Annotated in this window: 34 protein-coding genes and 1 tRNA gene; 21 read left to right on the forward strand and 14 right to left on the reverse strand. The window is 44.6% G+C overall.

All coding sequences use genetic code 11. The features are described from left to right. From AM228_RS22990 to AM228_RS23010, 5 genes are all read left to right on the forward strand, one after another. Positions 1-659, forward strand: a 659-nt coding sequence (locus AM228_RS22990; protein ID WP_197285378.1) for a WD40 repeat domain-containing protein, incomplete at its 5' end; no start/stop codon positions are given. A gap of 567 nt (positions 660-1,226) precedes the next feature. Next, positions 1,227-3,434, forward strand: a complete 2,208-nt coding sequence (locus AM228_RS22995) for a transketolase (RefSeq protein ID WP_054469276.1) — start codon at positions 1,227-1,229, stop codon at positions 3,432-3,434. Between the two features lie 324 nt (positions 3,435-3,758). Next, on the forward strand, positions 3,759-4,937 hold the full coding sequence (locus AM228_RS23000) for an AAA family ATPase (RefSeq protein ID WP_231636920.1): 1,179 nt from the start codon (positions 3,759-3,761) through the stop codon (positions 4,935-4,937). A gap of 292 nt (positions 4,938-5,229) precedes the next feature. Continuing rightward, complete coding sequence (locus AM228_RS34480; RefSeq protein ID WP_197285379.1) at positions 5,230-5,595, forward strand: hypothetical protein; 366 nt, start codon at positions 5,230-5,232, stop codon at positions 5,593-5,595. 82 nt (positions 5,596-5,677) lie between these two features. Then, complete coding sequence (locus tag AM228_RS23010) at positions 5,678-6,664, forward strand: DNA polymerase III subunit delta' (protein ID WP_054469278.1); 987 nt, start codon at positions 5,678-5,680, stop codon at positions 6,662-6,664. A gap of 122 nt (positions 6,665-6,786) precedes the next feature. On the opposite strand, the gene AM228_RS23015 is transcribed toward AM228_RS23010, so the two are convergent. Then, positions 6,787-6,859, reverse strand: a tRNA-Ile gene (locus AM228_RS23015). 298 nt (positions 6,860-7,157) lie between these two features. Between AM228_RS23015 and AM228_RS23020 the strand changes: the two genes are divergently transcribed. Then, the gene (locus tag AM228_RS23020; protein ID WP_054469279.1) at positions 7,158-7,850 is read left to right on the forward strand and encodes a hypothetical protein; all 693 of its coding nucleotides are present in this window, start codon (positions 7,158-7,160) and stop codon (positions 7,848-7,850) included. A 107-nt stretch (positions 7,851-7,957) separates the two neighbouring features. Continuing rightward, a complete protein-coding gene (locus AM228_RS23025) occupies positions 7,958-9,532 on the forward strand; it encodes a hemolysin family protein (protein WP_369817798.1) in 1,575 nt (524 codons plus the stop codon). A 169-nt stretch (positions 9,533-9,701) separates the two neighbouring features. On the opposite strand, the gene AM228_RS30170 is transcribed toward AM228_RS23025, so the two are convergent. Continuing rightward, positions 9,702-9,851, reverse strand: a complete 150-nt coding sequence (locus tag AM228_RS30170; RefSeq protein WP_072160897.1) for a DNA-binding protein — start codon at positions 9,849-9,851, stop codon at positions 9,702-9,704. A gap of 546 nt (positions 9,852-10,397) precedes the next feature. Between AM228_RS30170 and AM228_RS23030 the strand changes: the two genes are divergently transcribed. From AM228_RS23030 to AM228_RS23050, 5 genes are all read left to right on the forward strand, one after another. Next, the gene (locus tag AM228_RS23030) at positions 10,398-11,075 is read left to right on the forward strand and encodes a response regulator transcription factor (protein WP_054469280.1); all 678 of its coding nucleotides are present in this window, start codon (positions 10,398-10,400) and stop codon (positions 11,073-11,075) included. 408 nt (positions 11,076-11,483) lie between these two features. Then, on the forward strand, positions 11,484-11,795 hold the full coding sequence (locus AM228_RS23035) for a hypothetical protein (protein ID WP_054469281.1): 312 nt from the start codon (positions 11,484-11,486) through the stop codon (positions 11,793-11,795). A gap of 178 nt (positions 11,796-11,973) precedes the next feature. Beyond that, positions 11,974-12,258, forward strand: coding sequence for a DUF1830 domain-containing protein (locus AM228_RS23040; protein ID WP_054469282.1), 285 nt, complete (start codon positions 11,974-11,976; stop codon positions 12,256-12,258). A gap of 178 nt (positions 12,259-12,436) precedes the next feature. Beyond that, positions 12,437-13,861 (forward strand): NupC/NupG family nucleoside CNT transporter, encoded by a 1,425-nt coding sequence (locus AM228_RS23045; RefSeq protein WP_054469283.1) that lies wholly within the window; start codon positions 12,437-12,439, stop codon positions 13,859-13,861. Positions 13,862-13,879: 18 nt separating this feature from the next. Further along, the gene (locus AM228_RS23050) at positions 13,880-14,542 is read left to right on the forward strand and encodes a hypothetical protein (protein ID WP_054469284.1); all 663 of its coding nucleotides are present in this window, start codon (positions 13,880-13,882) and stop codon (positions 14,540-14,542) included. Positions 14,543-14,652: 110 nt separating this feature from the next. On the opposite strand, the gene AM228_RS23055 is transcribed toward AM228_RS23050, so the two are convergent. Then, complete coding sequence (locus AM228_RS23055) at positions 14,653-15,450, reverse strand: circadian clock KaiB family protein (RefSeq protein WP_231636918.1); 798 nt, start codon at positions 15,448-15,450, stop codon at positions 14,653-14,655. 133 nt (positions 15,451-15,583) lie between these two features. Then, positions 15,584-16,888, reverse strand: a complete 1,305-nt coding sequence (locus AM228_RS23060; RefSeq protein ID WP_054469285.1) for a type IV pilus twitching motility protein PilT — start codon at positions 16,886-16,888, stop codon at positions 15,584-15,586. Between the two features lie 222 nt (positions 16,889-17,110). Here AM228_RS23060 and wecB point away from each other — a divergent pair, with 222 nt between their 5' ends. After that, positions 17,111-18,232: a non-hydrolyzing UDP-N-acetylglucosamine 2-epimerase gene (gene wecB / locus AM228_RS23065; protein WP_054469286.1), complete on the forward strand. Its 1,122-nt coding sequence runs from the start codon at positions 17,111-17,113 to the stop codon at positions 18,230-18,232. A 310-nt stretch (positions 18,233-18,542) separates the two neighbouring features. Here wecB and AM228_RS23070 read toward each other — a convergent pair whose 3' ends face one another. Continuing rightward, a complete protein-coding gene (locus AM228_RS23070) occupies positions 18,543-18,932 on the reverse strand; it encodes a hypothetical protein (protein ID WP_054469287.1) in 390 nt (129 codons plus the stop codon). Positions 18,933-19,071: 139 nt separating this feature from the next. Beyond that, positions 19,072-20,244: an RNA-guided endonuclease TnpB family protein gene (locus AM228_RS23075; RefSeq protein ID WP_054469288.1), complete on the reverse strand. Its 1,173-nt coding sequence runs from the start codon at positions 20,242-20,244 to the stop codon at positions 19,072-19,074. Between the two features lie 502 nt (positions 20,245-20,746). Here AM228_RS23075 and uvrB point away from each other — a divergent pair. After that, positions 20,747-22,753, forward strand: a complete 2,007-nt coding sequence (gene uvrB / locus AM228_RS23080) for an excinuclease ABC subunit UvrB (RefSeq protein ID WP_054469289.1) — start codon at positions 20,747-20,749, stop codon at positions 22,751-22,753. Between the two features lie 106 nt (positions 22,754-22,859). Here uvrB and AM228_RS36395 read toward each other — a convergent pair whose 3' ends face one another. The 3 genes from AM228_RS36395 to AM228_RS35650 form a co-directional block, all read right to left on the reverse strand. Continuing rightward, positions 22,860-22,985, reverse strand: a complete 126-nt coding sequence (locus AM228_RS36395; RefSeq protein WP_255353255.1) for a hypothetical protein — start codon at positions 22,983-22,985, stop codon at positions 22,860-22,862. Next, on the reverse strand, positions 22,978-23,421 hold the full coding sequence (locus AM228_RS23085; protein ID WP_054469290.1) for a hypothetical protein: 444 nt from the start codon (positions 23,419-23,421) through the stop codon (positions 22,978-22,980). Before AM228_RS23085 ends, AM228_RS36395 begins: the two co-directional genes overlap by 8 nt. A gap of 153 nt (positions 23,422-23,574) precedes the next feature. Continuing rightward, positions 23,575-23,751, reverse strand: coding sequence for a hypothetical protein (locus tag AM228_RS35650; RefSeq protein ID WP_190878263.1), 177 nt, complete (start codon positions 23,749-23,751; stop codon positions 23,575-23,577). Between the two features lie 29 nt (positions 23,752-23,780). Between AM228_RS35650 and chlG the strand changes: the two genes are divergently transcribed. The 3 genes from chlG (at position 23,781) to psb35 (ending at position 27,842) form a co-directional block, all read left to right on the forward strand. Further along, positions 23,781-24,803, forward strand: a complete 1,023-nt coding sequence (chlG, locus tag AM228_RS23090) for a chlorophyll synthase ChlG (RefSeq protein ID WP_054469291.1) — start codon at positions 23,781-23,783, stop codon at positions 24,801-24,803. A 338-nt stretch (positions 24,804-25,141) separates the two neighbouring features. Beyond that, on the forward strand, positions 25,142-27,535 hold the full coding sequence (locus tag AM228_RS23095) for a transglycosylase domain-containing protein (protein ID WP_231636919.1): 2,394 nt from the start codon (positions 25,142-25,144) through the stop codon (positions 27,533-27,535). A gap of 97 nt (positions 27,536-27,632) precedes the next feature. Continuing rightward, positions 27,633-27,842, forward strand: coding sequence for a photosystem II assembly protein Psb35 (psb35, locus tag AM228_RS23100; RefSeq protein WP_054469292.1), 210 nt, complete (start codon positions 27,633-27,635; stop codon positions 27,840-27,842). 91 nt (positions 27,843-27,933) lie between these two features. Here psb35 and AM228_RS23105 read toward each other — a convergent pair whose 3' ends face one another. After that, on the reverse strand, positions 27,934-29,340 hold the full coding sequence (locus AM228_RS23105; RefSeq protein WP_054469293.1) for a 16S rRNA (cytosine(967)-C(5))-methyltransferase: 1,407 nt from the start codon (positions 29,338-29,340) through the stop codon (positions 27,934-27,936). 1,293 nt (positions 29,341-30,633) lie between these two features. Between AM228_RS23105 and AM228_RS23110 the strand changes: the two genes are divergently transcribed. After that, positions 30,634-31,185, forward strand: coding sequence for a cyclic nucleotide-binding domain-containing protein (locus AM228_RS23110; protein WP_054469294.1), 552 nt, complete (start codon positions 30,634-30,636; stop codon positions 31,183-31,185). 39 nt (positions 31,186-31,224) lie between these two features. Here the strand turns inward: AM228_RS23110 and AM228_RS23115 are convergent, their stop codons facing one another. Further along, entirely contained in the window at positions 31,225-32,661 is a 1,437-nt protein-coding gene (locus tag AM228_RS23115) for a GAF domain-containing sensor histidine kinase (RefSeq protein ID WP_054469295.1), read from the reverse strand. Positions 32,662-33,151: 490 nt separating this feature from the next. Here AM228_RS23115 and AM228_RS23120 point away from each other — a divergent pair, with 490 nt between their 5' ends. Beyond that, positions 33,152-33,493: a DUF3155 domain-containing protein gene (locus tag AM228_RS23120; protein ID WP_054469296.1), complete on the forward strand. Its 342-nt coding sequence runs from the start codon at positions 33,152-33,154 to the stop codon at positions 33,491-33,493. Positions 33,494-33,901: 408 nt separating this feature from the next. Here the strand turns inward: AM228_RS23120 and AM228_RS23130 are convergent, their stop codons facing one another. Next, positions 33,902-34,438 carry a cofactor assembly of complex C subunit B gene (locus AM228_RS23130; RefSeq protein ID WP_054469298.1) on the reverse strand — a complete coding sequence of 179 codons (537 nt, stop codon included), beginning with the start codon at positions 34,436-34,438 and terminating at the stop codon, positions 33,902-33,904. Positions 34,439-34,640: 202 nt separating this feature from the next. Between AM228_RS23130 and drmD the strand changes: the two genes are divergently transcribed. Then, the gene (drmD, locus tag AM228_RS23140) at positions 34,641-37,898 is read left to right on the forward strand and encodes a DISARM system SNF2-like helicase DrmD (RefSeq protein WP_054469300.1); all 3,258 of its coding nucleotides are present in this window, start codon (positions 34,641-34,643) and stop codon (positions 37,896-37,898) included. 531 nt (positions 37,899-38,429) lie between these two features. Here drmD and AM228_RS23145 read toward each other — a convergent pair. Both AM228_RS23145 and AM228_RS23150 read right to left on the reverse strand, forming a co-directional pair. Further along, positions 38,430-38,825 (reverse strand): DUF5615 family PIN-like protein, encoded by a 396-nt coding sequence (locus tag AM228_RS23145; RefSeq protein WP_197285381.1) that lies wholly within the window; start codon positions 38,823-38,825, stop codon positions 38,430-38,432. Then, positions 38,825-39,193 carry a DUF433 domain-containing protein gene (locus AM228_RS23150; RefSeq protein WP_054469302.1) on the reverse strand — a complete coding sequence of 123 codons (369 nt, stop codon included), beginning with the start codon at positions 39,191-39,193 and terminating at the stop codon, positions 38,825-38,827. The genes AM228_RS23145 and AM228_RS23150 overlap by 1 nt, the downstream gene beginning before the upstream one ends. Positions 39,194-39,602: 409 nt before the next feature. Here AM228_RS23150 and AM228_RS23155 point away from each other — a divergent pair, with 409 nt between their 5' ends. Beyond that, positions 39,603-43,694, forward strand: coding sequence for an Eco57I restriction-modification methylase domain-containing protein (locus AM228_RS23155; RefSeq protein WP_054469303.1), 4,092 nt, complete (start codon positions 39,603-39,605; stop codon positions 43,692-43,694). Positions 43,695-43,712 lie beyond the last annotated feature (18 nt).

Genomic DNA, 43,712 nt, shown 5'->3' on the forward strand with positions numbered 1-43,712 from the left:
AATTGATGACACGCCCTAATATTTGGGATTTGAGTACGGGGCAGGCACTTGGCACCCTCACTGGGCATTCTGGCGTGGTTACTTCTCTCGCCATTAGCCCCGATGGGCAGACTCTTGTGAGTGGCAGTGAGGACCAGACGATTAAGATTTGGGAGTTCGGCACGGGGTGGGAACTTCGCACTCTCAACGGACATTCTAGCCAGGTTAATTCCCTCGCCATTAGCGCCGATGGGCAGACTCTTGTGAGTGGCAGTCGGGGCCAGACGATTAAGGTTTGGGAGTTGAGTACGGGGCACGAACTTCGCACCTTTTCTGAGCGGTTTAGTCGCCTTGCTATCAGTCCCGATGGGCAGACTCTTATCAGTGGCAGTGCTGACAATACGATTAAGATTTGGCAGTTGAGTACGGGTAAAGAACTTCTCACCCTCACTGGGCATTCTCACGGGGTTACTTGCCTCGCCATCAGTCCCGATGGGCAGACTCTTATCAGTGGCAGTGCTGACCGCAGGATTAAGATTTGGGATTTGAGTACGGGGCAGGAACTTGGCACCCTCACGGGACATTATGGCACGGTTACTTGCCTCGCCATTAGCGCCGATGGGCGGACTCTTGTGAGTGGCAGTGAGGACCAGACGATTAAGGTTTGGCGGGTGGTGTGAGTAAAGAAACCGGGTTGAAGAAAGAAACTGAAGAAAGAAACCGGGTTTCTATTAGCGTTGTTGGTTGGTAGCAAAGGTTAACGCAAGAAACCCGGTTTCCCACCGCCCCAGGGACAAGAAACCGGGTTTCTTAAGTCAACCTTTGCCACCCCACCGGCCCCTCCATAGAAACCCGGTTTCTAACCTCTCCCGGCTGCCCCTGCCCCAAGGACAAGAAACCGGGTTTCTCTAAGAAACCCTTGCCACCCCACCGACCCCTCCATAGAAACCCGGTTTCTAACCTCTCCAGGTTTCTAAGCGCTTCAGGTGTTGGGGCTATTTGACTTCGGCTTTCCAAGAAACCGGGTTTCTATGATGGTTGTTGGTTGGTGGCAAAGGTTTCTTAGAGAAACCCGGTTTCTGGTCACCCCCCACCGGCCCCTACATAGAAACCCGGTTTCTCACCGCTTCCGGTTTCTCAGAGGATAGTTAAACAACAAACCTGTTGCGAAAGTGCAAAAATAATAGTTAAATCGATCTAATCTATGAAACGCTATAGATATAGTCACTTTGAGGTAAACCATCAGCATGACCAGCACAGCACCAGCCCCCACCACAGTTCCGGCATTTTGCGAAGGCATCCAATATTTTGGCGAACCGTTGCCCGGATTTGACAAATATGGCCAAGAACCCGCGATCGCCCCTGGGACAAAAGCGATCGCCTCTCCGTCGGATCCTGCGGCGGTCTTTCAAACCCTTCTCGTTGCCGACGCCCTGCGTTACCTAACCATGCAAGTCACCGCCAGCAAAGCATCCGGGCACCCTGGTGGATTTGCCAGCAAAGCCGAAGTTTATGCCGCCTTGGTCATGCTGGGTTACAAAAATATCCTCACGGAAGTGGGCCACCATGCCCCCGGATTTTATAGTGCCATGTTCCTCGATCGCTCCTTAGAACAGATGGATATCGATAACGTGCAACAAATGCGCGATCGCTTCCGGGAACACAAAGGACTCCTCGGCCACCTTTCCGGGCAAATTCCGGGACTCCTCGGACCTGCAGGCCCATTGGGACAAGGGCAACACTTCGCAATGGCTGGCGCCAAACTCCACCCCGGCGTCCTATTCCCTGTCACCATTGGCGACGGTGGACTCGGCGAACCCTACATTATGAGTAGCATGGCCCACTTCCACACCGCCTATCCCAACGTCACCAACTTCCTGCCCATCCTGGTTTGGAACGGCTACTCCCAGGAACATCACAGCATGGTTTCCACCAAACCCAACCAGGAAATGATCGAATATTGGGAAGGCAACGGCTTCCAAGAAATCATCCTGGTCAACGCCAAAGACTTCGACGACCAAAACCAGCCCGGTGACTATGTAGACAGCACCGAATTCTCCCTAGAACAACGGCTAAAATTCACCCAAGCGGTGCTCGAAGGCGTAGACAAAGCCGCTAAATCCGCCCTATCCGGCAAACTCACCGTCTTTATCATCAAACAACTCAAAGGGGCCGGAGTCCACGCCCGGGGCGCCAAATCCCACAACCTCTACGCCCATCACACCCTGGACAACGCAGAAATCGTCAACGCCCTGAAAACCCGCGCCCTGTCCCCAGAAGCATGGCAACTCGTCCGCACCAACTGCGAACGGGCGGGTGGTGGTCCGGCAGTGAAAACCGTGGTGACAGAATTTGAACTACCCTTACCCGAACTGGGTCAACTACCCCTGGAAGAATATGCCGTTGGGGACAAGCAAGTCGCCACCACCGCAATGGGTGAATTAGTCGCCCATGTGGGCAAAACTGACCCCAGTTTCATCGTCTCCAACGCTGATGGTAACGCCGCTTCGGGGATTAATAATATCAACGTTGCCCTCAAAATTGCCCACCCCACCATTGACGAAATTTACTATCAAGGGCCAGAGGGTCAAGTTTACGAACCCCTGAGTGAAGATGCTTGTGCCGGTTTAGCCGCAGGATTAGCCTTATTTGGGTCGCGGACTCTTTGGTGTTCTTATGAATCTTTTGCTATCAATGGTTTACCAATTTGGCAAACGGTGACTCAAGCAATGGCCGAATTGCGCCGGTCTACTCCCTCCACCATTATGTTATTAACTGCCGGGGCATTAGAACAAGGACGCAACGGTTGGACGCACCAACGGCCTGAAATCGAAAACTACTTTGCCGCCATGATGCGGAATGGCAATGTGTTCCCCTTATTCCCCACCGATGCTAACAGTATTCAAGTCTGTTATGACTGGGCATTAACCACCAAAAATAAGGGCATTGTGATTATTGCCAGTAAGTCGCCGTTACCGATTTACACCACCTTTGAACAAACCCGCGAAGGCTTAGAAAAAGGGGCGATACTTCTCCAAGAAATTCCCGGAGAAAAGACCGTAGTTTTCCCAGTGGTCGGGGATATGGTTTTAGCCCCAGTGTTTGCCGCTGCGGAACAATTAAAAGCCCAAGGAATTGGCTCGAAAATTATCTCAGTTATCAATCCCCGTCGCTTATATCGTGATAGCGATACTGCCTGGGCAACCTGTTCCGAACCCGATGGTCTTTTCTTAGAAGATGCTGACTTTGAAAAGTTCTTTGGTGGCGATGCTTTAATTGCCGTTACCGGGGGAACTTCCGCCATGTTAGAACCGATTATGTTGCGTTCTACTGCCAAGCGGGATATCTTTGCTTGGAAGCGGGGCGAAACTGCTGCCAGTGCCAATGAAGTGTTAAATATGAATGGCATTACCGCAGAAAATATGGTCAAACGAGCCCATGAATTGTTAGGGTAAAATAACGCCGTGGTAAAGAAACCGGGTTTCTATGAGTCTTTGGGCTGGGTGACAGATACTTAATCAAAGAAACCCGGTTTCTGACCTCTGAAAATATGGTTTCCATGTGAACTAACCACAGAGGCACAGAGAACACAAAAAATCTAAAGATAATCTACCATACTTTCTGCTTTTTTATAATATAAAACTTAATTTATGCTGGAGAAAAACATGGCAAAAATTGAGTAATTTAGAGTTAAAAATTATCAGGTTTTAAGAAATATAACAATTGGTAGATTATGGAATACAGGAAACCTAGAACCAATTACCCCATTAACCGCAGTTATTGGTAAGAATGGGGTAGGAAAAAGCACTCTTTTTGATGCGTTTGGTTTTCTCGCCGATTGTTTAAAGCTTGGGGTGGAGGAGGCTTGCGATGCTAAAGGGCGTGGGGGATTTGGGAAATTACGCTCTCAAGGAATTAATGAGCCAATTGAATTTGAAATTTACTATAAACAAGATCGGAATGCTCGCCCAATTACCTATGAACTGTCGATTGATATTGATAGCTTCGATCGCCCTTATGTGAAAAAAGAACGACTGCGGCAGAGGCGCAAAGGTCAGCGTTATGGTTGGCCGTTTTCGTTTTTGGTACTGAATGAGGGGACAGGTGTTGTCTGGAAAGGGGAAGAAAATGGACAACAGATCGAGGAAGGCGATCGCAATTTTGATTTATTCCAATTAATCAAAGACATAGAAATGTCCGACGATCGAGAAGAAAGTAAAAAAACTGAATTCGTTGAACTTGACGATAAGCGTAAGTTGGGAATTGCCACCCTGGGGTCTTTGAAACAACACCCCAGAATTTCTGCATTTCGTCAGTTTATTGAAGGATGGTATCTGAGTTATTTTACTCCTGATGCGGCGCGAAGCTTGCCATTAGCAGGGCCGCAAAGACACCTGAATATACACGGAGATAACTTAGGGAATGTAGTTCAATTTATGGAAAGGGAGCATCCCAAACGATTTAAAGCGATTCTAGAACAAATATCAAATAAAATTCCCGGTATAGAAAGAATCAGTACAGAAAAAACTCCCGATGGCCGACTATTACTCCAGTTTAATGACCGAGGATTCACCGATCCATTTTATTCGCAAAAAATGTCCGATGGCACATTGAAAGTATTTGCATACCTTCTGCTTCTGGAAGACCCCAGCCCGTCTCCATTTATCTGTATCGAAGAACCGGAAAATGGCTTGTATCATAATTTACTAGAAACTTTAGTCGCTGAATTCCGCGCCCATGCCACGGGTCGTAAAAGTGATTCACAGATATTTCTGACGACTCATCAACCTTATTTAGTAGATGCTTTGGAACCATCAGAAGTCTGGGTTCTAGAAAAAGGGGATGATGGCTTTGCCAAAATTAAAAGATCCAGTGAAGATCCCATAATTAATAATATGGTGAGTGAAGGCTTACCCCTGGGAAGTCTTTGGTATAGTGATTATTTAGATGTCAGGTAATCCGATGCACTTGGAAATTTGAGGATCAGTCTGGTAAAAAGGCATTAGATATTTTAGTTCCTAATATAATCGGCCCTAACCATACATTTGTGGTTCGGGCTTACAAAGGAATCGGACGTTTACCAAAAAACTTAAAAGGAACGAGCGATCCCAGCAAGCGAATATTGCTCGATCAACTCCCTAAGTTATTAAGAGGATATGGTAAAATGCCGCATACGGTAAAAATTACCAGGCTGCGGTGATTGTTATCTGCGATCTGGATGACTAATGTTTAAAAAGGTTTAAGCATGAATTGCTCAAACTATTAAATGAATGCGATCCTCAACCATTGACTCGCTTTTGTCTGGCTATTGAGGAAGGAGAAGCATGGTTTCTGGGTGATTTAGATGCGATCGCGAAAGCTTACCCAGATGTTAAGTCAGATATTTTGAATTCATACATTAATGACTCTGTATGTGGCACATGGGAAATATTAGCAGATGCGATTTATCCAGGAGGATCAAAAAAACTCTTAGAGCGTGGGTGGCAAGAGGTTGGTAAACAAAAGTCACTGTGGGCAGATAATATTGCTCCTCACATGAATGTCTCTGAAAATAAGTCTCCTAGTTTTCGTTATTTTTATAGCCAAATTATTGATTTATTAAATGATGCAATATAGATGATCATAAAAATCATAACTTTTATGATTAACAATAATTACCAAAATCAGATAAACTTAAACGATAATTAAAGAGAACTTTATGCTTTTTTCTTCGCTCATTGGCCAACCCCAAGCAATAGCATTACTGACTCAGGCGGTCACGAAAAATCGCATTGCCCCAGCTTATTTATTTGCCGGACCTGATGGGGTGGGACGGGCTTTGGCGGCCATATGTTTTGCCAATGTAATCTTGGAAGTCGCCGCTACTAAGTCACAAAAACATCGGGATTTGAAAAATCACCCAGATTTTCTCTGGGTGGAACCTACTTATATGCATCAAGGGCAAAGATTGACTAGCGCGGAAGCAACGGAAACCGGACTAAAACGCAAGGCGCCGCCACAAATTCGCTTAGAACAAATTAGAGAAATTAGTCAATTTTTAGGCCGTCCGCCGTTGGCAGCGAGTCAAGCGGTGGTGGTAATTGAACAAGCGGAAACAATGGGGGAAGCACCCGCGAATGCGTTGCTTAAAACTCTGGAAGAACCGGGAAGGGCGACGTTAATTTTAATTGCTCCGTCGGTGGAGTCGCTGTTGCCTACTTTGGTGTCCCGGTGTCAGCGGATTCCCTTTTATCGCTTGGAAGAAGAGGCAATGGTGCAAGTGTTGCAGCGAGTGGGCAAGGGTGAGGTAGCTGAGGATAAAGCAGTGATAGCAATGGCTCAGGGTTCTCCCGGTCGAGCGATCGCCTGTTGGGAACAATTGCAAGAAATTCCCGAAGACTTGTTAAGGGCGATCGCTCAAAAGCCCTCGACGGTCAAACAAGCCTTAGAACTTGCCAAACAAATCAATAAAACTCTGGATACCCCCGCCCAATTGTGGTTAATTGATTACTTACAACAGTTATATTGGCAGCAACAACATCACGATCCTTTTCGCGATACTTTTCCCATTCAAAAATTAGAAAATGCCCGCAGCTATTTACTGAATTATGTGCAACCCCGTCTGGTTTGGGAAGTCACCTTAATGGAAATTAGCGCCGGGGTCAACAATTCCCCGACGCCGAGCGTGCTAATAGGTAAAATTTGAGGAAAATTTGAGGAAAATTTGAGGAAAATTTGAGGAAAATTTGAGGAAAATTTGAGTGATTCTATGCTTGTCAGGATTAAGGCCATCGCGATCGGCCTTAATCCGCAAGTAGATAAGTAAAATGGGCAGTGCAGGAGTTGAACCCGCCTAAGGCGAATTATGAGTTCGCTGCCTCAACCGCTCGGCCAACCGCCCAAAGATTCCCCGATCCGAGGATTTACGGAGATTTTTGTGATACAGATTACGTCAAAGATACTTTGATTGTATCCTAAATTGGTAGGATATGTCTAGCGATCGCCGAATTAATTTTATCGGCTCCTGACGGAATCTGTCCCAGCCTTGGTGTAATAAAGTAAAAAGGTGAGATATGCTGTAGCCTGGATTCGCTGACGAGAAAGCGGGATTGGCATCTTGGCCGCCACTGTCTAAATCCGTGGTCAAAAGCAGATCAGCCATTTTCCACCATATTAATTGAGACGTTGTACTATCACCGATGAGAATTAATCCGACTGTTATTTTGACCTTATTGCTTTTAGGGATGATGTTTGCGGCTGGTGCCACCAGTGCCCAGTTGGGCTTAAAACTGGGGACTGATGCCCTCAAAGAAATTACCCAGCCGGAAATCAGTCCTACCAGAAACCGCAAAGAACAAGAAGAAGGGTTAGGCAAAGGAAACGCCATCTCTTTTTTGAGTGAGGACAAAATTCTTCAGCGAGTCAAGGCGATCGAAGAAGGCAAAGTTCCCGCCGAAAAATCCCCAGAAAACAAAGCCGAAGCGAAAAAACCGGACAAAGCTGCTGCTGAACCTGAGAAAGCACCGGAACCGAAAAAAGCAGAGGGTAACTTTCCTCTGACCAGCAAAAGTCAGGATGTGACTTTGAATATCAACTCGGTGCAAAAAGATGGATCTTGGCTGATCATGGATGTCAGCTTAAAAAATGATAGCGATCGCTCCGTGCAGTTTTTGTATAGTTTTCTGAATATCACTGACGAGCAAGGTCGGGCATTGAGTGCCACCACCGAGGGTTTACCCGGTGAGTTGCCTGCGGATCAAAAAAATTATTCGGGCAAGATTAAAATTTCTACGGCTTTACTAGATAATGCCAAACAGCTTTCTTTGACTCTGACGGATTACCCAGATCAACAGTTGCAATTGCAACTTGCCAATATTCCAGTGGTGAGATAATCCAGGTTTAATTCAATCGTTGAGGTTCTCTAATCAGGTTGGGCAATGTTTAATCTCCAGGAAAATCTGCTAAATATTGAAGGCATGAAGCAATCACCATGAATTTGATGCTGGAGCCTTCAATATTTTTACTAAGATTAGCAATGGCTGCGGAAACAGCTTGGCCGTCGGATATTGTTCTGCGTTTATTATCCGTGTTGGCGCTGATTGCGATTAATGGCTTTTTTGTCACCGCTGAATTTGCTATGGTGTCGGTGCGGCGATCGCGGATTAATCAGTTGGTGGATTCTGGGAATATTCCAGCGAAAACCGTGCAAAACTTACAACGAAATATTGAGCGACTGCTCTCCACCACCCAGTTGGGCATTACTCTTTCCAGTTTAGCCCTGGGTTGGATTAGCGAAAATACTATGGCGATTGTGGTCGCTAGAGCGATCGCCCACTTGCCGATCCCTGACCCACTCAACCAAACTCTAGCCCATTCTTTAGCCATTCCTCTGGCATTTTTGCTGGTGGCTTACCTGCAAATTGTGCTGGGGGAACTATGTCCGAAATCTTTGGCCATGTTGTACTCAGAACAACTGGCTTTATTATTAGGCCCACTAAGTTTAGCGATCGCCCGTTTTTTTAATCCCTTCATTTGGATTCTCAATCAATCCACCCGCTGGTTATTACGTCTGGGAGGAATTCGTTATACCCCAGGCAGTTGGTACAATCGGGTCACCCCCGAAGAACTGCAAATGATTATTGCCACGGAAAGAGAATCCACAGGATTAGAAGCGGAAGAACGAGAATTACTCAGTAATGTCTTTGAATTTGGGGATGTCTTAGTCGGTGAAGTCATGGTTACCCGTACCCAAATTCGCGCCCTTTCTTATGAGGGCAATTTTAAAACTTTACTCAATGAAGTGGTCAGCAGCGGTCACTCCCGTTATCCGGTCATGGGAGAATCTTTAGATGATATTCGGGGGATTATTGATTTCAAAAAATTAGCCGAACCGTTGTCAAAGGGGATGCTGGGTTTAGAAAGTCCGCTCGCTGAATGGGTGCGACCAGCCCGGTTTGTCCAAGAATATATGCCATTAAGTGAATTATTACCCTTAATGCAGCGATCGCAGCAAGCAATGGTGATGGTGGTTGATGAATTTGGGGGGACGGCTGGATTAGTCACCATTAATGATTTAGTGGCAGAAATTATCGGCGATCGCCATGAATTAGAAAGACCAGAAACGGCGATCGTGCAAATGATCGACGATCAAACCTTCCTAGTTCAAGCCCAAATTGACATTGAAGAACTCAACGAACTTCTCAATCTCAATTTTCCCATCAATGATGAATACCAAACCTTTGGCGGTTTTATCATTTATCAACTCCAAAAAATTCCCAACCAGGGAGAAACCTTCATCTATGATGGCCTAGAAATTACCGTCATCGCTACGGACGGCCCCCGTTTAAACCAAATTCAAATCTACCGTCCTGAAAACACTCAATTGCCTCAAGACCAAGAATTCGTTGAACATTTAGCGGAGATTTGCGACCCCGATACTTTTGCCTCAGAAGCGGCAGCAGAATTGTCACAAAAGCTATCCACCGATGATGTAACTATAGATGAATTTAGCCTAACTTTAGACAGTGAAAACCGGGAAAATACTGAAAACCGGGAAAATACTGAAAGCCGGTAAAATATTGAATTAAAATCGCGAAAGCATTTTCATTCCTGGAATTATCCCTCATCTAATTCATATAACTCATAAATTCAAAGGGAGATATCATACCATTAAAACTTATGCAATTAACAATCAAAACAAAAAACACATTATATTATGTCATCAATTAAATAAAAACCGATAATTATTCAGATTTTTTCTGAGGTTTTGGTAAACGCTTAATATAATTCCTAATTACTTCCGACATGGAAACTTGACGGTTTTGGGCGACTGCCTTTAAACGTTCTAGTTCCTGAGTGTTCAGCCGAATTCGCAGCATATAATCTCTAGGCATATCCTTTTAATTCTCCTTACATTCTTAGAGTACCTATTTCTCGCAAATTATGACAAGCGGCCATAATTCAAAAAGAAACACCCTAGAGAATGTGATTCACTTCATCAACCGACATCAAGACGTAGCAGCACAAAGCTGGGGAAGCATTTGAAATGGAAACTATTTGCACAATATTTGCAAAATGCCTCAACCATAAAGAATAGTTTATAGTAAATTCCGGTTCCCCAGCTTTTTTGCTTAAATCAATCTGGTTTTAATGTTGTCTTTATTTTGCGATCGCCGATAAAATAATTAAGACCCTTCAAATTTATGAGCATAATCCTGATTTAGCAAGTTTTTTCGCGGGCTTGAACATTTTCCCCGAATTCTCATTTATAACTATTATTGGTTATTCGTTATTGGTTATTAGTTATCGCTTATTAGTTATCGCTTAATGCTGATTGGTGATTTGAAGAAATAGCGTTCAAATAACCAATAACGAATAACCAATAACCAATTAATCTGTATTCAGAATTACAAAACTTTTAATGTTTAGCAATTGCTCTAATGAAAATCCTGGTAGTAGAAGATGATAAGCTCCTCAGTCAAGCACTAGCCGAAGCGCTGAGGGATCAGCACTATATTGTTGACGTGATTTCCGATCCGGAACAGAGTTGGAAATATCTCAACACGGGCAAATATGACTTAATTTTACTCGATATTCTATTACCTAAACTTGATGGAATCACTCTCTGTCGCCGACTACGGGCTGATGGTTACTCCATGCCGATCCTGATCCTCACAGCCCTGAGTGGTAGTACCGATAAAGTGCGTGGATTGGATGCAGGCGCCGATGATTATTTAGTCAAACCCATTGATTTTCAAGAGTTATTCGCCAGAGTGCGGGCGGCATTACGTCGAGAGGTGGCTACAGCCTCACACAAATTGTATTGGGATGGACTAGAACTCGATCCGATCACTTATGACGTGACCTATCAGAAGCAGCCTTTGCACCTCACCCCGAAAGAGTATTCTGTCCTAGAGTTGTTGATGCGTAACGGTCGCCGAGTCCTTAGTCGTAGCATTATTATTGAACATCTTTGGAATAGCGACGATCCACCCGGAGAAGAAACGGTCAAAGCTCACATCAAGCGGTTAAGAAAAAAACTGCACGCGGTTGGTGCGCCGAAAAATTTGATTGAGACCGTTCACAGCTTGGGTTATCGCCTCAAACAATTTTCTTAAGATTTTCTTAAGATTTTTTTTAGATTCTCGATCGCTGATTGTCCCGATTTTTTCCCGATTTTTTACCCAAAATCTTCTGATTTTGGGAGTACGGTGACAATAGGTGAACAAAAAACCAGTGATTTGGCAGTCAGTTTAGGGATTTATCCTATTTGATGCGGCCAAAATCATCGTTTTTTGTTGAAATTCAGGATTTACGGATCGCCGATCTGGTAGCGGTGATTCGGTTTATCACCCCGACTTAAAAGGGTTAAAGATCCAAGTTTGTCTCAGGTCTTACATCCTGTTTAGTATCACTTTTTGAGCAAAATTTGCTCAAAATTTGCTCAAAAAGTGATGCTGATTACCAGAAACCGGGGAGATTTGAATCGTCTATTTTGATTGTCATCGTCAGTTTAACCTTGAATTATGTATCAAATTACCGAAAAATGCCTGGATAAAATCAGCTATCAAATCGTTATTGAAGAGGTTGAAAATGCTTTAGCATCCTATCCAGAGTGTTGTAAATCTAATCAAAATTTACGTGATTTTAGACAAGAAGTCATCACCGATGTGACTGAAAAAATCTTGTCAAATCGATTGTTGCAAAAACGTGAAAAATCCTCGTTTCAAAGATTGCCTTATAGATCGCTAGAATTGCGCTTACTGATTGAGGACTATGCACACGCAGCCATTAAATTCAGATTGCAAGGACACCAATTCAATAAATTGAGTGATTGACTGAATTGCAATCTGACCCGCGATCGCTCTATGACCTTAATATCATCTGTTAGACCATATGCCAGATTTTCACCTTTTTCAAATACGCCAAACCCTTTTTTTATTATACTTTTTAGGTAATTTTACGAGGGTAATAAATTCATTAATAGAGGCTAATTAACCGGGGGATAGTCATTGTATGAATATGCAAAATGCCTATAATGAAAAAATTCTTTGCTACTATTTTAATCCTAGTAGTGAACTACAAATTATCACAGTGAAAAACCTAGCGGAAAAACACTATCAAAGAGTAGTTTTTCCTAAGCAAAGATTGTTTTTTGAGGCTTTTCCCAATTCTTTTTTAGAAGTTCATCGCCAAACATTTACCGGCACCGATTTAGTAGACAAGATTAGTTGTCAAACTTTGCAGGTTTTAAACGAAGACAATGTTAAGGGAATCGATAATCTAAGCACGGTGCAATGAGCGTTTAACCGAAAACAAGAGCAAAAACGCTGATTCGCTTGCTGTATTCGTCAGGAAAATTTGATGCGATCGCCTTGTAATCCCTTTATATCTGCTTCAATAGTGAAGATGTAACCCATAGTGGGTTACTTTTTTTAGATAGATGAGGGAGTGTTTCCAGTAGGAGACTACTAGATCGATGAATTTAACCTTAAATTTAATTTCCTTTCTGGGAATTTTTGCGCTTTGCTTCGTGGCATGGCTGGGAAGCGAAGATCGCAAAGCATTACCAATCAAAGTGATTGTTTGGGGTATTGCTCTGCAATTGGTGCTGGGGTTGTTGGTGTTTCAAGTCCCCATCACCCGCAATCTAATCGCCAATTTGGGCGATTTGTTTAATGCCTTAATTGACGCGGCTGATACCGGGGCTCGGTTTCTGTTTGGGGACTTGATTGTGCCCAAGATGGAATCCGTGGGGCCTGGAGCCGCCGGACGCTGGATTACTAGGGCATTACAAAATCCTTATGTGGCAGTTCCGGGCGATCGCCTAGGCAACAACTTTCTGGACTTTGGTTATATTTTCGCGTTTCGGGCATTGCCCCAGGTGGTTTTCTTCTCTGCACTGGTCAGTTTGTTGTACCGTTTGGGATTAATTCAACCCATTGTTAAATTATGTGCCATAGTCTTTCGGGCCACGATGGGAATTAGTGGGGCTGAATCTCTATCCGGGGCAGCGAATATCTTTGTGGGGATTGAATCGGTGATCGCCGTCAAGCCATTTTTGGCCGATATGACTCGGAGTGAAATCTGTGCCATTTTAACCAGTTGTTTTGGTTCGATCGCCTCCACGGTGTTGGGACTCTATGCGGGTTATTTGCGGGGGACATTTCCCAATATCACCGCTCACTTGATGTCGGCTTCGTTTATCACCATTCCTGCTTGCTTTGTCATCGCCAAGATCCTGGTGCCAGAAAAAGAAGAACCAAAAACATTGGGGACAATTCCCGAAGAACCAGAGGATGACAGCCAAGAAAAACCCAGCCCAATGGACAGCTTAATTGTGGGCGCCCTGGATGGAGTGAACATGGCCACCGGGATTGCTGCGGTGTTAATTGCGATTATTGGGTTGGTGGCAATCTTAAATAATATGTTTGGTAGTTTAGCCGGTCTTTCCCAGAGTTCTTTTGCCCCTTGGCAATTGATCGGCAACTTGTTTTCTGTCGTCACTCTGAATAATATCTTTGGGGTGTTATTTTTCCCCTTAACTTTGTTAACTGGGGTTTCCTTAAATCCCCCAGAAATTTGGCAAGCTTCGGTGTTAATTGGCCAACGGGTGCTGCAAACTTCAATTCCGCCTTATATTGAACTCGCCCGACTGAATTCACAACAACTCATTAGCGATCGCGCCATGTTGATTGTCAGCTATGTGCTTTGTGGCTTTGCCCACATTCCTTCCTATGGGATTTTCGTCGGCGGTTTGGCCAGTCTAGTCCCCTCTCGGCGCAATGAAATCAGTTCTCTGGGTTGGATATCCTTATGGGCTGCCACATTAGCCACCTTAATGACCGGATGTATTGCGGGGGTTTTCTTCTTCGGCGATAGTGCATCGATTTTGGGCAGATAAAATATCGGAGTGGAGAATATGAAACGAAAACAATTGTGGTTTATCGGTTTAGCTTGGATCACTTCCATGCTGCTGATTTTTAGCACCGTAGAGCCCTCTACCTCAGCAGTTCAAAATTTTTTTAGGGCAGCAGCACCTGCGTCCCCCGGAGTTTCCGTAGCCCCAGCTACCACTTCCAACCCGCCTGCGGCAACCCTCTCAGCCCCGACCCTGCCACTGAGTGAGGCACCGTACAAAGATCCCCAGGGTCGATTTGAAGTGGGAATTCTGGAAAACTACAAAGTTAGCGCGATTCCGCAAAGCGGATCGCCTTCGCGAATCGCCGATGCACCATTAATCGAATCACCGGATGGAAATCTGGCTTATACCGTAGTTGTGCAAGCCAAAATTACCACCGAATCATTCACCAATGAAGCATTGGCACAAATGGCCAGCAATCAGTTTCAACGGGGAGAAGGATTTCAACCAAATCAGTTAAAAATATTATCCCCCGGAGAAATTTTAATTCCCTGGACAGGTAGCCTCACCATTGGCAAAAATAAACAGCCGATAACAGGTGAAATCTTGGTGCGACAGAATCAAGATCAAATTATCATGTTACTGGTGTCAGCCACCGAAGATGCCAAGGACAATATTCCTAGTGCGATCGGCACATTATCGGATTCTCTTAAATCACTTTAAAATAGGGAACCCACTTCAGGACTTACGCCAAAATTATAAAACGGCGATTCGTGAATTGCTCCGACAAGGGCTGGTAAAAACCCCATTAGAAAGCGTAAGTCCTGATTAGATTACCTAAAAGTGGATAAAACTTGTCTCAGTTTATCCAAATTTTCTAAATCACCCACAATTTTTCTCATCGGCAATGGCCAAATTTTTACCAAAGTCGGAGTAGCAGTAATTTGATAAATTTCTGTTTGTTCTGGATGCCGGGAAATATCAATAACTTTTAAAGTGTAAGTCATCCCCAAAGAATCTTCTAAAATTTGATGCAAAATTTCCATAGTTCGCTGGGTAATCGCCGACCGACCGGATACAAATAAATGAAATACATATTCTTGGGTTGATTCTTGAAGGGACTCTTGATTTGCCGATACAATAATAGAAACTTTACCCGATTTATCCGCTGAGTTGTTAGAGGCAAAACTGAGAAAATTTTCCGGAGGGTCGCAGCGAAAAATAAACTGGTGAGTTTGCCAAAGAATCGGGAATTTTTGATGATACTTACCCAATACCATTGGATAAAATAAATCTTCAGGCCAATGAGAACAAGCCCAAACTAAATCACCCGTATCAAATAAAAGATTAAGTAATCCTTGATGACGAATTACCGGGGGATAAGCCTCCGCAAAAACTTTAACTTGCTGCGTGCGCGGATCGAGCCATCGATCAACGGTTGCTGTATAACCTGGAACCAAGAAATGTGGAGGTTCAGATAAGCCCAGATATTCTTGCAAAGCGGCACATAAATGCAGATGCCATCTACCTTGTTTATTAGCATCGATACAATAAATGACATCTCCTCCAGGAGTAAATAGGGCAATTCCTTTAAAGGATTTCGGAATTTCTGTAGTTTTTTTCGTAGTCAATGGATTCTCGATAAATCTGTGAAAAGTGTGTGAAAAGTAATAAAAAGTGAAATAGAAAAACTCAACCCTATCGAGAAAGTCTGGAAGTCTGACATTCCGCCAAAACTTCCAGGGACTTGCCAGCATCATGCACTTAGATCCGACCCCGCAACATTTGACCCATTTCGTTAGGAGTGGGAGACTGTTCTAAGGCAATTTCTTCAGTAATTTTACCGGCTTGATAAAGCTCATAAAGCGATCGGTTCATCGTCGTCATACCTTCAAAAGTATCTTTCAGCATTATTTGTTGAATTTCCTCATACTGTTCTTTGACGATGTATTCCTTAATCACGTCGGTATTAATTAAGATGTCGTGAAACGCAGCCCGTTTCCCATCCGCAGTTTTACAGAGTAGCTGGGCAATAATTGCCACCAGAGATTCGGAAATTGATTTTCTCAAGGGAGGTTTTTCTTCTGGGGGAAACATATCCAAAATCCGAGTCAAGGTTCCCACGGCACTGTTAGTGTGCAGGGTTCCCGCCACCAAGTGACCTGTAGAAGCCGCTTTGAGAGCAATTTGCATCGCTTCCGCGTCCCGAATTTCTCCCACCAGCATCATGTCCGGGTCTTGTCGCAGCGCCCCTTTCAGGGCGTTCATAAATTTCAGCGTATGTCGTCCGACTTCCCGGTGCTTAATCAGCGACTTTTTACTCTCATGGACGAATTCTACCGGGTCTTCAATGGTGATAATGTGATGGGCAAACTCCTTATTAATGTAGTCAATCATTGCCGCCATCGTGGTAGACTTGCCTGAACCCGTCGGTCCCGTCACCAAAATCAGCCCCTTGTGGTAGTGACAGACTTTTTTAAACACTGGCGGTAAGCTCAACTGCTCCATCGTCAATATTTTCGCCGCAATCAGTCGGAATACCACCGCAGGACCGGCTAAGGAGTCAAAGGCACTGATCCGGATCCGCACAAACCCAAAGTCAAACACCCCGTCAAAGTCCAAGTTTTGTTGGAATTGTTGAATTTCCTCTGGGGTCATGCATTCCCGCAACCAGGACATAAAGGTATTCAAATCGGTTACGGGATAACCAGCGTCAGTAATTTCACCGCGTTTACGAAACCGGGGAAGCTCGTTTACACCAAGGTGAACGTCAGAAATCCCTTCTTCATTGGCTCGCCAGATAATATCTCTCAAGGTTGGCTGTCCCGGACCAAGACCCGAACTTGCCGGAGTTGCCGGGGCTGCCGGTTGACTAGCTTGAGGCGGGCGGGCGGCTGCCGGGGCGGGGGCGGGGGGGGCGGGTACGCTGGGCGCCGGTGGTTTTGCAGGGGGCGCGGTGGGGGGAGGCCCAGCAGTGGGAGGAGATGGAGGCCGACCCGCCATCGGCGGCGGCGGTACGGGCGGGCGTCCGGCGGGGGGCGGGGGTGGTGCTGGGCGCTTTGATGTCATAACAGGCTCCTAAGTTGACGATACAGACATCGGATAGCAATATTTTCACCGATCTGTTTCCAGATGGATGAATTAATTAAAAAATTTAGGGTCATTGTCAGACGGTCAAGCCGTTGACTGTTTACACTAAATTTGATTTGGCTTTTTTGTGACGTTTCTCAGAATTTTAGACGATCTGTCAGAATTTTAACGGTTTCAATATTTACTGGTGAGTTTATTCATATGTCAAAATCCCCGATTAAGATTTGTATTACCCTGGGAACTCGCCCGGAAGCGATTAAACTGGCTCCCGTGATTAGCTTGTTTCAGCGATCGCCAGCTTTTACCACTCAGGTGGTCTTAACCGGGCAGCATCGGGAAATGGTGGATCAAGTGATGCAACTATTTGATTTAGCCGCTGACTCGGATCTGAAGATTATGCAGCCCAAACAAACCCTGACGGATATTACCTGTCGGAGTTTAAAAGGACTCGAAGAGTTGTTTACTCAGGAAAAACCCCAACTGGTTTTGGTGCAAGGGGATACAACCACTGCGTTTGCTGCGGCTTTGGCGGCATTTTATCAACAAATCCCCGTGGGTCATGTGGAAGCCGGGTTAAGAACGGATCATTTATTTAATCCCTATCCCGAAGAAGCCAACCGACGTTTAATTTCCCAGATCGCCCAGCTTAATTTTGCCCCCACCACCCAATCGGTGGTAAATCTCCAACGTTCTGGGATTGCTGGGGCGATTCACCAAACCGGCAATACGGTGATTGATGCGTTGCTGACCGTTGCCCAGGGACAACCTGATTGTCCCGTTGAGGGGTTGGACTGGCATAAATACCGGGTATTGTTAGCTACGGTTCATCGCCGGGAAAATTGGGGCGAACCCCTGCAAGGAATTGCCCAAGGATTTTGCCAAATTTTAGAGAAATTTCCCGATACTGCGTTGTTGTTGCCATTACATCGCAATCCCACGGTACGGGAACCTTTGCAAGGGATCTTAGGAGATCATCCTAGGGTTTTTTTAACCGAACCCCTGGATTATGGTCAGTTAGTTGGGGCGATGCAGCGCTGTTATTTGTTATTGAGTGATTCTGGTGGATTGCAAGAAGAAGCTCCCGCTTTGGGTAAGCCGGTGTTGGTGTTGCGAGAAACTACGGAACGGCCAGAAGCGGTTGAGGCGGGAACTTCCAAGCTGGTGGGGACTGAACCAGGGGGGATTCTAGCGGCTGCCAGTGAGCTACTCAGTGACACGGCGGCTTATGAGAAAATGGCCAAGGCCGTAAATCCGTTTGGGGATGGTCATGCAAGTGAGCGGATTTTGCAAATTGTTAGTGATTATTTCGGTTTAGACTCTTAGGGTGTAGGGTCTGGGGCCGCCATCGGTGTAGGGGAGCGGAGGGGATGAGGGGCAGAGGAGCTTCAGGAGCAGAGGAGACCGCCGTCGGCAGAGGAGTTTCAGGAGCAGAGGGGCAGAGGAGATGAGGAGAAAAATATCCCCCCTGCACCCCTGCACCCCCGCTCCCCCGCTCCCCATGAATATAGCTGGGTAAAATTTCGGGTATTTGAGCCAAATAAAAGCCTGTCGTCTCACGTTTTCCCTGGTTTCTGAGCCAATAATGCCTCCAGGGGTGAGTTCAACAGGCATGAGATGATCGAAAAAACAAGACTTAATCTAAATAGCCCATCAGGACTTCATAATCATCAATAATATTGGATGCGATCGGGCGAAGGGCGGTCAGCATCCCAGTAATGTGCAGGGTGCTCGAGGTAATCGGTCGAGTCCCGGAAGCAAACATCGTATCTTGAACTTTGAGGCTTCCGGCGCCAATTGGGCGAATCCCTGCTTGGTTGAAGGTATCAACCACTACTAAACTACTTGGAGTGACCGGGCGGTTGGCAAACACCATTTTCGGTATGGCTACCTGAATGGCTGCGGATGTTTTGGTTTCTGCTGGATTCTCGTTAATGGTTTTTTCCTCAGTTTTCTTTACAGTCTTTTTTTCTTCAGGGCTGCTGGTTTTGCTTGTCCCTTTAGCTTCCTCAGTGCTGGTGGTCACGGTCTATTCCTCTCGATTCGATTTGTGACGCCGTTAGCAATCAAGGAGAACCCTAAAATAACAACAGGATTCAGCTTGTGATAACACGCTTACATTAGTGAACTACCCACGCCGAATCAAAGATTACGGCGTGGGCTTCCTATCCAGAAACCTGCGAGACAGTAGAAGACTTCCGTCCTTTACTGCCTCGTCTTACAGTTTGACAATAGGCGGAATCCCCCGTTCCAGAGGTCAAAATGCGCAGTCCTTCATCTCGAATATTGATGGCAGCGTTGATGTCACGATCATGTTTTGTACCGCAACTATGGCACTGCCAAAAACGAACATCTAGGGGAAGGCTGTCAACCCTATTTAAGCATACGTTGCAGGTTTTAGAAGATGGGAAAAATCTGTCAACTTCCAGATAAACTTTCCCTTCCCATTCTGCCTTGTACTTTAACATGGTGCAAAATTGCCCCCAGCCTACTTGTCCAATGGACTTGGCTAGGCAATGATTTTGCCTCAGATTTTGTACAGCCAGATTTTCTACCAAAATGACTTGGTTTTCGTCTACTATCCTGCGCGATAGTTTATGGTGAAAATCCTCTCTGCAACGAGCTATTTTGTTATGGATAGCAGCTACCTGCCGTCTGGTTTTTTCACGATTATTAGACTCTTTTTGGCGGCGCGATAAACGCTTTTGCTTCCGTTTTAAGTTGCGCTCATGCTTTTCTAACCATCGTGGATTGGCAAATTTTGAACCGTCGCTGGTGACTGCGAAATGGTTCAGCCCCAAATCAATCCCTATCGCTTTCCCTTCAGTAGATAGCTCAGGAGATTCTTTTCCGTCGTCTACCAAAACAGAAGCAAAATATTGTCCCTTACTGTTCATAGACACTGTTACGGTTTTGACTGTCCCTTCTAAGTCTCTATGAATAACAGCAGGAACTTCTCCTATTTTGGGGAACTTGATGCTTCTGTCTAGGACTTTGACGTTTTGAGGGTAACTAATGGATTGATGCCCTCGTTTGGATTTGAACTTAGGATACTTAGCTCGACGTTCAAAGAAGTTAATAAATGCTCTAGATAAATTAAGAGCAACAACTTGTAGGCATTGGGAATAAGGCTCTAATAACCATTCATGCTCTTTTTTTAAGTCTGTAATGGCTTTTTGAATCGCAAAACGACTCAGCCCTTTACCTGTATTCTTGTAAGTTTCTTTGACTTGATTCAAGGCATAATTCCAAGCGAACCGACAACAGCCAAACGAGCGTCGAAAATGTAACGCTTGTTCTGGGGTTGGATAGAGTCGGTACTTTGTTGCCTTGACCATTTGTAAGAAAATGAATTCATGTTAAGTTAACTCTAGCATAAAATGTGGGGGATGTCCATGTATCCCGATGTTGACCCCACTGGAACGCGGGATTTATTGCCTCCCCCACACCCCCACCATTAGTTAAACTTTCGCCCCAAAGGGGAATGCCTGCAAATCAGATAGCTGTTATGTTTGCTGGCGATCGCTCCACAATTATCTTTGCCCTGAGAATTTCCCCTCGATGCCCGCTTAATTTCAAGGGAGGCGGTTTTTGCCTGGGGAAAACATAGTTTCATCGGTCTGTTATACATAGAGAATCTAGATGATGGGAATAAAAATATGCGATCGCTCTCTTAAGAAAAGTTAATATAATCCCAATCAGAGAAACCGGGTTTTTTCGGGGTGAATTTGCCCCAAAATTGCCAACAAAAAGCCGCCAACTCGGTTTTTTTTGCCTTGGCTAATATATCCCTGAAGTTAATACATATATTCAGCAATTTGTCAATAGTTCTGAGAAACAATGAAAAACTTTTGTCTCGAAGCCCCATTTCAACCGACCGGCGACCAACCAAAGGCGATCGCGCAACTGATTGCCAATTTGCAAGGAGGAAAACGCCGCCAAACGCTCCTGGGCGCCACAGGGACCGGCAAAACTTACACTATTGCCAAAACCATTGAAAAAATTGGCAAACCCACCTTAGTCCTAGCCCATAATAAAACCTTAGCCGCCCAACTTTGCAACGAATTTAGAAACTTTTTCCCTCACAATGCGGTTGAATACTTTATTTCTTACTACGACTATTATCAACCAGAAGCCTATATCCCGGTCAGCGATACTTATATTGAAAAAAGTGCGTCCATCAACGATGAAATTGATATGTTGCGCCATTCAGCCACCCGGTCATTATTTGAACGCCGGGATGTAATTGTCGTCGCTTCAATTAGCTGTATTTATGGGTTAGGAATTCCCGCCGAATATCTCAAAGCGGCGATTCCTTTATCCGTAGGGGAAGAACTGGATCAACGGCAATTGCTGCGGGAATTAGCCACCCTCCAATATATGAGAAATGACCTGGATTTAGGGCGGGGACGTTTCCGGGTTAAAGGAGATGTTTTAGAAATTGGCCCTGCTTACGAAGACCGCATTATTCGCGTTGAATTTTTTGGCGATGAAATTGATGCCATTCGCTATATAGACCCGGTGACAGGGGCAATTATCCAAAGTTTAGATAGTTTAAATATCTATCCAGCCCGTCACTTTGTCACCCCTCAAGATCGACTAGAAGCCGCTTGTCAAGATATTAAAACTGAATTAGAAAATCGATTGGCTGAATTAGAAAAAGCGGGCAAACTTTTAGAAGCGCAACGCTTAGAACAGCGCACTCGCTATGATTTAGAAATGCTGTCGGAAGTGGGATATTGTAATGGGGTAGAAAACTATTCTCGGCATTTAGCCGGTCGAAACCCAGGGGAACCCCCAGAATGTTTAATTGATTACTTTCCCTCCGACTGGTTATTAGTAGTGGATGAATCTCATGTTACCGTGCCGCAAATTCGGGGGATGTATCATGGAGATCAATCCCGCAAACAAGTGTTAATTGAGCATGGATTTCGCTTACCCAGTGCGGCGGATAATCGCCCTTTAAAAGCGGAGGAGTTTTGGCAAAAAGTTAATCAATGTATTTTTGTTTCAGCGACTCCAGGGGATTGGGAAATAGAACATTCTCAAGGGGAAATTGTCGAGCAAATTATTCGCCCCACTGGGGTGGTAGATCCAGAGTTATTTGTCAGACCGAGTAAGGGACAAGTGGATGATTTATTAGGAGAAATTAACCAGCGAATTGACCGCAAAGAACGGGTACTGGTGACAACTTTAACTAAACGTATGGCGGAAGATTTGACGGAATATTTCCAAGACCAAGGGGTGCGGGTGCGTTATCTGCATTCCGATGTGAAGTCGATTGAACGGATTGAAATTATCCAAGCATTGCGTCAGGGCGAATTTGATGTTTTGATTGGGGTGAATTTATTACGAGAAGGTTTGGATTTACCGGAAGTTTCTTTGGTGGCTATTTTAGATGCGGATAAGGAGGGATTTTTGCGGGCAGAACGTTCTTTGATTCAAACGATTGGTCGGGCAGCCCGTCATGTGCAAGGACAAGCGATTTTATATGCGGATAATCTGACAGAGAGTATGGCTAAAGCCATTAGTGAAACGGAACGTCGCCGCCAAATTCAATTGGAGTATAATCAAAAACACGGCATTACGCCCCGGTCGATTGTGAAAACTTCTAGTAATGCAATTTTATCGTTTTTGGAAATTTCTCGGCGGTTGCATACGGATGGGAAAAACCGCGAGGATTTACCGTTAATTGAACAGTTGCCTTTGGAGGAAATTCCCCAGTTAATTACTCAGTTAGAAAGTGAGATGAAACAAGCGGCTAAGGCTTTGGAATTTGAGCAAGCGGCTCAGTTGCGCGATCGCATTAAGTTATTGAGAGAAAGACTGGTGGGACATAAAATTTAGCGGAATATAGTTATTTCAATTGTGCTTGAGAGAAGGAATCAGGGGCGATCGTAGGGGCTTTTCCGTGGCGGTGGTTGCCCCGCGCAAGGGCGCAAGCATTGCGCCCCTACAGCAAATCAAAAAATATTTTAGGGGCGCAATGCTTGCGCCCTTGATTGATTATCTCAGGTACAATTGAAACAACAAATATCTCTTCATTTTGAGCGATTTGTGTAATATCTGCTTTACTCATAAAAACCTGCTTGTTGACTAATTTCCATGATTTCATCTAACAGGATTTCCCTTTGTTCATCGCGTTTAATTTTGTAATCTAGTAAATCCTGTAGAGAAATTATCGATGCTGCCTCCAGATGAATCGCCGGAATCACTTTTGATTCTATAAGCTGCAATAATTCAGCCTGAGATATTTGCAGAATATTGGCGGCCATATCTGTTGTAATTTGATAATTTGCTGGTAAAAAATGAAGAATATTACCAGATTCAATTTTTTGAATTATTTTGTGTAAAAAGCTATAAATATCTTCAGTTATTATCAATTCTTCTCCATTTTTTAGGATTAATTTTGTTGCCGGATTTTCTGAATTAAATAATTGAGACAATTTGGCAATTGCTTGTAGATTTTTTGTGGGAAACAAAAAATTTGTTTTTGATATTGTCTGGTCTAGCATCTGAAATATTCCTCTTTTAATATGGTTCGTTCGCAATACCTACCAATGTCATTGTAACCGGGCGTAAAACCTGTCATTGTAACCGGGCGTAAAACCAAGGAGTGTGGGGAACCGCAATCGGCGATCGCGGAGTTTGACGAGTACAATGTTGCTCTACTTGGGGAAACCCCCAAGACCGCACTTTTGTTTTGCGTTGGTCTGGTTCGGGGAGCAGCGATCGGGGTTTGGGAGGATGGGGTATAAATTTGCTGCTACGTCCGGTTGGCTAAAAAACGAAGCATCGGTTTCTGAATCTGAAGTCGATCGCTCATCATGCCTTAAATTAATCATTATAAGTTGTACAGTCTAATCGTCATATTATGAGCAACCAGCCTGCACCTGAGTCCAATCCTACTAACGCATCTAATCCCGCACCCCCTGACCCCACATCCAAACGCAGCGCCAAAACGCGGCAAATGTTAGGGATGAAAGGCGCTGATGTTAAAGAAACATCGATTTGGAAAATTCGGCTGCAACTGATGAAACCAATCACCTGGATCCCGCTGATTTGGGGGGTGGTTTGCGGGGCCGCCGCTTCCGGCAACTATGAATGGAAATTAGAACATATATTAATTGCCGCCGCTTGTATGTTGATGTCTGGCCCTCTGTTGGCTGGCTATACTCAAACCATTAATGATTTTTATGATCGCGACTTAGATGCGATTAACGAACCCTATCGTCCCATTCCCTCTGGGGCGATCTCCGTTCCCCAGGTTGTCACCCAGATTCTGGTGTTGCTACTTGCGGGTATTGGGGTGGCTTATGGTTTAGATGTTTGGGCAAACCATGAGTTTCCCACCATTACGGTTTTAGCCTTGGGCGGTTCTTTCTTGTCCTATATTTACTCAGCCCCACCGTTGAAATTAAAGAAAAATGGCTGGTTGGGTAACTATGCTTTGGGTGCGAGTTATATTGCCTTACCTTGGTGGGCAGGTCAAGCCCTGTTTGGCACAATTGATGCCAAGATTATGATCATCACCTTAATCTATAGTCTGGCGGGATTAGGTATTGCGATCGTCAATGATTTTAAAAGTGTGGAAGGCGATCGCCAACTGGGCTTAAAATCTTTGCCCGTGATGTTTGGGGTAGGAACTGCGGCCTGGATTTGTGTACTAATGATTGATGTATTCCAACTGGGGATTGCCGGATACTTACTCAGTATTCATCAAAACCTTTATGCGGTCATATTGATCCTATTAGTGATCCCGCAAATTACTTTCCAGGATATGTACTTCTTACGCAACCCCCTGGAAAATGACGTGAAATATCAAGCTAGTGCCCAACCCTTTTTGGTTTTGGGGATGTTGGTGACTGCATTGGCGATCGGTCATCAGGTGATCTAACTGATTTCCTGAAATTTTCTAGCAATTATCCGACTCATCAGATACAGATCCAAAGCTTTGATGCCCGCTTATATGGGAAATTCAAAAAATTTTGTATCTTATACGGATGAGAAAAGCGGTATTCTTACGGTTAGATTTTTGATCGTTTATACTTCAAGTTAGCCGAAACATCACTGTTTCGGCTAAAACATTATTAAATCTATCTCAATGATTTTTCTTTTTGCGAGCAAGCGATCCCGTCTAGCAGGATCCTAGTCTTTCTTAGTCGTGGTGGTGTTTGAGGAGTTGACGTGGCCAATTTTTTTGCTAAATTTCCCAAAATCTCTCATAAAGTCAGGATGTCTGAATCTAAGGATGATGCCTTGAGTCCCGAATTACCCTCGATCGATGACAAATTAGAGGCTGCCAATGGTGTTATGGCATCTTCTCCTGTCGAAGCAGGCGATCGCCCCATTGATGCTGCGGTTGATGCTGCTGTGGATCCCCAAACGGAATTATCCCCAGCAACATCGACCCCAGAAGCCGTTCGCCCTCCGGAAAATGTCGATTTAACCACCTGGGATAATCAATCAGATCAATCAGATCAATCAGATCAATCAGATCAAAAGCTCGACAATGACGTTGCGGCAACAATGCTTAGTTCAGAAAGTGAAAATCCTGAAAATAATCAGCCGCAAACCGAGGAACAGACCAATCCTGCCGAAGAAAAGTCAACGGCGAATCAAATACGCAAATGGGCTGTTGTCTTAAAACCATTGTTAACCACTAAAGATGGCAAACCCCGGTATCGCACTGTGTCATTTTGGGTCTATACCGTGGGTGCGATCGCGGTGACAGGGGGTGTAGGAACCGCCGGCTTTGGCTTATGGTACTTAAACAGCACATTGCCCGATGTGAGTGAAGTCTTCAGCTTTGTCCGGGATGGCACCGTCACCATCAAAGCCGCTGATGGCACCATACTCCAACAATTAGGCCCTGCCACGCGAGAAAAACTCGACATTGAAAAGATTCCTCAACTCCAGATTGATGCCTTTATCGCTTCAGAAGACCGCCGCTTTTACCAGCACAATGGCATCGATTACCAAGGAATTTTCCGAGCCATGTTTTCTAACCTAAAAGCGGGGGGTGTTGTCCAAGGAGCCAGTACCATCACCCAACAGTTAGCCAGAGTGGTCTTTCTGACTCAAGAACAGACTGTATGGCGGAAACTGCGGGAAGCCCTGCTGTCCTGGAAACTGGAAAAACATATCAGCAAACAAGATATCTTAGAAAGCTACCTCAATAATGTTTATTTAGGTTCAGGCGCTTATGGGGTAGCAGATGCCGCTTGGGTTTATTTCAGTAAGTCCGTAGATCAGTTGACCTTACCAGAAATGGCCTTGATTGCCGGTTTACCTCCAGCCCCTAGTGTCTATTCTCCTTTGGTGAATCAAGACCTGAGCAAAGAACGACGTAATTTAGTCTTGGATTCAATGGCTGAGTTAGGATTTATTACTCCTGAAAAGGCATCTCAGGCAAAAGCGGAACCCTTGGCGATTAAAGCCAGTTCTCCGAAACGGCTTTATGTGGAGGCGCCGTATTTTACCTCTTATATTCAAAAAGAATTACCCAAATATATCTCATCAGAAGCTCTGGAACTCGGAGGGCTGACGGTGGAAACCACGGTTAATCCGAAATGGCAGAAAATTGCCGAACAAACTATTCGCGAGACGGTGGAAATCGATGGCTATGCCCAAGGATTTGAGCAAGCGGCATTTGTGGCGATCGAACCTGTCACCGGAGAAATTAAGGCAATGGTGGGAGGACGCAGTTTCAAAGAAAGCGAGTTTAATCGCGTCACTCAAGCCCAACGTCAACCCGGTTCGACTTTTAAAGGGTTGGTTTATACTGCGGCGATCGCGGCTGGGTTTTATCCCACCGATGGCTATGAAGACGCCAACTTTACTGTTGATGGCTACAAACCCAAGAACTATGACGGCAAATATCGCGGTTGGATCACCATGCGGGATGCCCTGACTTCCTCTACCAATGTGGTAGCGGTAAAAGTCTTAATGGAGGTGGGTTTTGAACCTACCATTAAATTGGCTAATGCAATGGGGATTAAATCAAAACTTGAACCCATCTATTCTTTAGCCTTGGGCGGTTCCGAAGTCAACCTCTTGGAGTTAACCAGTGCTTACGGCACCTTAGCGGCAGAAGGTAAATATATCCCACCCCACGGAATTGTCCGAGTGCGCGATCGCCGAGGGGAGGTGATTTATGAGCCTAAGTTCGCTCCCAAACAAGCGGTAGATCGTGATAGTGCTGCCATTGTCACTTGGATGTTGGAATCAGTGGTTAATGCGGGTACTGGCGGCCCTGCCCAACTGCGCGATCGCCCGGTTGCCGGAAAAACTGGCACCTCTGATGAAGCCCGTGACCTCTGGTTTATTGGCTATATTCCTCAACTTGTGGCTGGGGTTTGGTTGGGCAACGATGACAGCTATCCCACTTGGGGCAGTAGCGGCACAGCGGCATTCACTTGGGGGGAATTTATGAATAAGGTACGTGAAGACATTCCTGTGGCAAACTTTCCTGAAGTGCCAAGCTGGGAAGGACGGGAACCCACCATCAAAGCCCAACCCGTACAGCCTAATTCTGTGATTTACGGCGATACCACCCCGGATAATGCCCAAAAAGTTGAGAATGTTTCGGTGACGAATGACTATGAATACCCACAGGGCTATGAGTAAGTAAAGTCGATCGCGATCGGTTAATATTTCTTTAAGATTGGAAATTGTTGATTCTTAAGTTAGGAGGTACGGCGATCAATCGCCGTGCATTAATTGCATGAATATACTGATCGAGGTTGGGGCTAATCCAGCCACAAATTTTCCCGTAGAATTTGTCGCTGTTTATGTAGTGGGATTTATTGCAGCGGTGACGATTGGTTCGATCGCCTGGTATAACTCCAAGCGTCCTCCCGGCTGGGAAAATGCGGAACGTCCTAATATTATCCCTGACTTAAACACTGAGAAAAACGACCAAAAAGATAGTTAAATATCTCTGAATTGAGATTTTCTTGACGGTAGGGGCGAATGGCTATTCGCCCTTACAAACCGTCAATTTTATTTTGGTCTATTTTGGCAGTTTATTGGGTAGTTTTTCTTAATCTCACCATAAAAAATCCATCCATTATATGACGATGAGGCCAAACTTTTATCCACCCTTCAGGAGTGATAAATTCTGCCGCAGGATTGCCTGCTTTTGGTAGTTCAATTTGCCAGTGATGGTGTTGAGATAAGAAATCGGCGATCGCCTCTTCATTTTCAGGAGAATAAAGAGTACAAGTGGAATAAACTAAAATGCCCCCTGGTTTGACCCATTGGCAAACTTGCTCTAAAAGTTCCCTTTGTAATTGACAAATTTCTTGAATATTTTCTGGGGTTTGTCTCCACCGAATATCCGCACGGCGATGTAGGGTGCCTAATCCCGAACAAGGGGCATCTAAAAGCACAAAATCAGCGGTTTCTTTAAATTGAGATAATTTGCGACTATCCCCAGTAATAGTTTGAATCGATTTGAGTTGTAATCTATGAGCATTTTCTTTGACTTTTTTCAGTCGAGAAGGGGTGCGATCGCACGCCCAAATTGTGCCTTTATCTCCCATTAACTCTGCAATATGGGTGGTTTTGCCTCCAGGGGCAGCACAAGCATCAATTACTACGCTATCTGGTTGAGGATCTAATAAATAAGTGACTAATTGAGCACTACTATCTTGGATAGTCCACCAGCCTTGTTCATATCCGGGGAGAGCAGCGATCGCTCCCACTTTTCCGGTTAATCTTAATCCTTGGGGCAAAGCAGGCAAACGACTAACCTTAACTCCTCCATCTTGTAATGCCGTTTCCACTTGATCCACGGAACTTCGCAATGGATTAACCCGCAAATCAATGGTGGGTGATTGATTAAACCATTCACAAAGTTGCTCAGTTTCTTCTAATCCTAATTGTTCTAACCAATTATTCACAATCCAGTCAGGATAACTATGGATAATTCCCAAATGTTTTCCTGGAATAGAACTATCGCCACTGGCTTTGATCAGTCCATCTTCAATCGTACCAGCTTCGGCCTGCCGAAGATACTGCCGAAGTAAACCATTAACTACCCCGGTTAATCCTGACATCCCATTTGTTTTTGCCAATTCCACCGTAGTATCCACCGCCGTAGCTGCGGAAATTTGATTTAAATATCGCAGTTGATAGAATCCTATATGCAGAATAATCCGCAAATCCGGGGGTTGTTTGTCCGCAGGCTTTTTAGCCAATAAATCAATCAACGCATCCAGCGATCGCATCCTTCTGACACAGCCATAAACCAGTTCGGTCACCAAAGCGCGATTCTCGTTCCGAGACTCTGCGCGATCGGATTTTATTTCTTCAGCCTTGGATTCGATCTGAACCTGACGCAGCCACTTATCCAAAGCCACATCCGCAAAAGCACCTCGACGATGGATATCTCGAAGTATTAGAAACGCTATCTGACGAGAATTTTGCATTTTTCATCTCATAATTAAGACTTACGATTAGGGGTCAATAGGGAAATCGCTTTCCCTACCTACCATTCAGAACGCAACGTGCCACTTTCACCGCCCTGTCGCTCCGGGCGTTACTCGCTTTACTTGGCTCCTACTAGGGTAGCTTGCACTATCCCGTTTGGCATATTCTTCTCACTTTGACCCGTTGGACGATGCCGCCTTGATGGCTCGGTTCGGGTCGTTCGATGTATTGCATTCATATGCATTGTGGGGGCAATTACCTACTCAGCTTTCGCTCACTGTACGCACAATGAATGTTTTAATTTATTCCTACCCTTGCGGGTGGCTGATAACGTATTCAGGTAAACCATGTTAAGACTAACTTTACCGCCGTATTCCGTCTGCATATACCAGGCATTATTACCCCAGTCTTTTGCTTCTAGATACATCTGACCCCCACAAAGGTTTGCCCTTACACTTATCACTACTCAAATTGCTTTGAGAGCCAAGAGGGGGATACTTCGTTCCGTGGTTTCGGGTTTAATTAGCTAATGGTTCACCCTATGCCCCTGGGTACTTTTAGGACTTCAGTATCAAAGCATTGTTTACTACTTACTTTGACTTTTGTCGGTTAATCAAATAATTACTCATTTATTCCCCATGTTCATTTTGAACGCAGCAGATCAACCAGTTTCGCTACTTATTATTAGAGAGGGTTCAGGACGGGCGTTTGCTTGCGCTAACCCACGCCTAACCCTAATTGGATCTTCGGGGATTCCCTATCGTGTTAAGAGTTACCAGCAATAAACCCGCTTCACAACTTTTGATGGTGAGTCTCAGCAGTGGGGCGGTTGCCTATTACCCCTGGAATGTAATTATAATTCTAGGAAATCCGGGTATTTTCCTCCTTATTGGACAACTTTCACCACAGTTATAAGGGTTTGTGGAGCCGTTCATCGGCTTAGACTCTTCGTTCCTCAAACCCACACCAAAAAAACGTTTCAGCCGTTTTGCTTCCACTTTGGAGGGAAACGAATCGCACATTTAAAATGACTATAAAACTAAATTAAACAATAGACAATTCTGGCAAAATACCGACGTAGATCCCCCCAACCCTCCGATCCAGCGCCACTCGGGTTTTGAGAATTTTACCAGAATTGTCTAATTAAATAATTAAATTTTCAGGGAAATTGTCTTGCTCAGATAAAACCACAATTCAGCAGCTAGTGGCTAGGGTGAGATGCGGCAGTGTATGATATAAATAGGTTTGAAATAGCGATCGTCAACCCATTCAACTTGTGAGAGCAAGTGATTATGAAAAAAGTTTTATTTATCCTGAGTGAATTGAGTACGCGGGATATTGACTGGCTATTGACTCATGGGCAAGTCCAAGAAGTCACCAAAGGCACTGTATTGATTCACGAAGGACTGCCCCTTGATGCTTTGTACATTGTCCTAGATGGCATTTTGACGGTTTCCGTGGCCGGGTTAGGCAACCGGGAAGTGGCTAAAATTGTCTGTGGGGAAGTTTTGGGAGAAATGTCTTTTGTGGATGGTAGCCCCCCGTCCGCTACGGTGAAAGCCATTGAAAATTCTTTAGTTTTAGCAATTAATCAAAAAAAATTGAGCCAAAAACTAGAGGAAGATGTGCTGTTTGCTTTGCGCTTTTACCAAGCAATTACTAAGTTTCTCTCCTACCGATTACGCGGCACTTTCCAGAGTTTTAGCATGAAGGAATCTTCCGAACCCCAAAATAACGCTTTGGATGATGCAGAGGATGTGATGGGAGGAGCTAACTGGGAAATGGCCAAGGCTAAATTTGAGCGATTGATTCAAGGGATTAAACAAGGTTCAACATTGGTCTAGATTAGTCTAATCTCTAATTCTGCTAAAGATGATATTTTTTCAGGGTGTTTTTTTCGTTTCTGGGGTTTCGGTGGTTAGCCAAATCACAAAAGTGGTGCCCGGATCTGGGGTGGGTAAACGGTTGGCTGGTAGCCACTGGGTCGCGGCAGGGCTAAATACTTCAATATCTGCCTGCATTTCGTTAAGAAGGTCTTGAACGATCGCCAATCCTAATCCTGTCCCGGGGATGTTGCCGTTGGCTTGGACTCCGCGATAATGTCTTTCAAATAAATGGTCTAAATCCTGTTCAGGAATTCCCGGCCCCGTATCGCTAATCGCGATCGCCATGAGCGAGGATGACCCCTGAGACTGAGTTTTGCTGGAGTCAGTTTGTCGATCTGGAAGATTCACTTGAATATAGATATGGCCACCGGGGGCGGTATATTTCACCGCATTATCGATTAAATTACTTAACACTTCCCGCAAAGCTTGCGGATTTGCCCGAACCGATGGCAAGTTTTCCGGTAAGTCGAGGTGACAAGAGATGTTTTTGTCGGCGGCGATCGCCTCTGCGGAAACTAGCAACGGTTTAAGCACTGCCGCTACAGAACAGGAGGCGATCGGACTCGGAGGTAATAACCGCAACATCCCGGAACTACTCCCTGGGGAAGTTTTGGCATTTTTCTGAATTTTTTCAGGCTCACCAACCAGTTCTAACGGATGAATCGGTTCTGGATGATTTAGGTCAATCATCCGATCCATAAGAGTCAGGAATTCTTGCACCCGATCGCTTTCTCGGAGGATATTCGCGGCGATTTGGCGATTGGGATCTTCGGCGGTAAAACGCTTGAGTAACAATTTACCAAAGGTGCGTAAAGCGGTCAGGGGGCTGCGGAGTTGATGCAGTAAATTATCTAGGAGATCCTGTTGTTGAGATTGAATCATTTGTTTTTGCCGTAGCTGATTTTCTAACCAGCCCCCCCGTTGATCCAAAATCCGGGCGATCGCCAATGTATCGGCAATTCGGGAAATCTGACTCACTTCGCGGGGTTGCCAAGGGCGATCGCGTCGAGTTGTCACCAACAAACCAATTACAATCCCATCGTGAATTAAAGGCAAAACTAACTGCCGAGTTGGAGTGGCGTTTTCGGCTTGATTCTGCCCATAAGAGGTGTCATCCGCATCCGCTAAAAACTCTTCCATCGACTCTTCTGCTGGCAGCGATCGCGACAATTCCGGGGATTTGCCGGCGCTAAGTAACCCGCGAATCGGTTGTTTAGTCAAAGGTTGAACCGGCAACAAACCCATCTCTTGATCTTGTTGCCAAACCACATCACTGTCAGGATAGGCCACAACGGGAATCAGTTTGGCCTGTTCTCCTTCCGCCAGTTCCTCGGTTAAATACACCACACTCAATGCCGCTCCCAAAACTTGACTTAATAAAGTCATTTGCGATCGGCAGAGTGTCACAAATTCAGAACTGGCAGGCATGAACATGAGCACAAAACTTTACTCTTCCCAATCTCTAGTATCTTATCAGACTATCTGTAATTCATCTAATTATTTTTGTTATTTGTTATTTGTTATTTGTTATTTGTTATTTGTTATTTGTTGATTTTTGGTTGTTGGTTGTTTGTTAGGCCGCCTGCCGAATAATGAACAAATGACTAATAAACAATAAATAACAAATAACAAATAACAACAAATAACACAACCAGAGCAGATATCCTTTGACCTAATGACTTAAGTGTTTTTACTGATTAAAAATTTGTAACAAAATCTTTAAATTTATGTATTTTTGTAAAAAAAATCACCATTTATTGGCTATATTTTATAAATTTAGTCCATTATCGAACCGTAGCATAGCGTTTACAGGTTTTGTATTTCCAAATTAAAAACTGTTGACTTTTCTAGCTAAAAACGATATAATCTCCTAGGTTTTTGTAACTATCACTACAACCGTTGGCTGAAATAGGAGGTAACGAGATTGGCTAGGAGACGTAAGCGGAAAAGCCGTCGTCGCCAAGAGGGGCGTAGAATTCTCGAACAGGTGCCTCAATATAGTATCGAAAGTGGAGAAGATAAGCCCGTAACGGCTGCCCGCAAATACATTAAAGCAGAAGGGATTACGCCCCCCGCTTTATTGCTAGTAAAAAGAAATGAACACACCACTGATCGATACTTCTGGGCAGAAAAAGGTTTGTTTGGGGCACAATATGTGGAAGAAAATCACTTTTTATTCCCTAGCCTTAAATCCATCGAAGTACATACAGATAATTCTCTCACATCTGTTAACACCCGCTCAGAACTAAAAGCAAAAGCTGTATGAAAAATCCCGGCAGAGACCGCGCTCTGCTGGTACTGATGAAAATTTAGGTTAGAGCTTTTTATACTGTACTAGCCCCAATCAACCCCAAAGGTTTGACTGGGGCTATTTATTGATTGAATAATCTAGTATTTTTGCTCAATGGGGCAATTAGAGATGTTCGGCCAAGCGATGGATCATTGCTCAGATAAAAAGCGGTACGGTTTTCTGATGAGCAAATACTCAGAATATCGGGGCAAATTGTCTTGATTGTCTTGAGTTAAACATTCTGAAAAGAGTCGCGATCGCATATTTTTTGGGTTTTTTGGGTTTTTGTTTTGGGTTTTTTTGGATTTTTTTTGTGGTTTTGTGGCTGTTTTTTCTGGTTTTGTTGTGGTTTTTTTGTGGTTTGTTCCGCCAAAGAACTTCAAACTAATCAGATAACGGCAACTGAAGTGTTTCCCGCAAAACAATTAGTTCATCCCGGTGAGCCGTTACTCTCACCTGACACCCTGACTGCGTATTTTCTAGCGACTCTGGGGTCTTCACCGTGAGTAACACCTGCTCCAGCCGACCGGCTTTTTGCCAATAGAAAACTCCCGCTAAGGGTGATAGTAACAATAAGCTCAAAAACAGATTGCCTACATTCGGGAATAACATGGATAACACCAACGCCAAGCAGAGAGTTCCCGCACCGGCCAGAAACGATAAAAATATGGCCAAAAACCAGCTAGGACTGACAAGCCCTTCAAACTTTACCTGGTGTTCCTGGGGGTTGACCGCCGCGACCCGGTAGGAGCGATCGGTAAAATGTTTTTCTAGTTGTCGAAGTACAGAGTCTTCCGGCTGCTGGCTGCTAAACTCAAGTTCCTCCGTGCGATCTTTCACCGAAGCCCGAATAAAGAAGACTAGCCCGATCATCATCAATAAGGTCAATAAGAATGTCGATGAGATAATAGGCGGATTCATAGCTGTTCACTGTTTAAGGTTTTGGGATTAACTTTACATAAGTTTACAAAGTAACCGGCTTTGATGCTAGGGGTCAGCCAGAAATTATCTGAAGCGGAGGGGCGGAGGGGCGGAGGGGCGGAGGGGCGGCGGGGCGGAGGGGCGGCGGGGCGGCGGGGCAAACAACAAACAACAAACAACAAACAACAGCCAACCAACAACAATGAATCAGTTATCTTTAGGGCAAATTGTTAAAGTCCGATCGCGCCATTATTTAGTTCAGGAAATTATCCCACCGACGGAAGCAGGAAAGGATGAAAGTGTCAGTTTAGCTTGTGTGGATGATGATGCGATCGGGGAAGAATTGACCGTATTTTGGCATCGAGAACTTGATGCCAAAATTTTGCCTGAGTCCTCTTGGGATTTAGTGGCAAAAAGAGGGTTTGATCGCGGAAATGATTTTTCCGCTTATTTACATACTTTGCGTTGGAATTGTGTCACTTCCACGAAAAAAGAATTATTTCAATCTCCCTATCGGGCGGGCATTCAAATTAAAACCTATCAGTTAGAACCCCTGCGCAAAGCATTATCAATGCCACGGGTTTCTTTGTTTATTGCCGATGATGTGGGATTGGGAAAAACCATTGAAGCGGGCTTAATTTTGCGGGAAATGATTTTGCGGCAAAAAGTGAAACGAGTAGTGATTTCTTGTCCTCCGTCGGTGGTGCAACAATGGCAAGAAGAAATGGAACATCGCTTTGGGTTGCTGTTTCAAATCTTCGATCGCGAATTTATGGCTGGTAAAAGAAGAGAACGGGGTTATGGAATTAATCCTTGGAAAACTCACAACCGATTTATTATTTCTCATGCTTTATTACGGGATGAAATTTATGCTTCTCTTTTACGGGATTGGTTAGATAAAGATAATCTTTCTGCCGGTTCTTTGCTAATATTAGATGAAGCCCATCATGCGGCCCCATCTAGCAGTTCTCGTTATGCCGTGGATTCCCATTTAACCAAAGTTGTCCGGGAAATTGCCCCGAAATTTGAGCATAAATTATTCTTAAGTGCGACCCCGCATAATGGCCATTCTAATAGTTTCTCTACCTTATTAGAAATTCTCGATCCGCAGCGGTTTTGTCGCGGTATTTCCGTCGATAAGAGACTATTAGAAGCGGTGATGGTACGGCGGTTAAAACAAGATTTACGGGCGATCGATCCAGCGGATTTTCCCGAACGTCTGGTGATTCCCATTATCATTGATGGGTTGCCCAAGGATGCCCCAGAGTTAAAATTAGCGGAATTATTGCAAGCTTATCGCAGTAGTCGAGAAGAACGGTTAAAAACTGCTAAGAAGTCAACCCAAACTACGGCTATTTTGGTGTTAACTTCTTTGCAAAAACGGCTGTTGTCTTCTATTGAGGCTTTTGCCCGGACTTTGCAGGTGCATCGGCAGTCCATTGAACGGGCAATAGAGAAGTCAAAATCGACTAATTTATCGAGTTTTTCCGCTTTTTCCGCTGATTCTGGGCGTTATGCTTTATTGCAGGAAAGTATTAGCAGTGATGACGATCGCGCTGATTTAGCAGAAGCGGAAGTGGAGGCAGAAGAAGAAGCGCAAATGACCGCTGCTTCTCAGGCAATTGCTCAAGATTTGGGGCAAGTTTCTCCCCAGGAGTTACAGTTATTAGCAACTATGGCGGATATTGCGGACACTGCCCGCTATCAACCCGATAGTCGGATGGTAAAATTAATTGAGTGGATTCGGGAAAACCTTTGTCCCAATTTAGGGCAACCTGGGGCGCAATGGCACGATCGCCGTGTATTAATTTTTACCGAATATGCGGATACTAAACGCTATTTGGAACGGCAGCTAAAACAGGCGATCGCGAATTCTGACCAAGCAGAAAACCGAATTGCCACGTTTCATGGGGGTATCGGGGACGATCGCCGCGAGGAGATTAAAAAAGCATTTAATGAGAATCCAGCCCAGCATCCGTTACGGATTTTAATTGCTACCGATGCTGCGAGAGAAGGGGTGAATTTACAAAACTATTGCGCCGATTTATTTCACTTTGATTTACCCTGGAATCCTAGCCGCATGGAACAGCGCAATGGTCGCATCGATCGCAAGTTGCAACGAGAGACAATTGTCCGCTGTCACTATTTTATTTTGCAGCAACGTTCCGAGGATCGGGTTTTGGATGTGTTGGTGAAAAAAACCCAGACTATTTTGCAAGAGTTGGGCAGTTTATCCCCCGTAGTGGAGAAAAATTTAACCCAAATTTTAGATGCGGGCATTTCCGCAAAAGAAGAGGGGAAACTTACGGAGGCGATCGCCCAATCCAGCGAAACCGGATTTGATGAAAAAACTCGCGTCATTCAAGGAGAACTGGAACCGATTCGGGAACAACAGCAAAAACTCTATCAGCAGCAGGAAGAATTAGAGGAAATTTTGCAAAAGTCCCGGCAATGGTTAGGACTTGATGACATTCATTTTCGCCATGCCCTTTCTGTGTCTTTGCAGTTAATGGGGGCTGAAGGTTTACAGCTTGAAAGTTCCGCCGCGAATTCTGCCGATCGCTATGTCGATCGCTATATTTTGCCGAACTTAGACCAACAAACTGGGGATGCAACTTGGGCAAATACTCTTGATAGTTTGCGATCGCCGCGAACCAAGGGCAAAACTCTCTGGGACTGGCGCCGAGAAACTCCGATTCGTCCCGTGGTATTTCGTGACCCTGGAACTTTAGACGGGGAAGTTGTCCATCTACATTTAGAACATCGTTTAGTTCAGCGGTTATTAGGGCGATTTTTATCTCAAGGTTTTGCCCAAGACCAGTTAACTCGCGCTTGCGTTTGCTTCACTAATGATGCTATTCCTAAAGTGGTTATTTTGGGGCGGTTATCTTTATATGGCGATCGCGCAGCCCGACTCCATGACGAAATTTTGGCCGTTGCTGCCCAATGGAATAACCCAGAAAGTCGGGGGCGGGGCAAATTACGGCCTTTGTCGGAAACAGAAAAAGCCAATGTCATGGACGAGTTAGAAACTTGTTTGGGCGATCGCCTCTTACGCAATGTCCCCGACCAGCTATTAGACCGATTTAAGGCTTATGTTTCTCAAGATGTTGCCGAATTAAAAGGGCATTTGGCAAAACGGGCAGAAATTATCAGCGATCGGGCCATTCGAGAACTCACCAAACGGGGAGAACAAGAAGCCAAAGAAATGCAGCAACTTTTAACCCAACAACGCGATCGCATCCTCGATCAACAAAAAATCGAAGCCTATCAACTTTCTCTATTTAATACCGATGAAAAGCGACAAATAGAAGCCGATCGCCGTTACTGGGAAATTCGGTTAGACCAACTAACCGAAGAAATTAATACGGAACCGGAACGGATCGAACAAAGCTACCAAGTAAAAGCCATCCGCATAGAACCCGTTGGGGTCGTCTATTTATGGCCGACTTCCAGTTAATTTAAAATCAAGAAACCGGGTTTCTATTCGGGATATGTAGGGGCAAAGCATTCCGGCGGGTAATTTAATATATAAACGACAATTTATTTACCGGAATGCTTTGCCCCTACAGCCCTGGTTGTGGGATCAGGGCGAAGCATTCCGGTATTTAGGTTAACGGTTTAAGCAATAATTTATCTGCCGGAATGCTTCGCCCCTACAGCCCTGGTTGTGGTGTTAGGGCGAAGCATTCCGGTATTCAGGTTAATGTTTTCAGCAATAATTTATCTGCCGGAATGCTTTGCCCCTACAGCCCTGGTTGTGGGATCAGGGCGAAGCATTCCGGTATTTAGGTTAACGGTTTAAGCGATAATTTATCTGCCGGAATGCTTCGCCCCTACAAAATATCTTTGTGTTTCTTTGTGTCTTTGTGGTAAAAAATTAATATGGTGCGTTACGGTGCGGATTTTGATATAATGGTTAATAAATTACATTGTCGCCGCACCTAACACACCCTACGTTTGTGGGAAAAAATTAACTAAACACCCGCAGTTAACCCAAGAAACCGGGTTTCTGAGGACGAATAATTTTAATTAACTGGCAACGCAAAGTTTCTTGACCAATAATTGCGTCATTAATACTTGCCGCTTGTCGTTCAATATTTAAGTCTTCTTTACAAAGAATAATCCCAAAATGCTCAGATTGCACTCGGTGTAGTCGTCGAAAATCATCCCAATTTCGAGTTAAAATTGCCCGTTCATTTTTAATGGCAAATTCTAAAACCTCTTCATCAGGAATTCCTAAGCCAGAATTTCCAGCCTCTTCCGTGGTCAGGACATCGTGACCCGCTTCTCGCAATAATTTAACAATGGGTAAAGGGAAATTTTCGTCAGCATAAAGACGAGAGAAACCGGGTTTCTGCGTAAACTTGGGGACAAAATCACAGATTAATTAAGAAACCCGGTTTCTGAAACATTTTCCTCATTTTCGTCGTTATCCTCATTTCTCTTAATCGCGGCATCAATTTCTTCCGGGTGATTGTCCGCATACGCCCAAACATTGACTAAATCTTCGGCGTTTAATTGGGGAAAATCTTGTAATATTTGTAGGTCGGAAGCCCCTAAACGACGATAATTCACCAACGACCAAACAGGGATACGAGTATTAGCAATTCGCGCATCACCTCCACAAACTCCAGAGGTTTTCTCAATCCCTTGCCAAACATTGCTTAAGCTACGGACTAAAAATTGAATGATTTGGGCTTTTTCATGGGAATTTAAAGCTAACAATTCCCGTTCTAAATCTTTTAGAGTCATTGTCACTATTTATTGGGAAATTTTAACTAATTTTTATTATAACCCAAGAAACCGGGTTTCTGCGTAAATTTAGGATAAAATCAAAAATTAATTAAGAAACCCGGTTTCTGAGTCCCCGCGTTAAACCAAGAAACCGGGTTTCTATTCGGGATATTAGAGTTATCTGTGGGATACAAAAAGAAACCCGGTTTCTGAGTCCCCACAGTTAAACCAAGAAACCGGGTTTCTATTCGGGATATTAGAGTTATCTGTGGGATACAAAAAGAAACCCGGTTTCTGAGTCCCCACAGTTAAACCAAGAAACCGGGTTTCTGCGTAAATTTAGGATAAAATAAAAAATTAATTAAGAAACCCGGTTTCTGAACCCACCAACAACCAACAACCAACCACCAACCACCAACCAACAACCATGAACATCGATCGCACCTTATTTGAACATAAAGAATGGCTAGGACTGCTGCAACCCATTGGCTTAGTAGTGGCCCCACCGGCATTAATTAAAGCCCAAGCTAATATAGATCGGGGCAAACTGATCGAATTGCAGCAGAAATTTAAAGAATACTTGGCCCCGGAACCGTTGCCCAACGGTGAACCGTGGATATCAGATTTATTAGAAATGGGCAAACAAGTATTAGAGTGGCCCGAAAAAGTCATTGTTCGCGAATTGCCCGCAGAATTAAGCGTATTTTTACGGGACTATGGAGAAATTTTACAAGCGGATTATGCATTAAAAAATCGGGAGGGCAACGAGTGGCTATTTTTAATTAAAATAGTCTCACCGGGAACGGATTTAGATCGGGCAGAAACGGAGAAACCGGGACAAGGCTGGAAGGCTTCCCCCCAAGCAAAATTTGAACGACTTCTCCGAGAAACCCAAAATCCCATCGGACTCTTATGTAATGGGACAGAAATTAGATTAATTTATGCCCCCAGAGGTGAATCTTCCGGTTATCTCACTTTTCCCGTAAAAGCTATGACCGAAGTCGCGGGGCGGTTAATCTTAGGGGCATTAGAAATGTTGCTAGGAAAATCCCGTTTATATACGGTGCCCGCAAAAGATCGACTGCCTCAAATTTTGGCCAACAGTCGGCAATATCAAGCGGAAGTTTCCACCCAATTATCGGCCCAAGTATTAGATGCTTTGTGGGAATTGTTGCGGGGAATGCAAACCGCAGACGCGGCAGTTCAGGGGCAATTATTAAAGGAATTGCGGCAAAATCCAGAGGGAAAAACCCACATTTATGGCGGCTTAATTACTATATTAATGCGGTTGGTTTTTTTACTCTATGCGGAAGATGAAGGATTAATGCCCGACGAACCCGTTTATCAGCGTTATTATGCGGTGTCGGGGCTTTATGAAAAGTTGCGAAATGATGCGGGGCAATACCCGGATACGATGGATTTGCGATATGGGGCTTATGCGGGATTATTGAGTTTATTTCGCTTAGTTTATGATGGGGGCGGGCCCTATGAAGACTATTTACCAGCCCGACATGGGCAGTTATTCGATCCTGATGTTTATGGGTTTTTGGAAGGCAGACCGGAAGGGAGTAAATTTAAGGATATACAAGAACCTTTAAATATTCCCCAAATTCCTGATGGGGTGATTTATCGCATATTAGATAAGCTGGTGATGTTAAATGGAGATCGCTTATCTTATCGGTCTTTAGATGTAGAAGATATTGGTTCGGTGTATGAGGGAATTATGGGGTTTGAAGTGCAAACCGCCCCTGATTTGTCCATTGCCCTATCCCCCCAAGATATTGTGATTAATGTGGCAGAATTGTTGGCGGCAAAACCGGGCGATCGCGCAAAATTATTGAAAGATTGGGCTGAATGTAGCCTACCGACCAAAGGGGCAACGGAGTTAAAACAGGCGAAAACCATTGAGGATATTTTAGCAGCATTGGGGCGGCGAATTTCTGACCGAACTCATAATTTATTGCCCAAAGGTTCTTTATATTTACAACCGGGAGAAGAACGGCGGAAATCTGGTTCTCATTATACCCCTCGCGCCTTAACAGGGCCAATAGTTGCTAATACTTTAAAGCCGATATTAGCACAATTTGGGTCTAATCCAACTGCGGAACAGATATTAAGTTTAAAAATATGCGATCCAGCGATGGGGTCTGGGGCATTTTTAGTAGAAGTTTGCCGTCAATTGGCGGAGTTGTTGGTAGTTGCAGACGCCACAGAAACCGGGTTTCTTAAAGAAACCCGGTTTCTCTCCACGACGCAAATACCCATTATTCAAGCGAGGCGGAAAATTGCCCAACGGTGTTTATATGGGGTGGATAAAAACCCGTTTGCGGTGAATTTGGCTAAGTTATCTTTATGGTTAGTGACGTTAGCTAAAGATGCGCCATTTACTTTTGTGGATCATGCCCTGAAATGTGGGGATTCTTTGGTAGGATTGACTACTAAAGAAATCGGCGCATTTGTCGATCCTACGGCGGATTTACCGTTAAGTAAACTATTAAATAATCAGGTGAGAGAATCCGAGGATTTTCGGTTACAAATTCAGGCAACGGATACCCAGACTGATGCGGACGCGGAGGCGAATGCCGAACGGTGGAATCAGTCAGAATCGGCGTTAGAAAATGCCCGGTTTGCGGCTTGGGCAAAAGTGGCGGCTTTTTTTGATGGGGCAAGTAAGAATAAGTCGGAAAAAGCAGAAATTGAGGAAAAATATCGGCTATTAGTTGAGAACAGTTTAAGCGGTGATGGAGACGCCAGAAACCGGGTTTTTTCAAAAAACCCGGTTTCTACCTCCAACGAGGTTTCTATTCCCACCCCGTTTAATTGGGAGGTGGAATTTCCCGAAGTATTTAATCGCCCCAATCCTGGGTTTGATTGTATTGTGGGTAATCCGCCGTTTGCGGGAAAAAATACGATTATTAATGGCAACCCAGAGGGATATGTGGATTGGTTAAAAGAAGTTCATCCCGAATCCCACGGAAATGCGGATTTAGTGGCGCATTTTTTCCGCCGTTCTTTTAATTTAATTAGAGATTATGGCACCTTGGGATTAATTGCGACAAATACTATTTCTCAAGGGGATACCCGCAGCAGTGGGTTGCGGTTTATTTGTAATCATGGCGGGATGATTTATCATGCAACTCAGCGTTATCGCTGGCCGGGAATGGCGGCAGTTGTGGTTAGTTTAGTGCATATTTTTAAGGGAGGGAAAAATATCGGGGTGGGCACGGGGGCACCACCCCTACAATTACCCCAACCAATTCTTGATGGTCGTCCGGTGAATAAAATTACCGCATTTTTATTTAATGACGGGGGTAATGATGACCCGAAACCTTTGTTAGCTAATGCAGAAAAAAGTTTTCAAGGCAGTATTGTTTTAGGGATGGGTTTCACTTTTGATGATAGCAATGCGGACGCGACCCCGATCGCGGAAATGCACCGTTTAATTGCCGCAAATCCCCAGAATCAAGAGGTGATTTTTCCCTATATTGGCGGGTCTGAGGTGAATTCTAGTCCGACTCATGCCCATCATCGCTATGTGATTAATTTTGGGGAAATGTCTGAACAGGAAGCAAGAGAAGGTTATCCTGATTTGATGCAAATTGTTGAGGCAAAGGTTAAGCCAGAACGAGCTAAATTAACTAGAAATGCAATTGGTCGAAAAAGGGCTGATTTTTGGTGGCAATATGGTTCTGCTGCTAAAGAATTATATAAAGCGATCGCACCTCTTTCCCGCGTCTTAGTTATTGCTTGTGCAGCAACTAAATATTTAGGGTTTGCTTTTTTACCATCAAATATGGTTTTCAGCCATAAACTTGTAGTTTTTCCATTGGATAAATTTTCACAATTTACTGTAATGCAATCTCGAATCCATGAAATTTGGTCTATATTTTTTAGCGCAACTTTAGAAGATAGATTAACTTACAATCCCACAGACTGTTTTGAAACATTTCCCTTTCCTGAAAACTGGGAAACCGACGCGAACCTAGAACAAATTGGCCAAACCTACTACGAAACTCGCGCCCAATTAATGATCGAAAATAACCAGGGACTTACGGACACTTATAACCGCTTTCACGACCCCAACGAAACCGACCCAGAAATCCTGCAACTGCGAGAACTCCATGAACAAATGGATCTAGCGGTCCTCTCTGCCTACGGTTGGTCAGACCCGACCCCGGAATGCGGCTTTGCCCTGGACTACCTGGACACAGACCCAGACCACAGCTATCCCCCGGACATACAAGACCGCATAGATAGCCATGACCTGTTTTTCCCCACCGCCGACGCAGCCCTAGAATTTGCCAACGCGGTCCAAACCGGCAAACGCAAATTGCCCTGGCGTCGTCGTTGGGACGAACCCACCCATAACGATATCTTGGCCCGACTTTTGCAACTGAACCAGGAACGCTATGACGCGGAAATTCGCCTGGGCAAACATAGCCAAGGGAAAAAGAAGCAAACTAAGCCGCCAAGTAAACCGAAAAAGGAGGTAAATAGCGATCAACTTAATCTTTTATAAAATCCGTCGGGGATTAAA

The sequence above is a fragment of the Planktothricoides sp. SR001 genome (assembly GCF_001276715.1).
Taxonomy (GTDB): domain Bacteria; phylum Cyanobacteriota; class Cyanobacteriia; order Cyanobacteriales; family Laspinemataceae; genus Planktothricoides; species Planktothricoides raciborskii.

Coding starts and splice junctions, on each gene's coding strand:
- psb35 (WP_054469292.1), top strand. CDS start 27,633: ATGAATATACTGATCGAGGTTGGGGCTAATCCAGCCACAAATTTTCCC.
- wecB (WP_054469286.1), top strand. CDS start 17,111: ATGTCAAAATCCCCGATTAAGATTTGTATTACCCTGGGAACTCGCCCG.
- AM228_RS22995 (WP_054469276.1), top strand. CDS start 1,227: ATGACCAGCACAGCACCAGCCCCCACCACAGTTCCGGCATTTTGCGAA.
- AM228_RS23010 (WP_054469278.1), top strand. CDS start 5,678: ATGCTTTTTTCTTCGCTCATTGGCCAACCCCAAGCAATAGCATTACTG.
- AM228_RS35650 (WP_190878263.1), bottom strand. CDS start 23,751: ATGATTAATTTAAGGCATGATGAGCGATCGACTTCAGATTCAGAAACC.
- AM228_RS23020 (WP_054469279.1), top strand. CDS start 7,158: ATGAGAATTAATCCGACTGTTATTTTGACCTTATTGCTTTTAGGGATG.
- AM228_RS23040 (WP_054469282.1), top strand. CDS start 11,974: ATGAATATGCAAAATGCCTATAATGAAAAAATTCTTTGCTACTATTTT.
- AM228_RS23045 (WP_054469283.1), top strand. CDS start 12,437: ATGAATTTAACCTTAAATTTAATTTCCTTTCTGGGAATTTTTGCGCTT.
- AM228_RS23095 (WP_231636919.1), top strand. CDS start 25,142: ATGTCTGAATCTAAGGATGATGCCTTGAGTCCCGAATTACCCTCGATC.
- AM228_RS23130 (WP_054469298.1), bottom strand. CDS start 34,438: ATGAATCCGCCTATTATCTCATCGACATTCTTATTGACCTTATTGATG.
- AM228_RS23115 (WP_054469295.1), bottom strand. CDS start 32,661: ATGTTCATGCCTGCCAGTTCTGAATTTGTGACACTCTGCCGATCGCAA.
- chlG (WP_054469291.1), top strand. CDS start 23,781: ATGAGCAACCAGCCTGCACCTGAGTCCAATCCTACTAACGCATCTAAT.
- AM228_RS23025 (WP_369817798.1), top strand. CDS start 7,958: ATGCTGGAGCCTTCAATATTTTTACTAAGATTAGCAATGGCTGCGGAA.
- AM228_RS23035 (WP_054469281.1), top strand. CDS start 11,484: ATGTATCAAATTACCGAAAAATGCCTGGATAAAATCAGCTATCAAATC.
- AM228_RS23150 (WP_054469302.1), bottom strand. CDS start 39,193: ATGACTCTAAAAGATTTAGAACGGGAATTGTTAGCTTTAAATTCCCAT.
- AM228_RS30170 (WP_072160897.1), bottom strand. CDS start 9,851: ATGCCTAGAGATTATATGCTGCGAATTCGGCTGAACACTCAGGAACTA.
- AM228_RS23050 (WP_054469284.1), top strand. CDS start 13,880: ATGAAACGAAAACAATTGTGGTTTATCGGTTTAGCTTGGATCACTTCC.
- AM228_RS23110 (WP_054469294.1), top strand. CDS start 30,634: ATGAAAAAAGTTTTATTTATCCTGAGTGAATTGAGTACGCGGGATATT.
- AM228_RS23085 (WP_054469290.1), bottom strand. CDS start 23,421: ATGCTAGACCAGACAATATCAAAAACAAATTTTTTGTTTCCCACAAAA.
- AM228_RS36395 (WP_255353255.1), bottom strand. CDS start 22,985: ATGAGTAAAGCAGATATTACACAAATCGCTCAAAATGAAGAGATATTT.
- AM228_RS23030 (WP_054469280.1), top strand. CDS start 10,398: ATGAAAATCCTGGTAGTAGAAGATGATAAGCTCCTCAGTCAAGCACTA.
- AM228_RS23060 (WP_054469285.1), bottom strand. CDS start 16,888: ATGACATCAAAGCGCCCAGCACCACCCCCGCCCCCCGCCGGACGCCCG.
- AM228_RS23075 (WP_054469288.1), bottom strand. CDS start 20,244: ATGGTCAAGGCAACAAAGTACCGACTCTATCCAACCCCAGAACAAGCG.
- uvrB (WP_054469289.1), top strand. CDS start 20,747: ATGAAAAACTTTTGTCTCGAAGCCCCATTTCAACCGACCGGCGACCAA.
- drmD (WP_054469300.1), top strand. CDS start 34,641: ATGAATCAGTTATCTTTAGGGCAAATTGTTAAAGTCCGATCGCGCCAT.
- AM228_RS23155 (WP_054469303.1), top strand. CDS start 39,603: ATGAACATCGATCGCACCTTATTTGAACATAAAGAATGGCTAGGACTG.
- AM228_RS23105 (WP_054469293.1), bottom strand. CDS start 29,340: ATGCAAAATTCTCGTCAGATAGCGTTTCTAATACTTCGAGATATCCAT.